This window comes from Streptomyces sp. NPDC059900, from assembly GCF_050270335.1.
In the GTDB taxonomy this organism is placed as follows: Bacteria; Actinomycetota; Actinomycetes; order Streptomycetales; family Streptomycetaceae; genus Streptomyces.
The window spans coordinates 13901-70254 of sequence record NZ_JBNNJZ010000001.1 but is presented as its reverse complement, the minus strand read 5'-3'; the positions used below and the strand labels follow the sequence as shown (position 1 = coordinate 70254).

Sequence of the window (56354 nt, the reverse complement as noted above, 5' to 3'; positions counted from 1 at the left end):
ACGGCCGACGGCAACAAGAACCTTTCGGCTGCGCTGCCGCGGCGTGCGGATGACGTCGAGGCGTGGATGGCCGAGCTCAAGGGCTGAGCGTCCGGCTTCCGGACCGGGCCTCTTCTTTAAGAAGGGGCCCGGTTTCGCGTTTCCGGGTCCTGGCGCTGGCGCTGGCGATCATCGGCGGGGCCTAGCGCTCGTCCTCGCCCGCGACCTTCGCGGTGCTCAGGGCGATGCGGTTCCAGGTGTTGATGGTGAAGATCAGGGCCAGGACGTGGCCGAGCTCCGTCTCGTCGAAGTGCGCGGCGGCGCGGGCGTAGACGTCGTCCGGGACGCCGCCCCGGTGGACCAGCGTGACCGCCTCGGTCAGGTCGAGGGCCGCCTGCTCCTTCTCCGTGAAGAAGTTCCTGGCCTCGCGCCAGACGCCCACCATGTGCAGCCGCGCCTCGTCCTCGCCCGCCTTGCGCGCGTCGGAGGTGTGCATGTGCAGGCAGTAGGCGCAGCCGTTGAGGAGCGATGCGCGGATCTGGATCAGCTCGACCAGGGCCGGGTCCAGGCCGTCGCGGGCGGCGGCGTCGAGCCCGATCACGGCCTTGAAGGCCTTGGGGGCGGCCTTGGCGAAGTTGAGGCGGGGCGTGTGGGTGTGGGTGTGGGTGTGGGCGGCGGTCCCGGCGGTCTGCGGGGCGGTCTGCGCGGTGTTCTCGTTGTTCGTCATGACCATGAATCTACGGGCGGGATAGACCTTGGATAGGGTGCATTTCCATGCCGGAATCATGGGTCAATTTGGCGGAGCGCATCGGGAGTGACCTGCACCTGGAGCTCTCCGGGGCGGGTGGCCGCCGCGCCGCTCTCATCCGCGCGCTGCGCGACGCCGTGCGCGAGGGGCGGCTCGCTCCGGGGACGCGGCTTCCGCCCTACCGTTCCCTGGCCGCCGATCTGGGCGTCGCCCGCAACACCGTCGCCGACGCCTACGCCGAGCTGGTCGCCGAGGGCTGGCTGACCGCGCGGCAGGGGTCCGGCACGCGGGTGGCCGACCGGGCGGCACCTCCCGCGTCCGCCCGCCGCCCCAAGCGGGCACCCTCCCGGCCCGCGACGCCCGCCCCGCCCGCGTACGACCTGCGCCAGGGCCAGCCGGACGCCGCGTCCTTCCCGCGCACCGCCTGGCTCGCCGCGGCCCGGCGTGCCCTCAACTCCGCGCCGAACGAGGCCTTCGGGCCGGGGGACCCGCAGGGGCGCATCGAGCTGCGACGGGCGCTCGCGGGCTATCTGGGGCGCGCCCGCGGGGTACGCACCGACCCGGAGCGGATCGTGGTGTGCTCCGGGTTCGCGCACGCGCTGCGGCTGCTGTTCGGGAGCGGGGGAGGCGGGATGCTGCGGGGCCCGCTGGCCGTCGAGTCGTACGGCCTCGGTTTTCATCGCTCGATCCTGCGGACCGCGGGCGTACGGACGGTCCCGCTCGCCCTCGACGAAATGGGCGCCAGGGTAGAGGAACTGACCGACAGTCAGCGCGTCCGCGGCGTGCTGCTCACACCCGCACACCAGTTCCCGACCGGCGGCCCCCTGCACCCCGCCCGGCGAGCGGCGGTGATCGACTGGGCGCGCACCCGCGGCGGCCTCGTCCTGGAGGACGACTACGACGGCGAGTTCCGCTACGACCGGGAGCCCGTGGGCGCCGTCCAGGGCCTGGATCCCGAACGCGTCGTCTACATGGGCTCGGTGAGCAAGAGCCTCTCCCCGGGGGTGCGGCTGGGGTGGCTTGTTCTGCCCGAACACCTCATCGACGACGTCCTCGCGGCGAAGGGCGAACGGGAGGCGTGGGCCAGTGTCGTCGACCAGCTCACGCTCGCCGACCTCATCGAGACGGGCCACTACGACCGGCACATCCGCCGCATGCGTCAGCGCTACCGGCACCGCCGCGACCTGCTCGTCGCCGCGCTCGCCGCACATGCCCCGCACATCAGCCCCACCGGTGTCGCCGCGGGCCTGCACGCCGTCCTGCGGCTGCCGCCGGGCACCGAACAGTCCACGGCGAAGGCAGCCGCCTGGCAGGGCCTCGCGCTGGAGGGCCTTGCCGGATTCCGCCACCCGGAGGCCACGATGCCCGCGCCCGACGGCCTGGTCGTCGGCTATTCGACGCCGCCGGAGCATGCCTACGGAGCGGCTCTTGAGGCCCTGTGCAGGGCGCTGCCTCCGGCAGAGTGAGCGGTAGGGGCAGAGGTCTTCTCAGGCCGTGACGAGCGGAGTGTCCTCACGCCACTTGAGGATCTTGTCGAAGCTGATCACCGCGCCGCCCCTGCCCCCCGGCTTGGTGCCGAAGTGCACATGATCGGCGAGTTCCTGGATGAGGTAGAGACCCCGGCCGTGCTCGGCGGTGTCGGACGCGTGCATCGTCACGGGCACGAATCCGGGGCCGGAATCAGCCACTTCGATACGGCACTTCTCGCCGTCCAGATACGCCGTCACCCGATAGGCCCCGGCCGCCCCCTCGGCGACCGTCGCCCCGCCGTGCTCCACGGCGTTGGCACAGGCCTCGCTGAGAGCCACCGACAGGTCGTACGAGACGTCCGGATCCACCCCCGCGGTCTCCATCGTGCCCATCAGCAACCGGCGGGCCAGCGGAACGCTCGCAGCTTCGCGCCGCAAATGGAGTGACCACCACATGCTCATGCTCCAGCCTCCTGGCCGCGGCTCGACATACCGATACGTATTGCCGCAAGCGACCGTGTATAAGCGCGCACTTGACGTGATGCCGCCCATACGGCGGACGCGCGGACGGCTCGGAACGGTGTAGACACGTCCCCCACGGGCAACCCGCGAGCAACCCACGGACCCCCATAGCCACACATTGGGCACTTCGCGGTACTTATCGGCTGCCACCGTCACTCATCGGCACCCATCGCCACGCACGGGAGCTTGCGGACCTGCCGTATGCGCCGGGTAAGCCCAGTGCAATGATGTTCCGGCCATGACTGCCCCCCACCAGCGCGAGGCGCGCGCCGGAGTCGACCTCCGGCTCCTGAGAGCCGCGGTGTTCGCCGTGCTCTGCGTCGTGCTGTCCGCCGGGGGCCATGTGCTCGCTTCCTGCGCCGCCGTTCCGCTGTGGACGCTCGGCGCCGGTTTTGCCGCCGTACTCGCCGTCGCCGCGCCGCTGGCCGGGCGCGAGCGGTCGCTGCCGGGCATCGCCGCCCTGCTCGCCGCCGGGCAGGTGGGGCTGCACGCGCTCTTCGGAATCGGCCAGCACGGCGGTACCGCAGCGGCCGGCGCCGACCCCTCCCTGGTGGAGCGGGCCGCGCGCCTGATGTGCGGCGTTGGCGCGGCCAACCTCAGCCCCGCGCAGGCCCACCGGATCCTGACGACGGCGGGCGTGCAGCCGGGCGGCGGGGCCACCGGCCACGCCATGCACCACAGCTCACCGGCCACGGCGGCGGACTCCGCGATGGACTCGATGTCGCTGCTCCCGTCGCTCCCGATGCTCCTGGGGCACGTGCTCGCCGCGGTCGCCGCCGGGTGGCTGCTGCGCCGCGGCGACATCGCGCTCCTGCGGCTCGTGCGGCTCTCGGCCCACGGGGCGTACGGGGTCGCCGAAGGGGCGCTCGTACGTTCCCTGCGCGGTGCGCTCGCCCTCGTAGGAGCATTGCGCGCCGGGCTGCCCGGAGCGCCCGGGGTGGCTGCCCGTACGCCGCGCACGGCGTTCTTCGGACCTCCGGAGCCGCAGACCGACGCGCTCCAGCACACGGTGATCAGGCGGGGCCCGCCGGCCGCCGCCGCACTCGCACTCGCCGCCTGACGCGACGCACTCCTACCGCAGCACTACGGAGAGGTGCCTCACGCCCGCGGCGTCCCACGCGCGCGCGGTGCTCGGTTCGTCGCCGCGCGCACTCTCCCCTGATCACCACCGCCGGCCAGGTCGGCGCTGCTGGTCATCACCGCTGAAACTGGAGTGTTCCGCCATGTCTGCTCTGTCTGCGCTGTCCGCCGTGAAGGCCTCCCGCGTTTCCGTCGTCGGTGGCGTCGCCGCCTCCGCCGTCCTCCTGCTCTCCGTCCCCGCCTTCGCGCACGTCAGCGTCTCCGCCGAGGGCGAGGCCGCCAAGGGCGGCTACGCCACGGTCAACTTCAAGGTGCCGAACGAGATGGACGACGCCTCGACCACCAAGCTCGAGGTGTCCTTCCCCGAGGACCACCCGCTCGCCTCCGTCATGACGGCGCCCGTCCCCGGCTGGAGTGCCAAGGTCACCAAGGCGAAGCTCGACAAGCCCCTGGAGATGCACGGCGAGAAGATCGACGAGGCCGTCTCCAAGGTCACCTGGACCGCCGACGGCAAGGGCGTCCAGCCGGGCTCCTTCCAGAAGTTCCCGCTCTCCATCGGCGCGCTCCCGGAGAACGCCGACGAACTGGTCTTCAAGGCCGTCCAGACGTACGACAACAAGGAAGTCGTCCGCTGGATCGAGCCGCAGCAGAAGGGCCAGGAGGAGCCGGAGCACCCGGCCCCGGCCCTCGCGCTCACCGCCGCGTCCGAGGACGGCCACGGCGCCGCCGCCTCGCACGACGACGCGAAGGAAGACGCGAAGTCGGGTGAGAAGACCGAGTCCGCCGCCTCCTCCGACAGCAGCGACTCCACCGCCCGCGTCCTCGGCGTCGTCGGCATCGTCGTAGGCGCCGCGGGTGTGGCCTTCGGCGTGCTCGCCGGCCGTCGGCGCGCCAACAGCTGAGCCACCCTTCGGGCCGTACCGGGGGCGTTTCGCCTGCCCCCGGTGCGCCCGGGCCCCCTCACATCTGGGACATTTTCGTATGCGCAAGAAGAAGTTGCTCGCCGCCGCCATGCTGGCCGCGGCCACCCTCACCCTGTCCGCCTGCGGCGGCGGTGACGACGGCAAGAAGCCGGTCGCGGACGTATCCGTGGAGTCCAACGGCGACAAGGCCGCGACCATCCTCGACAAGCCCTTCGAGAAGCCGGACCTCGTCCTCACGGACACGCACGGCAAGAAGTACGACCTGCGCGAGCGGACCAAGGGCAAGCCGACGCTCGTCTACTTCGGCTACACCAACTGCCCGGACTTCTGCCCCCTGACGATGAGCAACATCGCCGTCGCCAAGAAGGCACTGCCCAAGGCCGAGCAGGACAAGCTCCAGGTCGTCTTCGTCACCACCGACCCCGAGCGCGACACTCCCAAGACCCTCGGCAAGTGGCTCAAGGCCCAGGACACCGACTTCATCGGCCTGACCGGTGACTTCGACACCATCCAGGGCAGCGCCCGCACCCTCGGCATCAGCATCGAGCCCACCAAGAAGGAGAAGGGCAAGGTCATCTCGATGCACGGCACGCAGGTCATCGCGTTCTCGCCGAAGACCGACGCCGGGTACGTCCTGTACGGCGAGGACACCACCGTGGACGACTACACCAAGGACCTCCCCAAGATCGTCAAGGGAGCGACCCCGTGAACCGTCGCATGATCGTCGGCAGCGCGCTGGCACTGACGGCGGGGCTCGCGCTCGCCGGTTGCTCGGATGCGTCCGCGGACAAGGCATCGGACAAGCCCGAACTGAAGGTCGCCGGTGCCTTCATGCCCGCGCCCGCCATGGACGACATGGCCTCCGGGTTCTTCACCGTCACGAACAAGGGCGGCGCGGACAAGCTCACCTCGGTCACCAGCTCCATCGCCGAGAAGGTCACGCTGCACAGCACCAAGAACAACGCGATGAAGGAACAGAAGTCGTTCGACGTGCCCGCGAACGGCGAGCTCGACTTCGCGCGGGGCGGCAACCACCTCATGTTCGAGGAGCTCAAGCACAAGCCGAAGGAGGGCGACAAGATCGCCGTGACGCTGCACTTCGCGAAGTCGGACCCCATCGAGGTTGAGGTTCCGGTGAAGGCGGCCACGTACAACCCCAAGCCCGGCAAGCACGCGTCGCACTGAGGGACTGATCGCTGATGCAGACCATCGCTCCCCGCTGTGGAGCTCGCTCCGGCGCCGCCGGGGTTCGCTCCGGGGCTACCGGGGTTCGCTCCGGGGTCACCGGGCTTCGCTCCGGGGCCGCCGCGCGCTTCGGGATATCCCCCGGCGTCGGACGGCTCCTGCTCGTCGTCGCCGTCTTCCTCGGCGCGCTGCTCGGCACGGCGGCGCCCGCCTCCGCCCATGCGGCACTGACGGGCAGCGACCCCAAGCAGGGGGCGGTGGTCGACAAGGCGCCCGCCGCCGTCTCTCTGACCTTCTCCGAGAAGGTCGCCATGTCCGACGGCTCCGTACGGGTGCTCGACCCGGCCGGCAAGCGCGTCGACACCGGCAAGACCAGTGACCTCGGGTCCAACACCTACGGCGTGAAGCTGCACAAGGGGCTGCCCGACGGCACCTTCACCGTCGCCTACCAAGTCGTCTCCGCCGACAGCCACCCCATCTCCGGGGCCTTCACGTTCTCCGTGGGCGCGCCGTCGGACACCAAGGTCGCGCTGCCGGACCAGGAGGTGGGCGGCGGATTCGTCGGCGGCCTCTACGGCTTCGCGCGCTACCTCTCGTACGCCGGGTTCATCCTCGTCGTCGGCGGCGCTGCCTTCGTGCTCGGCTGCTGGCCGCGCGGCGCGGGCGTACGGCCCGTGCAGCGGCTCGTGGTGTCCGGCTGGGTCACGCTGACCGCGTCCACCCTCGTGCTGCTCCTGCTGCGCGCGCCCTACACCGGGTCGGGGAAGATCGCCGACGCCTTCGACATGGCCAAGCTCGGTGACGTGCTCCAGACGAAGACCGGCGCCGCGCTGGTCTCGCGGCTGCTGCTGCTCGCCGCCGCCGCGCTGTTCATCGCGGTGCTCTTCGGCGCGTACGAGAAGCGGACCGACCCCAAGGAGCGCAAGGACCTCACGTTCGGGCTCGCGATCGGCGGCGGCGTCGTCGCCGTCGGGCTCGGCGCGACCTGGGCCATGGCCGAGCACGCGTCGACCGGCATCCAGGCCGGGCTCGCGATGCCCGTGGACGTCGTACATCTGCTCGCCGTGGCCGCCTGGCTCGGCGGCCTCTCGGCGCTCTTGGTCGCCCTCTACTTCGCGCCGTCGGTGGATTCCGGGGCGGTGGATGCAGGGGCGGTGGATTCCGGGGCGGTGGATGCGGGGGCAGTGGATGCAGGGGCCGTGGATTCGGGGGCGGTGGATGCGGGGGCAGTGAAGCGCTTCTCCCGGGTGGCGTTCATCAGCGTCGTCGCCCTCGCCGCGACCGGGCTCTACCAGTCGTGGCGGCAGGTCGGCTCGTGGTCGGCGCTCACCGGCACCTGGTACGGACAGCTGCTCCTCATCAAGATCGGCCTGGTCGTCGTCCTCGTCGGCATCGCCGCGATCTCACGGCGCTGGACGGCACGCATCGCGGACCAGTCGGGTGGCATGGCGCCGGAGGCCGCAGCGGCGACCGTCGTCGAGAAGCGCGCACAGAAGGGTGCCGCGGCCAAGCGCACGGAGAAGAAGCCGGTGACGGTGCCCGCCGGGAGCACCGGCGCGGACTCCAAGGGCTCCAGGGACTCGAAGGACTCCAAAGACTCCAAGGGCCCCAAGGACGACTCCAAGCGCTCCGCCCAGCTCGCCCGCCAGCAGGCCGCCATGAGCACCGCCCGCGAGAAGCGCATCCGCGACGCCGATCCCAACCGCTCCGGCCTGCGCCGCTCCGTGCTCACGGAGGCGGGCATCGCCGTGGTCCTGCTCGCCGTCACGACGGTCCTCACCTCCACCGAGCCGGGGCGCACGGAGGAGGAAGCGGCCGCTTCGAAGACGGCCGCCGCCGCTCAGCGGTCAGGTCCGCTCACCCTCAAGTTCCCCTTCGACACGGGCTCCGACGACGGCAAGGGCACCCTGCAACTCGATCTGGACCCCGGCCGCACCGGCAGCAACGAGATGCACATCTTCGTGAAGCGGCCGAACGGCAGCGCCTTCGACATCCCCGAGGTGAAGGTCTCCTTCACCCTCAAGTCGAAGGATGTCGGACCCCTGCCTGTCGCTCCCGACCACATCGCCACCGGACACTGGAGCTCCAGCGGGGTGCAGATTCCGATGGCGGGCAACTGGAAGATCGCGGTGACCGTGCGCACCTCCGACATCGACCAAGTGACCGTGAACAAGAACGCGCAGATCGGCTGAACGGAACCACCATGGCGGACAACGGCATTTCCAGGCGGCGGCTGCTCGGCACCGCCGGCGCCACCGGTCTCGCGCTCGGCGCGGCGGGCGGTGCGGCCGGATATGCCGCGGCGCCTTCGGATGCCTCCGAGCAGGCGCCACCGCTGGCGTCGCTTGGCGCGGACACGGTCATGTTTCACGGGAAACATCAGCCCGGTATCACCACGCCCCTCCAGTCCCGCGGCCACCTGGTGGCCTTCGACCTGGCGGCGGGCGCGGGCCGCAAGGAGGCCGCCGCCTTGCTGCGCCGCTGGTCGGCGACGGCCGAACGGCTGATGGCGGGCAAGGCCCCGGCGGGCGAGGACACGGACGTCGCCAGGGACGCCGGCCCCTCGTCGCTGAGCGTCACCTTCGGCTTCGGGCACGGTTTCTTCGGGCGCACCGGCCTGGAGAAGCAGCGCCCTTCCGCGCTCGACCCGCTGCCGGACTTCTCCTCCGACCATCTCGACAAGGCGCGCAGCGACGGCGACCTGTGGGTGCAGATCGGTGCGAACGACCCGCTCGTCGCCTTCCACGCGCTGCGCGCGATCCAGAAGGAGGCGGGTGACGCGGCACGGGTGCGCTGGCAGATGAACGGCTTCAACCGCTCGCCGGGCGCGACCGCGCAGCCGATGACGACGCGCAACCTCATGGGCCAGATCGACGGCTCGAACAACCCGAAGCCCTCGGACGACGACTTCGACCGGCGGATCTTCGTGCCCGCCCAGGGTGACCCGGAGTGGATGGCCGGCGGCTCGTACGTCGTCGTACGCCGCATCCGGATGCTCCTCGACGACTGGGAGAAGCTCGGCGTCAAGGGCCAGGAGGCCGTCATCGGGCGCCACAAGTCGGACGGCTCACCGCTGACCGGCGGTACGGAGACCACCGAGCCGAAGCTGGAGAAGGCGGGCGCGGACGGCGAGTACGTCATCGCCCTCAACGCCCACGCCCGCATCACCCGGCCCGACCAGAACGGCGGCTCCGCGATGCTGCGCCGCCCGTTCTCGTACCACGACGGCTTCGACAAGGACGGGGAGCCGGACGCGGGCCTGCTCTTCGTGTGCTGGCAGGCCGACCCGCTCCGCGGCTTCGTGCCGGTGCAGCGCAAGCTCGACCGGGGGGACGCCCTGTCGAAGTTCATCCGCCACGAGGCCAGCGGCCTGTTCGCGGTGCCCGGCGGGGCGGCGAAGGGCGAGTACGTGGGGCAGCGGTTGCTGGAGGGGTAGCCGCCGGTGGTAGCCGGAGGGCTGGGGCCGCGCACTCCCGTACGAGGGTTCGAGCGCGGGTACGTGGGGCGTGCGCCGCTCCGTGAGACGCGTGAGCCGTGCCACGTACGGGCCATTAGGGTGACGGTATGTCGGCGATGCGCTACACCTATCTCGGCCCCGAGGGCACCTTCACCGAGGCAGCTCTCCGCACGCTCCCGGAAGCGGCCACCAGGGAGCTCGTCCCGATGGTGTCCGTGCCGGCCGCGCTCGACGCGGTCCGCACCGGCGACGCGGCGGCGGCCCTCGTGCCGATCGAGAACTCCGTCGAGGGCGGCGTCACGACCACCGTCGACGAGCTCGCCAAGGGCGCACCCCTGATGATCTACCGCGAGGTCGTGCTCCCGATCGCCTTCGCCCTGCTCGTACGGCCGGGCACGCAGATCAAGGACATCAAGACGGTGACCGGCCACCCCGTGGCCCAGCCGCAGGTCCGCAATTGGCTCGCCGCGAACCTCCCGGACGCCCTGTGGGAGTCGGCGGCGTCGAACGCGGACGGCGCGCGCCTGGTCCAGGAAGGGCGCTTCGACGCGGCCTTCGCGGGCGAGTTCGCGGCGGCGACGTACGGCCTCGAACCGCTGGTCCGCGAGATCCACGACGCGGCCACCGCCGAGACCCGTTTCGTCCTCGTCGGCCGCCCGGCCCGGCCCGCGGCGCCGACCGGCGCGGACAAGACCTCGGTGGTCATCTGGCTCGGCGACGACCACCCCGGCGCGCTGCTCGAACTGCTCCAGGAGTTCGCCGTGCGCGGCGTCAACCTGATGCGGATCGAATCGCGGCCCACCGGCAAGCGCATCGGCAACTACTGCTTCTCGGTGGACGCGGAGGGGCACATCACGGACCGCAGGGTGGGCGAGGCGCTGATGGGCCTCAAGCGGATCTGCCCGCAGGTGCGCTTCCTCGGGTCCTATCCGAGGGCGGGGGTGGCGCCCTCGGACGTACGGCCGCCGCGGCCCGGTACGACCGACGGCGAGTTCCTCGCGGCGTCGGACTGGCTGACCCAGTGCCAGGACGGCCGGTTCTGAGAGCTCGATGTGAGCGGTCTTACCTGCTGATTTACGTTGTCCACAAAGTTATCCACAGGGCTCGTTCTCGACCTGGGGACAAGTCGACAACGAAGCGTGACATGGTCGACAAATCGGCCTACACCCCACAAGTCCGTCCACAGTCGCGCACGTCACCCCTCGTCCACCCTTTTCCATTGATCAACTCTTTGGAGCGAACCATTTCCACTCGAAAGTGGGTGTGAGGGTGGTTTGGGACGGGAATCCTTCGTCGCGCATGCGGCTTTCGGAACGATCTCTTCCGGCATCCACAGATCTTTCGCACAGCCTGTGGATAACTTTTCGACAGGGGATATTCCTGTGGACAACCGGTGCCCAAGTCCCGCCCCCCGCAAGGGGATCGAGTCAAGGGAGCGCGTCCCCTCTGCCCCGTTTCGGGGAGTGACGCCCCTTCCATTGACCCGGAACGCCGACGCACGGACGGTCCGCGGGGAGGGTTACGGGGAAGGCCGCATTCCGGAATTCCTATTCCGGCAAACCGGCTATAACGCCACAGAGTGGAATATCGAGTCGAGAGCCGGAACCGCGCAACGGTAGCCTGGTGAGGTGATTGACCTTCGCCTGCTCCGTGAGGACCCCGACCGTGTTCGCGCCTCCCAGCGCGCCCGTGGAGAGGACGTCGCGCTCGTCGACGCCCTGCTCTCCGCCGACGAGCGGCGCAGGTCGTCCGGGCTCCGCTTCGACGAGCTCCGTTCCGAGCAGAAGGCGCTCGGCAAGCTCATCCCCAAGGCCTCGGGTGACGAGAAGGCCGACCTCCTGAAGAAGGCCGGCGAGCTCTCGGCAGCCGTCAAGGCGGCCAACGCCGCCCAGGACGAGGCCGACGAGGAGACCAAGCGCCTCCTCGGCCAGCTGGGCAACCTCGTGCACCCGGACGTCCCGGTCGGCGGCGAGGAGGACTTCGTCGTCCTCGATCGCTTCGGCACCCCGCGCGACTTCGCGGCCGAGGGCTTCGAGCCCAAGGACCACCTGGAGCTCGGCGAGCTGCTCGGCGCCATCGACGTCGAGCGCGGCGCGAAGGTCTCAGGATCGCGCTTCTACTACCTCACCGGTATCGGCGCCCTGCTCGAACTGGCCCTGGTGAACGCGGCGATCGCGCAGGCGACGGAGGCCGGGTTCATCCCGATGCTGACGCCCGCCCTGGTCCGCCCGCGCGCCATGGAGGGCACGGGCTTCCTCGGCCAGGCCGCCGAGAACGTCTACCACCTGGAGAAGGACGACTACTACCTGGTCGGCACCTCCGAGGTCGCGCTCGCCGGTTACCACATGGACGAGATCATCGACGCCGACAAGCTGCCCCTGCGGTACGCGGGCTTCTCGCCCTGCTTCCGCCGCGAGGCCGGCACGTACGGCAAGGACACCCGCGGCATCTTCCGCGTGCACCAGTTCGACAAGGTCGAGATGTTCTCGTACGTCGACCCGGCCGACGCGGAGAACGAGCACCAGCGGCTCCTGGAGTGGGAGAAGCAGTGGCTGACCGGGCTCGGTCTGCCGTTCCAGGTGATCGACGTGGCCACGGGCGACCTCGGCTCCTCGGCTTCGCGCAAGTTCGACTGCGAGGCGTGGATCCCCACGCAGGGCAAGTACCGCGAGCTGACGTCCGCGTCGAACTGCGACAGCTTCCAGTCGCGCCGCCTGTCGATCCGGATGCGCGACGAGAGCGACGGCAAGAAGGTGACGCAGCCGCTCGCGACGCTGAACGGCACGCTCTGCGCCGTCCCGCGCACGATCGTCGCCCTCCTGGAGAATCACCAGCAGGCCGACGGCTCCGTGTGGGTGCCCGAGGTACTGCGTCCGTACCTGGGGGGACGAGAGATCTTGGAGCCCATCAACAAGTGAGTCACCCTGCTCCTGCCACGCCGTCCTTCCCGTACAAACTCGTCGCGACCGACCTCGACGGAACGCTCCTGCGCTCCGACGACACGGTCTCGGCGCGTACGCGCGACGCGCTCACCGCGGCCACCGCGGCGGGCGCGGCGCACATCATCGTCACCGGCCGTGCCGTGCCCTGGACCCGGCACATCCTCGACGATCTGGGCTATGACGGCCTGGCGGTGTGCGGGCAGGGCGCGCAGGTCTACCACGCGGGCGAGCACCGGCTGCTCACGTCGGTCACGCTCGACCGGCAGCTGGCGGGCATCGCCCTCGCCAAGATAGAGGCGGAGATCGGCCCGCTGGCGCTCGCCGCGAGCCGTGACGGCCTGGACGGCGAGGTGATCGTCGGCCCCGGCTACGCGGTGCAGGACGGCCCGTTGCCCGCCGTCCCGTTCACGGACGTCGCCGAGCTGTGGGCGGCCCCGCTGAACAAGGTGTACGTCCAGCATCCCGGCCTGAGCGACGACGAGCTGGCCTCGGTGGCGCGTCAGGTGGCGGGTGGCCTTGTCGGCGTCACGATGGCCGGCGAGGGCATCGTCGAACTGCTCCCCCTCGGCCTCTCCAAGGCCACGGGCCTCTCCCTGGCGGCCCGCCGCCTGGGCGCGAAGGCAGCGGACACGATCGCCTTCGGGGACATGCCCAACGACATCCCGATGTTCGGCTGGGCGGCGCACGGCGTGGCGATGGCCAACGCCCACGAGGAACTGAGGGCAGTGGCGGACGAGGTGACGGCGTCGAACGAGGACGACGGCATCGCGACGGTGCTCGAGCGGTACCTGGCCTGAGGCCTCGGTTCCATGGCCTGAGTCCTGCTGTCCGGGCCCGCGTGTGCGGCGCCCCGCGTGCGGGCGCGACATGACCCCGTACGACGTCTTGCGGAGGATGCGCGGATCGAACGCGCGCGAGGCTTGAACCCCGACGACGGCTTAGCAAGCCGCTGCCTTACCACTCGGCCAATCCTCCGGGTGGGCGGCCCGCGCAGCGAACTGCGCGCTCGAAGCGGCCGCCCCGGGCAACTCCCCCGTGGGCGGGGCTCTACGGAGTGAGTAACTACTCCGGAGCCTGCCGCGGGCTGCCCTGCCGGGAACTCGACGGACTACTGACGGACACGTCGGCTCCTCTCCCGGTAAGCGGGCGCCAGGGTCATGGCGCGGTGACACCACTACTGTGCCCGCGCCCCCGAGCCGCCCGCCACCGAATTAACTACTCCTCCCCGGCCAGCTTCAGCGACCGCAGCTTCTGCCCCGCATACCAGGTGGCGAGGACCGTGACGCCGACGAGCAGCACCGTGGCCACCGGGAGGCCGACGTCCGAGGTGACCAGATCGCCGGCCGCGGTCTTCTCGGCGACCGCGAGCGACCACTGCTGGACGCTGAGCGTGCGCGCCCCGGCGACGAGCGACCCGAAGAGGGCCTCCCACACGAGGGCGTAGACAAGACCGAAGACCACCGCGTGCCGCGTGATGGTGCCCAGGAGCAGGAAGAGCGCGGCGTACGCGATGGAGGCGACCAGGGCCGCGATGGTGTACGCCACGGCGATCTGCTGGCCGTTGCCGTTCAGGATCATGCCCGCGATGAAGGTCGGGATCGCGGAAAAGGCCATGGTCACGGCGATGGCGACGGTGAGCTTGGTGACGATGATCGTGGGCCGCTTGACCGGCTTGGAGAGGAGATAGACGACGGAGCCGTCGTCGATCTCCGGGCCGATGGCTCCGGTACCCGCGATGACACCGATGATCGGCACCATCGTGGCCAGGGCGAAGCCGCCCAGGAGGTCGGCGGCGACCTGGTCGTCGGCGCCGCTGAAGCCGCGGACAGCGGCGGAGATGACGATGAGCAGGACGGGCAGGGCGAAGAGGATCAAGGCCCGGCGGCGGCCGAGCAAGGCCCGGTAGGTGAGCCGGGCGACAGTGGGGTCGTACACGATGGCTCCCTTCAGGCCGCGACGAGATAGGAGAAGACCGACTCGAGGGACTCGTCCGATGGCGAGACCGTGAGCAGCCGGATGTCGTGATCGCGGGCGATGCGTGGCAACAGGGCGGTGAAGCGCGCGAAGTCGATGGCTTGGATGCGCAGGGCGCCTTCCTTGAGGTCGACTTCGATTCCTGCCGTCGACGGGTCTGCGATCAGGGCGGCGGCCAGGGCGCGGTCGTCGCTGGAACGCACCAGGTAGCGGTGCGGGCGGTCGGTCATCAGGCGGCGGATCTTGCGGAAGTCGCCGCTCGCCGCGTGCCGTCCGGCCACGATCACCTCGATGTGCGAGGCCAGTTGCTCGACCTCTTCGAGGATGTGCGAGGAGAACAGGACCGTGCGGCCCTCGTCCCCCATGCGCCGGAGCAGGTCCATCAGCTGCATGCGCTGACGGGGATCCATGCCGTTGAACGGTTCGTCGAGCAGGAGCACCGACGGCTCGTGGACGAGGGCGGAGGCCATCTTCACGCGCTGGCGCATGCCCTTGCTGTACGTCGAGATCTTGCGGTCCTGTGCGTACTCCATCTCGACCGTGGCGAGGGCCTTCTGCGCGGCCCGCTTGTCCAAGCCGTGCAGTTCGGCGTTGGCGACGACGAATTCGCGGCCGGTGAGGAAGTCGTACATCGCCTCGCGCTCGGGGACGATGCCGATGTCCTTGTAGATCTGTTCGTTGCGCCAGATCGGCTTGGCGTCGAGCGTGACGCTGCCGGTGGAGGGGGCGAGGAAGCCGCCCATCATGTTGATGAGGGTGGACTTCCCGGCGCCGTTCGGGCCGAGGAGGCCGGTGACGCCGGGGCCTACGTTCATCGTGATGTCGTTGACCGCCACCACGTTGCCGAACCAGCGTGACGTGTGGTCGATGTTGATGGTGGTCACAGCCCGACCTTTCGGTAGCGGCGCATCATCGCGCCGTAGCAGCCCGCGATGAGGGCGAGGACGACGATCACGTAGACCACGCCCGTGCCGGACGAGGGGCCTTCCCCTCCGGGGAAGGCGGAGGTCGCGCCGAGGAAGGCGGTCTGTACGCCGTCGATGAGCGTGATCGGCGAGAAGAGGCCGAGCCAGGCGATGGCGCCGGTGCTGCCCTGTTCGTAGGCAATGGCCTGGACCGTGGACACCGCTCCGTAGCTGATGGTCAGGACGGCGATGACGGCGGCGATCCCGAAGCCGCGGCGGGGTGTGATCGCCGAGATGACCAGCGCGATGCCGGAGAAGAGGAGCGAGAGCAGCGCCACGGAGACGAGGCCCTGGCCGAAGCCCTTCGTCTGGTCCGCGAAGTCGAGCTTGGCGAGCAGCGCCCCTACGTAGAGGACGAGCAGCGGTGCGGCCGTCAGGACGAAGAGGGCCGAGGCCATCGCGGCGAACTTGGCGCGTACGTAGTCGCCGTGCTCGATGGGGCGGGAGAAGTAGAGGGGGACGGTCTTGAAGCGCAGGTCGCGCGAGACGGTCTGGGGGGCCTGGGCGGCGAGATAGAGACTGATGACGGCCTGCAGCACGATCGCGTATCGGGTGTAGTCGAGGGGGAGGTCGTTCGCCTTCGTGGTCACGGCGACCGCCACCATGATCGCGGCGGGCACGCACATCACCGCGAAGAGGATCATGGGAAGGACCTTGGACTTGGCCGAGCGGCCGAGTCCGTACGCTCCGCGCAGGCTCTGGGAGAAGAGGGAGCGGCGGGCGTAGGCACGGCCCAGGCGCGGGCCGTCGTAGTTGCGATAGCCGATGTTGTGGATCTGGGTCTGTTCGCCGGCGTGTGCCGGGGGCTGCTCAACCGCCATGACGGACCTCCTCCTTCCGTGCTTCCGTCCGCTCGGACTGTTCGGTCTGCTCGGTCACGTCGGGCTCTTCGGTCACGTCGGGCTCTTCGGTCTGCTCGGACTGGAAGACCTCGGCGATCTGGTGCCTGCGCTGTTCCATCCGGACCAGGCCGAGGCCGAGGTCCGCGACGAGATCCCGGACCAAGTCGTACGTCTCCTCGCCGTCCGCCTCGATCAGCACGGTGTGCCCGGCACCGGGCAGGCCCGTTCCCTCGTGGGTCGCGACCCCGCGGCCCTGGAGCGCCTCGCGGAACGCCTTGGTGCCGTCGGGGTGGTCGTCGGTGTCCGTCACCTCGACGGCCAGCGTCGTGGTGGTCTGGGTGAAGTCGGTGGTGGAGCTGGACCTCAGGAGCTTGCCGCCGTCGATGACGACGACGTGGTCGCAGGTGCGCTCCAGTTCGCCGAGCAGGTGCGAGGTGACCAGGACGGAGATGCCGAAGTCCGTATGGACGCGGCGGATGAGGCCGAGCATCTCGTCACGGCCCACGGGGTCGAGGCCGTTGGTCGGTTCGTCCAGGAAGACCAGGTCGGGGTCGTGGACGAGGGCCTGCGCCAGCTTCACGCGCTGCTTCATGCCCGTGGAGTAGCCCCCGATGGGGCGGTAGCGCTCCTCGTAGAGACCGACGTGCCGCAGGGTGTCGGCGGTGCGCTCACGGGCCGCCGTGGGCGGCAGCCCCGACATGCGTGCCATGTGGACGACGAATTCCGTGGCCGACACATCGGGCGGCAGGCAGTCGTGCTCGGGCATATAGCCGACGCGCTCACGGATCTGGCCGCCGTGGGTGGCGACGTCGAGGCCGAGCACGGCGGCCGTGCCCTCCGTGGCGGGGGACAGACCCAGCAGGATCTTGATCAGTGTGGACTTGCCGGCTCCGTTGGCTCCGACGAGTCCGGTTACACCGGGCCCGATATCCATGGAGAGCCGGTCAAGCGCGGTCACCCTCGGGAACCGCTTGCTCAGGCTTTCGGTCGCGATCACAGTCACGATTCGAAGTTAGTGGCGCAGACCACATCGGGGCGTCAGACCAGGGGCCTGTCCTCACCTCACTCTCGGGTATTACGGGCCCGTAAGGGTCCTCCTGAGGTCGACCCCTCGGGGACAACCCGCACTCGCCCCCGGACCGGGGCCCGGCTCGGTCCCAGCTATTGACGTAGCCGCCGAGCATTGTCACATTCATCAGTGTCAAGTTACGGACGCGTACTGCGATGGGCCGGACACGCGTACTGCGATGACGGACAGATGACGGACACGGACGGACGGTGGCATGACCTCAGCAGTGGCAGGCGAACTCACCGCGGAACTGCGGGGGTTCAGGGAAGTACAGACCCTCGCGTATGAATGCGCGGAGGCGGTCGCGGCGCAGCTCAGGCCGGGTGTGACCGAGCGCGAGGCGGCGCGCATGCAGCGCGAGTGGCTGCGTGAGCGGGGTGTGCGGGACTGGTTCCACCTGCCGTTTGCCTGGTTCGGGGACCGCACGGCGTTCGTGAACTTCCGGATACCGCTGCAGTTCTTCCCCACCAACCGCCGCCTCGAGCCCGGGATGCCCTTCATTCTCGACATGGCCCCGGTCCACAAGGGATATACGGCGGACATCGGCTACTCCGGCTGTCTCGGCCTCAACCCCGTGCACGACAAGCTGCTCGCCGACCTGGAGGAGCACCGCGAGCTGCTCCTGCGCGAGGTGCGCGAGCGCCGGACGCTGCGCGAGATCTATGCGGACGTGGACCGGCTCATGGTCCGCCAGGGGTATGCGAACCGCCACCGCGCCTATCCCTTCGGCGTCATCGCGCACAAGATCGACCGGGTCAAGGAGCGCCGCAGGTCACCGCATGTGTTCGGCTTCGGCACCCAGTCCCTGAAGGGCTTGGCGAGCGACGCGATCCACGGCCACCGGGACGGCTGGTCTCCGCTGTGGTCGCCTTACAAGTTTTCCGACCACCCGCCCCAGCCGGGGCTCTGGGCGGTCGAACCGCACCTCGGATTCCGGGGTACGGGCGCGAAGTTCGAGGAGATCCTGGTCGTCACCGACTCCAAGGACCCCGAACAGAGCGCGTTCTGGCTGGACGACGATCTGCCGCATGTGCGGCGCTGGGCTGAGGAGAGGGCCGCCGCATGAGCACCGAAGGAACGAACACGGGGATCAAGGGCGCCCGCGAGCGCTGGGTGCGCACCGGCGGAGTGGAGCTGTGCGTCGCCGAGTTGGGCGACCCCACGCAGCCCACAGTCCTGCTCGTGCACGGCTATCCGGACTCCAAGGAGGTGTGGTCGCAGGTCGCCGAGCGCCTCGTCGACCGCTTCCACGTCGTGCTCTACGACGTGCGCGGGCACGGCAGGTCGACCGCTCCGCAGCCCCTACGCGGCGGCTTCACGCTGGAGAAGCTGACCGATGACTTCATGGCCGTCGCCGATGCGGTGAGCCCGGACAAGCCGGTGCATCTGGTCGGCCACGACTGGGGCTCGGTGCAGGCCTGGGAGTTCGTCACGGTCAAGCGCACCGAGGGGCGCATCGCGTCCTTCACCTCGATGTCGGGGCCCTCGCTCGACCACTTCGGGCACTGGATCAAGAAGCGGATGACCCGGCCCACACCGCGCAAGGTCGGCCAGCTCCTCGGCCAGGGCGCCAAGTCCTGGTACGTGTACATGCTGCACACACCGGTGCTTCCCGAGCTCGCCTGGCGCGGCCCCCTCGGCAAGCAGTGGCCCAAGATCCTCCAGCGCGTGGAGAAGGTGCCCGCCGGCGAGTACCCCACGTCGTCGCTGCCCTCGGACGCCGCGCACGGAGCATGGCTCTACCGCGACAACGTCCGCGCGCGGATGCGAAAGCCCCGCACCGACGCCTACGCACACGCGCCCGTGCAGCTCATCACGCCGTCCGGCGACATCTTCCTCTCGGAGCGGCTCTACGACGAACTGGAGCTGTGGGCGCCGCAGCTGGTGCGCCGCAGCATCCCGGCCAAGCACTGGGTGCCCCGCACCCGGCCCGATCAACTGGCCGCGTGGATCACCGACTTCGTCACCACCAACGAGGACGGCCTGCCCGCGAAGGACAGCGTGGCCACGGGCAAGCACGCCGACCGCTTCGGCGGTCAGCTCGTCCTGGTCACGGGGGCGGGCAGCGGCATCGGCCGGGCCACCGCCTTCGCGTTCGCCGAGGCGGGCGCGCGCGTGGTGGCCGTCGACCGGGACGCGGAGAGCGCGGCGCGCACGGCGGAGATGTCCCGTCTTATCGGCGCCCCCGGGGCCTGGGGCGAGACGGTCGACGTCGCCGACGAGCAGGCCATGGAGAAGCTCGCCGAGAAGGTCGCCAGGGAGTACGGCGTCGTGGACGTCCTGGTGAACAACGCGGGCATCGGCCTCTCCGGCTCCTTCCTCGACACTAGCGCCGAGGACTGGAAGAAGGTCCTGGACGTCAATCTGTGGGGCGTGATCCACGGCTGCCGGCTCTTCGGCAAGCAGATGGCCGAGCGCGGCCAGGGCGGCCACATCGTCAACACCGCGTCCGCGGCGGCGTTCCAGCCCTCCAAGGCCCTGCCCGCCTACAGCACGTCCAAGGCGGCGGTCCTGATGCTCAGCGAGTGCCTGCGCGCAGAGCTCGCGGGCCAGGGCATCGGGGTCTCGGCGATATGCCCGGGCTTCGTGAACACGAACATCACGGCGACCACGCACTTCGCGGGCGTCGACGCCGAGGAGGAGAAGCGCCGCCAGAAGAAGACCTCCCGCCTGTACGGCCTGCGGAACTACCCGCCGGAGAAGGTCGCCGACGCGATCCTGCGCGCGGTCGTCAAGAACCAGGCGGTCGTGCCGGTCACCCCGGAGGCCCGTGGCGCCCACCTCATGTCCCGCTTCACGCCCAAGGCCCTGCGCGCGATCGCCCGATTGGAGCCGCCGCTGTGAGCACGGAGAAAAGCACCGACACGAACACCGAGGAGCACTACACGATCGTTCCGCGCCGGGTCTCCTTCGACTGGGAGCGGACCCCGCTGCACTGGATACCGGACGAGCCCACCGCCACCCACGTCATCAACGTGCTGCATCTGCTTCTCCCGGCGGGGGAGCGGTGGTTCGTGAAGGTCTTCAAGGAAGGCCTGCCCCTGGTCACCGACCCGGTGCTGCTCAAGGACGTCAAGGGCTTCATGGGCCAGGAGGCCACGCACAGCGTGCAGCACGCGCACGTGCTCGACCACCTGGCGGCACAGCGGCTCGACACCGCCGCCTTCACCAAGTACGTCGACTTCCTCTTCGAGAAACTCCTCGGTGAGAATCCGCCGATGGGAGCGCCGATACCGACGCAGGAGTGGCTGCGCTTCCGTCTCGCGGTCGTCGCGGCGATCGAGCAGTTCACGGCGGTTCTGGGCAACTGGGTGCTGCACGCCGAGGGCCTGGACCACGCGGACGCCGACGCGGTCATGCTCGACCTGCTGCGCTGGCACGGCGCGGAGGAGGTCGAGCACCGCGCGGTCGCCTTCGACATGTACCAGCACTGCGGCGGCGAGGGCCCGCCCCGCTATGCCCGGCGCATCGCGGGCATGGCGGTCACCGCGCCCGTGATGCTGTACCTGTGGGTCTGGGGCACCGCCTATCTGATGCGCCGGGACCCCGTGCTCGCGGGCCGCCTCCGCTACTCCCTGTCCGAGCACAACAAGGCCGTCGCGAAGGGCCTGCTGCCCACGTGGCGAGAGCTCGGTGCGGCCATACCCCGCTATCTGCGGCGGTCGTACCATCCCTCGCAGGAAGGCTCGCTGCGCAAGGCCGTCGAATACCTGGCCCAGTCACCCGCGGCGCGGGCCGCGGCCGCTGCGGTCGGCCGAGCGGCCATCGCCTAGTACGAGGTTCAACGGAGGCGGGGAGCGTGGACGATCAGTCGGGCGCCGGACAGGGGCCGGCGGAGTACCGCATCGAGGACCTGGCGCACCACAGCGGCGCCACGGTCCGTACGATCCGCGCCTACCAGGACCGCGGCCTGCTCCCCCGGCCCGAGCGGCGCGGCCGGGCCAATGTGTACGGCGACGCCCATCTGGCCCGGTTGCGGCAGATAGCCGATCTGCTCGACAGGGGCTACACCCTGGCGTCCATCAAGGAGCTGCTCGCGGCCTGGGACGCGGGCCGGGGGCTCGGCGGTGTCCTGGGTCTCGCCGCCGAGGTCGACGGCCCGTGGACGGACGAGAAGGCCGACCGGATGACGCGGGCGGAGCTGGACGCGGCATTCGGCGGCGAGCCGGACGAGGCGGCGGTGGCCGACGCGATCGCGCTCGGCGTCCTGGAGCCCGTTCCGGGACGGGACGGCGAATTCCTGGTTCCAAGCCCTCAAGAGCTTTCTGTCGCCGTTGAGTTGCATGCTGCCGGTGTTCCGCTGTCCGCAATCTCCGGTCATCTGCGGGAGTTGAGAGGCCAGGTCGAGCACATAGCGTCCCGTTTCCTGGAGTTCACGACCGAGCATGTCTTCGCGCGTTATCTCGGCCCCAACCCTCCGAGCGAGGTGGACGCGACGGAGGCTGCGGCTCTCGTACGCCGCCTGAGGCCGCTCGCACAGCAGTCGGTCGACGCCGAACTGGCGCGCGCCATGCGTCTGTTCGCCACCCGTCACCTCAAGCATCACTTGGCGTCCGGACAACCGGCCCGGCGCACGGATGAGGCATTCCCGGTGGCCCTTCCCGCGTCGACAACGCAGGCCGTTGAGGCCCTGGTTGGCCGGGAGAACGTCGCCGCGTTCGTCGCCGCCGCCACTGAACGCGAGGTTCAGGCGCGGACATTGGACGCACTTGCGGCAAGTAGGGGCAATAGTCCATCTGTTGACCAAAGCGCCTAAATAGCTCGCGCGTTGTCCACAGAATCGTCAATTGGCCTGTGGATAACTGGACTTGGCTGTGGATCAAACCTGTGGACGAAAAGTGTTGGATGAAAAGTCGGTGGACGAAAATCGAGTGCGGGGAGAACGGTTCGGAGCGAGGCTGAACGGATGAATGGAGAACCCCCCTCTCACGGGGCGGCCGGTGAACGACGCACCGTGAAGGTGTCGAAATACCTGTCCAAGCACCTGCGCCACCAGCCCGAGCGAATCGGACTCACGCTCGACGAGAACGGCTGGGTGGAGATCGACGCACTGGTCGCCGCGGCGCAGGCGCACGGATTCCGCTTCACGCGTGCCGAGCTCGACCATGTGGTGGCCGTCAACGACAAACAGCGCTTCGCCGTGGAAGACGGCCGTATCCGCGCCAGCCAGGGCCACTCCGTCGACGTCGACCTCGATCTGCCCCCGGCGACCCCGCCCCCGTATCTCTTCCACGGCACGGTGGCCCGCAATACCGCGGCGATCCGCGCCGAGGGGCTGCGGCCCATGAACCGCCATGCCGTGCATCTCTCGCCCGACCGCGAGACCGCCACCCGCGTCGGCGCCCGCCGCGGGCGACCCGTCGTGCTCTCCGTGGACGCGGGCGCGATGCACCGCGACGGGCATGCGTTCCAGGTCAGCGCCAACGGCGTCTGGCTCACCGCCGCCGTGCCCCCCGGCTACATCCGCTTCCCGTCCTCCCGCTGACCCGGCCGCGGCGAGCGCAAAGGGCGCCGCCTCCCGGGGCATACGCTCTGTTGCATGAGTTTGCGTCTGAGCACCGTGATCCTGCCCGTCAGCCGCTGGCACGAGGGCGGCAAAGAGCGTTGGCAGCGGGCAGAGGAGCTCGGCTTCCACACCGCGTACACCTACGACCACCTCTCCTGGCGGACCTTCCGCGACGGGCCCTGGTTCGGCGCGGTGCCGACCCTGACCGCGGCCGCGGCCGCCACCGACCGGCTGCGCCTGGGCACGCTGGTCACATCGCCGAACTTCCGGCACCCGGTCACCCTCGCCAAGGAACTGATCACGCTGGACGACGTGTCCGACGGCCGGATCACCCTCGGCATCGGCGCGGGCGGCAACGGCTTCGACGCCACCGCACTGCGCAAGGCCACGGAGGAGCCCTGGACGCCGCGCGAGCGGGCCGACCACTTCGGCGAGTTTCTGCCCCTGCTCGACCGACTTCTTACGGAAGACGTCGTTTCGCACGAGGGCGAGCACTACTCGGCATCCGAGGTGCGCAACATCCCCGGATGCGTCCAGCGCCCCCGGCTTCCCTTCGCCGTGGCCGCCACCGGGCCCCGCGGCCTGAAGCTCGCCGCGCGCCACGGGCAGGCCTGGGTGACCACGGGCGACCCGAAGCTCTTCGAGAACGGCACTCCGGAGCAGTCACTTCAAGCCATCCGCGGCCAGGCCGAGAAGCTGGCCACGGCGTGCGACGCGATCGGCCGCGATGCCGCCGAGCTCGACAAGATCCTGCTCACCGGGTTCACCCCTGACCGCCCCCTGGACTCCTTCGACGCCTTCGTGGACTTCGCCGGCAACCACGCTGAGCTGGGCTTCAACGAGATCGTTCTGCACTGGCCGCTTCCGGGGACCTATTTCGCGGCCGACGAGAAGCTCTTCGAGCGGATCGCCACGGAGGCCCTCGTCCAGCTGGGAGGCGGCACAGCAGGGGCGTAACGGCACTCAGATGTGCGACCCAGCGCACGCCCGTGCAGCCAGATGCGGGACAATCGATGGCGTGACCTCAGCTACCGAACGGCCCGAGACCCCGGCCGCCTCCGTCCCTCACCGGCCCAAGGCCCGGCTGATCGCCACGGACCTGGACGGCACCCTGCTGCGTGACGACAAGTCGGTGTCCGACCGCACCGTCGCCGCACTCGACGCCGCCGAGCGGGCCGGGATCGAGGTCTTCTTCGTGACCGGCCGCCCGGCCCGCTGGATGGACGTCGTCAGCGCCCACGTCCACGGCCACGGCCTCGCCATCTGCGGAAACGGCGCAGCCGTGGTGGACCTGCACGACGGCTCCGGCGGCCACCGTTTCGTGAAGGTGCGGGAGTTGCGCCGCGAGGACGCGCTGGACGTCGTCCGTCTGCTGCGCGAGGCGGCCCCCGGCACGTCCTTCGCGGTCGAGCGGACCGGCGGCCTGCACCACGAGCCGACGTACCCGCCGCTGCACCTGGAGCCCGGCGAGAGCGTCGCCCCCGCGGAGAAGCTCCTCGCCGAGGACTCGGACAACGCCACCCAGCCCATCCTGAAGGTGCTCGCCTTCCACCCCGAGATCGCGCCCGACGACTTCCTGGTCGTGGCCCGCGAGGCCGTCCGCGGACAGGTGGAGATCACCCGGTCAAGCCCGAGCGCCCTCCTCGAGATCAGCGGCCCCGGCGTCTCCAAAGCCAGCACCCTGGAGCTGTGCTGCGCAGAGCGCGGGATCACGCCCGAGGAGGTCGTCGCCTTCGGCGACATGCCGAACGACATCGAGATGCTCAGCTGGGCAGGCAGGTCGTACGCCATGGGCAACGCGCACCCGGACGTGCTCGCGGCCGCCTCGGGACGCACGGTCGCCAACAACGAGGACGGCGTCGCGGTCGTCATCGAACGCATCCTGAGCGAACAGCAGGACCAGCCGGACCGCCAGAGCCGACCGGACCACTAGAGCCGGCCGGACCGCTAGAGCCGTACCCCCCGCCCCTTCAGCCACTTGCCGGGATCGACCGCCGAGCCCTGCTGCGGGGTGAGCCGCACCTCGAAGTGCAGGTGCGGCCCCGTCGAGTTGCCGGTCGTGCCCGCCTGCCCGAGCCACTGACCGGGCCGCACGCGTTCGCCCTGGTCGACGGTGACGGCGGCCAGATGCGCGTACTGCGTGTAGTAGCCGCCCTTGTGCGCCACCACGACCTCGATGCCGAAGCCGCCCCCGCACGACACCGACTTCACCCGGCCCGCGCCCACCGCCCGCACCGGCGCCCCGATGCCGACCGCGAAGTCCTGCCCGGTGTGCCGGTGCGCCCAGTGCGCCCCGGCGCTGTCGAAGCCCGCCGACAGCTCGTACTTCTTCACGGGCGTCATCCACGCGCGCGTGGAGGTCCCCTTCTTCCTTTTCGGCTGGTCCAGGCGTACGGCGCCCCTGCACCGCCCGGCCGCGACCGACCGGTCGGCCTCGCCCTGGAGGGTCCACCGCGCCGACTCCAGCTTGCTCTCGATCCCGCGCTTCAGCCTCGCGAGGCGTGCGTGGCGCCGGTCGAGGCTGCGTCGGGCACGGTCCGCCCGGTGCTTGGCGTCCGCGAGACTGGCGGCGGCCCGCTGGGTCCTGCCGACGGCGTGGGTGACGGCGAGCCCCGCCTGCCCCAGCAGCCGCTGACCGCGCATCAGCTCCTCCGGGCTCTCGGCAAGGAGCAGTCGGGCGGCGTGCGGAAGACCGCCGCCGCTGCGGTACTGGGCGCCGGCCATCCGCCCGAGGTCCGCGTGCAGCCCGTCGACCGCGCGGCGCTCCTTCGCGAGGAGCCGGTCCAGCTTCCGGACCTTCTTGCGTTGCGCCTTGGCCGCGCGCCGCCCCGCTTCGTAGCGCGCGGTCGCCGCGGAAGCCTCCTCGTAGAGGCGTGCCACTTCGGCGCTCGTACCCGGTCCTTCGGCGGCATCGGCGGGCGCGGGGCACAGGAGCGCGCACAGGAGTACCGACACGACGAGGAGCGGGCGACAGCCGCCGCGGTGACGTAAGCGCATGTCACGGATCGTTGCCCCGCAGCCGTCGCCGGGTCCTGCGCGACTCCTGCACCCGGGGCAACCGGTGCCCCGAAAGGCCCACTGCCGTACGGCCGAACAGGGGCCCCTGCGACGACGCCGTCAGTACGGCGCCTGCCACACCACCGTCGTCCCGGCCCCGTCCTCGCCGATGCCCGCCCCGTACCAACTGTCCCCGCCGAGCGATTCCGCACGTCTCTTGAGGTTCTTCAGGCCGCTGCGCCGGCCGCCCGCCGCGATACCGACGCCATCGTCCGAGACCGTCAGACGCACGCCCTGCTGCCCGTCGGGAAGGATCACCGTCGAGTCGACGACGACGTCGATGCGGTCGGCGCGCGCGTGCCGGAACGCGTTGGACAGCGCCTCGCGCAGCGCCGCGATGAGGTTCTTGCCGGTGAGCTCGCCGACCACCGTGTCGACGGGTCCCGTGAAGTGGTGCGAGGGCTTGAAGCCGAGCGGCACCGCGGCCATGTTGATCTCACGCAGGACCCGCGTGCGCAGCCCGGAAGGAGCCTCGGCCGGGCCCTGCTGCAAGGCGAAGATCGCCGTACGGATCTCCTGGATGGTCACGTCGAGCTCGTCGACGGCCTTGCCGACACCCCTTTGCACCTCGGGCACGACGGACCTGCGCTGGGCGCTCTCCAGGATCATCCCGGTGGCGAACAGGCGCTGGATGACCAGGTCGTGCAGGTCCCGCGCGATGCGGTCGCGGTCCTCGTACACCGCGAGCCGTTCCCGGTCGCGCTGCGCCTCGGCCATCATCAGCGCGAGCGCGGCCTGCGAGGCGAACTGGGTGGCCAGCGTCCGCTCGGTCTCGCTGAACGGCCGCGCTCCACGCGCGCGTGGCGTGACGAGAGTCCCCATGACGCGGCCGTCGCTCTGCAAAGGCAGCATCATGACGGGGCCGTAGCCGCGGGCGAGATCGGTCAGGACGCGCGGGTCCGTGGCCGCGTCGTCCAGGAACACGGAGTCCCCGGCGAGCAGTTCGCCGATGATGTGGCTCTCCGGAGGGATGATCACGCCGAGCATCCCGGAGGGCTCGTCCGAGGAGACGGCCACGATCTCCATGCCGCCCTCGTCGTCGGGCAGGAGCACGATCCCGGCTGCCGAGTCGGCGAGATGGCGGGCCTGTTCCGCGACGACGGCGAGCGCCTCCTCCGCGTCGCTGCCCGAGAGCAGCGCCGTGGTGACCGCCACGGAGCCGTCGATCCAGCGTTCGCGCTGCATGGCGGCTTCGTAGAGCCGGGCGTTGCCGATGGCGATGCCCGCCTCCGTGGCGAGTACGTGGACCATGTGCACGTCGTACTCGTTGAAGTCGGCGCCGCCCCGCTTCTCGGTCAGATAGAGGTTGCCGAAGATCTCGCCCTGGACGCGGATGGGGACGCCGAGGAAGGTCCGCATCGGCGGGTGGTGGGCCGGGAAGCCGCACGAGCGCGGGTCGGCCGACAGATCCGCGAGGCGCAGGGTCTCCGGCTCGTGGATGAGGGCGCCGAGCAGCCCCTTGTGTCCGTCCGGCAGGCGTCCGATGCGGTCGGCGGTCTCCTCGTCGATGCCGGTGTAGACGAAGTCGGAGAGCCCTTTGCCGTCCTCGGAGACGACGCCGATCGCCGCGTAGTGGGCGTCCGCGAGCTCGGCCGCCGTCTCGCAGATGCGGTCCAGCGTCGTGTGCAGTTCGAGCCCCGCACCGACGGAGCGCATCGCCTCGAGGAGCTGCGGCACCCGCGCGGTCAGCTCGGGGGAGAGCCCCTGGAGGCCGCGGGTCGTCTGCTTCGCCGCCTCGTCCGCGTCCGGCGTGCCCGTCGTATCCGTCGTACCGGTCGTGCCGGTCGTGCCGGTCGTGCCGGTCGTACCGGTCGTGCCCGGTGCGCCCGGTGTGCCGTCGGGTGGCGGGGAAGCGGCGGAGGCCGAGGGGGCTGACATGCCTTTGAGAGTAGTTAGTCCTATTTGGCGAGGAAAGTCGGCGCTTGGGTCCTGGCGCCCGCTCACCTATCCCGCCGCCGTCACCAGCAGGTCCGCCGCCCGCTCCCGCTCCCGCATGCGCCGCAGCGGCCCGTCCACCACCACGAGGTCCGCGTACGCACCGCGCTGCACCACCCGCCCCGCGTCCAGGACGATCACCTCGTCCACCGCGTCGAGCCCGGCGAGGCGATGCGTGATGAGCAGCGTCGTACGCCCCTCGGTGGCGGCGAGGAGATCTTCGGTGAGGGCGTCGGCGGTCGGCAGGTCGAGGTGTTCGGCCGGCTCGTCGAGGACAAGGACGGGGAAGTCGGCGAGCAGCGCGCGGGCCAGGGCGATGCGCTGGCGCTGGCCGCCCGAGAGCCGTGCCCCGTGCTCGCCGACCAGGGTGTCGAGCCCGTCGGGGAGCGAGTCGGTCCACTCCCGGAGGCGGGCCCGCTCCAGGGCGCCGCGCAGTTCGTCGTCACCGGCGCCCTTGCGCGCGATGAGCAGGTTCTCCCGTACGGAGCTGTCGAAGATGTGCGCGTCCTGCGCGCAGAGCCCGACGAGTTCGCGCACGGTGTCGCCGTCCAGCGTGGCCGCGTCCGTGCCGCCCAGGCTGTACGTGCCTTCGCTCGTCCCCAGGAAGCGCAGCAGCACCTGGGCGAGCGTCGTCTTGCCGGAGCCCGACGCGCCGACCACCGCGATGCGCCGCCCGCGCTCCAGCGTCAGGCCGACGCCCGCGAGCGCGTCACGCTTCTGCCCCTCGTAGCGGGCGTGCAGCCCCTCGACACGGAGCGGGAAGGGCGTCTGCGGACGCTGCGCGGGTACAGCGGGCTCGGGAACCGGGTCGGGGGCGTCGAGGACCTCGTAGACGCGTTCGGCGCTCTTCATGACGCGCTGGCGGTACTGGACGGCGAGCGGGAGCCCCAGGACCGCCTCGAAGGCGGCGAGCGGGGTCAGGACGACCACGGCGAGCGCGACGCCGCTGAGCCGGCCGTCGTGCAGTGCCTGTACGCCGACGACCGCGGCGGCGGCCACGGTGAGCCCCGTGGCGAGCGCGCCCAGGCCGTCGCCGAGCGCGGTGGCAGTGGCGGTCCTGGACGCGATCCGGGTCAGGTCGGCATCGGCTTCCTTCGCCTTGGCCGTACGACGGGTCAGCGCGCCGGCGACCGTCAACTCGGCGGTGCCGGTGAGCAGATCGGCCACGCGGGTGGCGAGCACCCCGCGCGCGGGGGCCAGCTTCCGCTCCGCGCGGCGGGCGACGGCTCCGGAGAGCAGCGGTACGCCCACTCCCGCGACGAGCAGGCCGACGGCGAGGACGGCGCCCGCCTCGGGCAGCAGCCAGGCGGTGAAGCCGACGGATCCGATGCCCACCGCCGCGGCGGCGGACGCGGGCAACAGCCACCGCAGCCAGTAGTCCTGGAGGGCGTCCACGTCCGCGACCAGGCGGGAGAGCAGGTCGCCGCGACGAGTCTTCCCGAGCCCGGCGGGGGCGAGGCGCTCCAGGCGCCGGTAGACGGCGACGCGGGTGTCGGCCAGCATGCGCAGGACGGCGTCGTGCGAGACCAGGCGCTCCGCGTAGCGGAAGACGGCGCGGCCGAGACCGAAGGCACGGGTCGCCGTCACCGCGATCATCAGGTACATCACCGGCGGCTGCTCCGAAGCCCGGCTGATCAGCCACCCCGAGGTCGCCATCAGCCCCACGGAACTGCCGATCGCGAGCGCACCCAGCAGCAGCGCGAGCGCGAGCTTGCCCTTCCGCGCCTGCGCCGCACCCCGCACCCGGGCCAGGACCCCGGCATCCGGGCGAGGACTCCCCGAAGCCTCGGCCCCGGACACCTCCGCCTGCCCCGAAGCCCCGGCCCCCGGCACCTCCCCATGCCCCGAAGCCACGCCGTCCGCCGCCCCGCCACCCGGCACCGCCAGGGAGACGGCAGCCCCGTCCACCCGCGGCCGCGCAGCACCCCCGGCCGGGGTCTCAAGCCGTACGACCCGGTCCGCGATGCCCAGCAGCGCGGGCCGGTGCACGACCATCAGCACCGTCCGCCCCACGGCAAGGCGCCGCACCGCCTCGACGACCCCCGCCTCGGTCTCCCCGTCCAGAGCCGCGGTGGGCTCGTCCAGGAGGACCACGGGCCGGTCCGCGAGAAACGCCCGCGCCAGAGCGAGCCGCTGCCGCTGCCCGGCGGAAAGACCGGCCCCGTCCTCCCCCAGCACGGTCTGCTCCCCGGAGGGCAGCGCGGCGACGAACTCCAGCGCCCCCGCGGCCTCCAGCGCGTCCCGCACGGCGGCATCGTCCGCATCCGGCCGCGCCAGACGTACGTTCTCCGCGACGGACCCCGCGTACAAGTGCGGCCGCTGCGGCACCCAGGCGATCCGCTCCCGCCACAGCTCCGGCGCGACCCCGGCCAGGTCCACGCCCCCGACGCGCACCCGCCCCTCGGCAGGCTCGACGAACCCGAGGACCACGTCGAGGAGGGTCGACTTGCCCACCCCGCTCGGCCCGACCAGAGCCACGGTCTCACCGGGCTCCACCGCGAACGACACCCCGGAGACCGCATCCGAGTCCCGCCCCGGATACCGCACCGTCACGCCCTCGACGCTCAGCGCACCGTCCGGCACCGCCCCCGTCCCGGCGGCCCGCACCGGGGCCTCCAGGACCTCGAAGATCTCCTCGGCTGCGGAGAGCCCTTCCGCCGCCGCGTGGTACTGCGCACCGACCTGGCGCAGCGGGAGATAGGCCTCGGGCGCGAGGATCAGGATCACCAGACCCACGTACAGATCCATGTCGCCGTGGACGAGCCGCATCCCGGTCGTCACCGCGACCAGCGCCACCGACAGCGTCGCGAGCAGTTCCAGGGCGAAGGAGGACAGGAAGGCGATGCGCAGCGTGCGCATCGTCGCCTGCCGGTACTCGCCCGTGATCTGCCGGATCGACTCGGCCTGTGCCTTCGCCCGCCCGAACACCTTCAGGGTCGGCAGACCCGCCACCACGTCCAGGAAGTGCCCCGACAGGCGGGAGAGGAGCCGCCACTGACGGTCCATCCGGTTCTGGGTCGCCATGCCGATCAGGATCATGAAGACCGGGATCAGCGGCAGCGTCACGACGATGATCGCCGCCGACACCCAGTCCTCGGTGACGATCCGCGCGAGCACCGCCACCGGCACCACCACCGCGAGCCCCAGCTGCGGCAGGTAACGCGAGAAGTAGTCGTCCAGGGCGTCCACGCCCCGCGTCGCCAGCGAGACCAGCGATCCGGTCCGCTGCCCGCCCAGCCAGCCCGGCCCCAGCGCACCCGCCCGTTCGAGCAGCCGCCCCCGCAGCTCCGACTTCACCGCCGCGCTCGCCCGGTGTGCGGCGAGCTCCGTCAGCCAGGCGACGAGCGCCCGCCCTGCCGCGACCACCGCGAGCAGGACGAGCGGCGTCCCCAAGTCGCCGAGGGCGAGCCCCTTCTGGAAGGCCCCGACCACGATCTCGGCGATGAGCATCGCCTGGGCGATGACAAGCCCCGCCCCGGCGACACCGAGGACCACCACCGCGACCAGGAAGAACCGGGTGGCACGGGCGTACCTGAGCAGACGCGGGTCGATCGGTTTCACGTGAAACACACCCTCCGAAGAAACCGAGGAACGGGGAAATCAGTGGCCGCGGATGAGCGGCCGGGATCAGTGAGCGGGATCAGCAACCGGGATCAGCGAGCGGGATCAGCGAGCGGACATCTCAGTGAGCCGTATCAGCAATGTGCTGCGTCCCGATCCGCTTGCGGAACACCCAGTAGGTCCACGACTGGTAGAGCAGCACGACCGGCGTTGCGATTCCGGCACACCACGTCATGATCTTCAGGGTGTAGGGACTCGACGAGGCGTTGGTGACCGTGAGGCTCCACTCCTCGTTCAGCGACGACGGCATGACGTTCGGGAAGAGCGTCAGGAAGAGCATCGCCACGGCAGCCGCGATCGTGATGCCCGAAAGGGCGAACGACCAGCCTTCCCGTCCCTTCTTGATCGCCACGATCGCAGCGACAAGGGCGACCACGGCCACGGCCATCGCGACCAGGCTCTTGCCGTCGCCGTTGTCCGCCTGCGTCCAGATCAGGAACCCGAGCGCCAGGACCGCGGTCACCAGACCGAGCCGCAGCGCCAGCTTCCGCGCCCGCATCCGGATGTCCCCGACCGTCTTGAGCGAGGCGAACACCGCGCCGTGGAAGGTGAACAGCGTCAGCGTGACCAGGCCACCGAGGATCGAGTAGGGGTTCAGCAGGTCCCAGAAGTTGCCCACGTACTCCTTGTGGGCGTCGATCTTCACGCCGCGCGTGATGTTGGCGAAGGCCACGCCCCACAGCACGGCCGGGATCAGCGAGGTCCAGAAGATGGCCTGCTCCCAGTTGCGCTGCCACTTCTCCTCGGGCCGCTTCGCCCGGTACTCGAAGGCGACCCCGCGCACGATCAGGCAGAGCAGGATGATCAGGAGCGGCAGATAGAAGCCGGAGAAGAGCGTCGCGTACCACTCGGGGAAGGCGGCGAAGGTCGCACCGCCCGCCGTGAGCAGCCACACCTCGTTGCCGTCCCACACGGGGCCGATGGTGTTGATGAGGACCCGCTTCTCGGTCCGGTCCCTGGCGAGCAGCTTGGTGAGGACGCCGATCCCGAAGTCGAAGCCCTCCAGGAAGAAGTAGCCGATCCACAGGACGGCGATCAGCACGAACCAGATGTCGTGAAGTTCCATGACGGTCAACTCCCTCAGTACGAGAAGGCCATGGGCCGGTCGGCGTCTTCGTCGCTGTCCGAGCCCGATCCGGCTCCCGGCCCGCCGATCTTGGTGGGCGGGTTGAGGTCGGCCTCGGTGAGCTCGGGCGGGCCCTGCTTGATGTACTTGAGCAGCAGCTTCACCTCGATCACGGCGAGGATCGCGTAGATCGCGGTGAACACGATCAGCGAGGTGATCACCTCACCCTGCGAAACCCCCGGCGAGACCCCGTCCTTGGTCTTCAGGACGCCGTAGACCACCCAGGGCTGACGCCCGGTCTCGGTGAAGATCCAGCCCCAGGCGGTGCCGATGAGCGGGAAGATCAGCGTCCACTGCGAGAGCCGCCACCACCACTTGCCGAGCTTCGGCGTCAGCTCCTTGTTCTTGGTGAGCATGAGCTTGGGCACGTCGTCCTCGCCCGTGCGGTGCTCCGGCGCCAGCCAGATCTTCCGCCGTGTGAGGTAGAGCCCGGCGGTGCACAGGGCCATGGAGACCCCGCCGAAGCCGATCATCCAGCGGTACGACCAGTAGGCGGTGGGGATGTTGGGCCGGTAGTCACCGGGGCCGTACTTCTCCTGCGCTTCCCTGTTGAGGTCGTTGATGCCGGGGATCTCGGCGCTGAAGTTGTTCTTGGCCAGGAAGGACAGTATTCCGGGGATCTCGATGGCCACGTCGTTGTGCCCCTTGGACACGTCGCCGTACGCGAAGAGCGAGAACGGCGCCGGCTTCTCCGACTCCCACAGGGCTTCGGCCGCCGACATCTTCATCGGCTGCTGCTCGTACATGACCTTGCCGAGGGTGTCGGCGCTGATCACGGTGAGCAGGGTGCCGGCGAACGCGGTGACCAGGCCGAGCCGCATCGACATCCGCATGGTGCGGATGTGCTGCTTCTTGCGCAGGTGGAAGATCGCGATGCCGGTCATGAAGGCGCCGCCGACCAGGACCGCCGCCGAGATGACGTGGAAGAAGTTGACCAGCGTCGTCTCCTGGAACAGCACCTTCGAGAAGTCGGTGAGCTCCGCGCGCTTGGTGCCGTCCCGGTCCACGATCTTGTAGCCGACCGGGTGCTGCATAAAGGCGTTGGCGGCGATGATGAAGTACGCCGACGCAATCGTTCCTGCGGAGACGATCCAGATCGTGGCGCAGTGCAGCTTCTTCGGGAGCTTGTCCCAGCCGAAGATCCACAGGCCGATGAAGGTCGACTCGAAGAAGAACGCGATGAGAGCTTCGAAGGCGAGCGGGGCCCCGAAGATGTCACCGACGAAGCGCGAGTAGTCGGACCAGTTCATGCCGAACTGGAACTCCTGGACGATGCCGGTGACGACGCCCATCGCAATGTTGATCAGGAACAGCTTTCCCCAGAACTTGGTCGCCCTGAGGTAGTGCTCCTTGCCCGTGCGAACCCAGGCCGTCTCCAGGACCGCCGTGAGAGCGGCCAGGGAGATCGTCAGAGGGACGAACAGGAAGTGGTAGACGGTGGTGATGCCGAACTGCCATCGCGCCAATGTCTCGGGCGCCAGAGCCAGATCCACGTCGACTTCTCCTTACGGCCGTGATCACATCGGCAGTTTGCCCCTTTAATCCCACTGATCTTCGGAGGAACAGGGACACGCTTGTGAACGCGTTCACATTCACAAGCATTATGTCGTACCGGTTCCGAGCAATGACAGGGGGTCCCCCTTACTGACGGGAACCTCACACGGCCCCGGCCAGGGGCACGGGAACAGACACGGCGAACGCGCATGACAAGGGGGTGCGACGAAGGGGCCGGGAACAGCGTCCCGGCCCCTCGTCACACCACCGCGCGTGCGGTTACAGCTGCTCCTTGCGGAACGCCTCCGCCGCCTGCACGAAGATGTCGTTGGCCTCGGTCTCCCCGATCGTGACCCGAACCCCTTCGCCCGCGAACGGCCGCACGACCACGCCGGCCTTCTCGCACGCCGCCGCGAAGTCGAGCGTCCGCTCCCCGAGCCGCAGCCACACGAAGTTGGCCTGCGTCCCGGGCACGGTCCAGCCCTGCCCGCGCAGCGCCTCGACCACCCGCGTGCGCTCGCCGACCAGGGCGCCGACACGGCCCATCAGTTCGTCCTCGGCCCGCAGCGAGGCCACCGCAGCGTCCTGCGCGAGCTGGCTCACGCCGAAGGGCACCGCCGTCTTGCGCAGGGCGGCCGCGACCGGCTCGTGGGCGATCGCGAAGCCGACCCGCAGTCCCGCGAGGCCGTACGCCTTGGAGAACGTACGCAGCACGGCGACGTTCGGACGGTCGCGGTAGAGCTCGACGCCGTCGGGCACCTCGGTGTCACGGATGAACTCGCGGTAGGCCTCGTCGAGCACCACCAGGACATCGCTCGGCACCCGGTCCAGGAACCGCTCCAGCTCGGCCCTGCGCACCACCGTGCCGGTCGGGTTGTTCGGGTTGCAGACGAAGATCAGCCGCGTCCGGTCGGTGATGGCGTCGGCCATCGCGTCCAGGTCGTGGACGTCCCCCGGCGTCAGCGGCACCTTCACCGACGTGGCGCCGCTCACCTGCGTGATGATCGGGTACGCCTCGAAGGACCGCCAGGCGTAGATGACCTCGTCACCGGGACCGGACGTGGCCTGGAGCAGCTGCTGCGCGACGCCGACGGAGCCGGTGCCCGTCGCCACGTGCGAGACCGGCACCCCGAAGCGGTCGGCGAGCTCGCTCATCAGGCCGGTGCACGCCATGTCCGGGTAGCGGTTGAACGTGCCCGCGGCGGCGAGCGCGCTCTCCATGACGCCCGGCAGGGGCGGGTAGGGGTTCTCGTTCGAGGACAGCTTGTAGGCCGCCGGGCCATCGGCGGCGGCAGGCTTCCCCGGCTTGTAGCTGGGGATACCCTCCAGCTCGGCACGCAGCCTCGGGCTCGTCTCGCTCACCGCAGTCCTCCTCTTGAACATCCGAAAAACCTGAAACGTCTGGAACATCTGGAACGCCAGAAAAACCAGAAACGTCCGGAACGCCTGAACACCTGACGTCAATACTCCTCACCTTATGAGGATTCAGCGCTGCTGCGAATGGGTCAGGGGAAACGGCTCCCACAGGCGTGCACAGAGGGGGGAGCGCTCCGCGTCTCAGTACGCGCCGGTGGCTCGCGCCGTGGCGCGCATCACCCGTGAAGGTGAGTTGAGACCTCTTCGAAACATCGCTCCATCGGCAGGCCCGTGCGCGGCGACACAGGAGCGTCCACCCCGGGAACCGCCAACTCCCTTGCAATCCAAGGTCGTTGACCCGATTTCTCCATGCAGAAACGTGCCTGTCAACGAGTGAATATGCGTCCGCACTACCCACCCCCATGAGCCCTACTATCGGCTCGCCATGACAGCAGCAGGGAACCACCAGGTGAGCCGAGCGGAGACCGCCCGCCGGGGCAACCGGCAGAGCCGAGCGGGCATCAGAGACGTCGCCGCCGCCGCCGGTGTCTCCATCACGACTGTCTCCGACGCACTCAACGGCAAGGGGCGGCTCCCGGACGCCACCCGACGCCACGTCCGCGAGGTCGCCGAACGGCTGGGCTATCGGCCCTCCGCGGCGGCCCGAACGCTCCGTACCGGCAAGTCGGGCCTCATCGGCCTGACCGTGACGACCTACGGGGATGAACCTTTCACCTTCACCGAATTCGCGTACTTCGCGGAGATGGCCAGAGCCGCGACCTCGGCCGCGCTGGCCCGCGGCTACGCCCTTGTCATCCTTCCCGCCACCTCCCGGCGCAGCCCCGTGGACGTGTGGTCGAACGTCGCGCTCGACGGCACCGTCGTCGTCGATCCGTCCGACCACGATCCCGTCGTCAGCGAGCTCGTGCGCCAGGGCCTCCCCGTGGTGTCCGACGGCCGTCCGGCCGGGTCTCTGCCGGTCACCGCCTGGGTCGACAACGACCACGAGGCGGCGGTCCTGGAGATCCTCGACCACCTCGCGGCGGCCGGAGCCCGCCGCATCGGACTGCTCACCGGAACCACCACGGACACGTACACCCATCTGTCCACGACCGCCTATCTGCGCTGGTGCGAGCGCGTCGGCCAGGACCCGGTCTACGAGTCCTACCCCGCCCACGACCCGTGCGCCGGCGCCGTCGCGGCCGACCGGCTGCTCGCCAGACCAGACCGCCCCGACGCCGTATACGGCCTCTTCGATCCCAACGGCACCGATCTCCTGGCCGCCGCCCGCCGCTACGGACTGCGCGTCCCGGACGACCTGCTGCTCGTGTGCTGCAGCGAGTCCACCGTCTACGCCACCACCGAACCGCCCATCACCACGCTCTCGCTCAAACCGCGCCGCATCGGCACGGCCGTCGTCCAGCTGCTCATCGACGCCATCGAAGGGCTGGATTCGGGCCGGCCCGTCGAGCAGGTGATACCGACGGAGCTGATCGTGCGCACCTCGTCCGAGCGACGTCCGCCGCGCACGACGGTCAGCCCACCCCGCTCGCCCGGACCGGGTTGAGCGGACCGTTCGGCATCGGGTTGAGCGGCTCGCTCGACACCGGGTTGAGCGGACCGTTCGGCGGGGAGAACCCCCGTCAACCGGGCAGTGCCCGGCACTGCCCGGTCGTGGCCCGGGGGGAAACCCCTACCCAATTCGGGAGAAAACCTCGGTGAACAGGGGTTCAGCACTGATTCACCACCCCTGGTGCACCACACAGCGCGAGCCGCATTCCTATGATGGGCGGACGACACCGCGGGCCGCTGCGACCAGGCAGTCCGATCTCGGTGCAGATGCGGCGCAATGGTGGTGGAGGGGTCGATGACTCAGGGGGCCGGTCAGGGACCCGATGTGCGGACGGCGACGTTGCGCGACTTCCGCGTTCCGGCGTACGTCCATGAGACCGGACCGGTCCAGGGGGGTCCGGCGGGTGTGGCGGGTCCGAGCGCGCCGGTGGAGGTCACCGGAGTGCCGGACGACGGCTACACCCCGACCCAGCGCGACCTGCCGGTCATCAATCGCGGGGACACCGTGCAAGTGGAGGTGCAGCCCATGCCGGAGCCTCCGCAGGCGCCGACCGACGAGCACGGTCCGCTGTTCGTCGTGGGCGACGTGCACGGCTATCTGGACGAGCTGCTCGCGGCGCTCCACGAGCAGAACCTCATCGACGGCGACGGCGACTGGTCCGCGGGCAACGCACGCCTGTGGTTCCTCGGCGACTTCACCGACCGCGGCCCGGACGGCATCGGCGTCATCGACCTCGTGATGCGCCTGTCCGCGCAGGCGGCCGCCGCGGGCGGCTACTGCAAGGCCCTGATGGGCAACCACGAGCTGCTCCTGCTCGGCGCGAAGCGGTTCGGCGACACCCCGGTCAACTCGGGCGCGGGCACGGCCACCTTCCAGGCCGCCTGGCTCCTGAACGGCGGCCAGAAGACCGACATGGAACGCCTGGAGGACCACCACCTGCAGTGGATGGCCCGCCTCGACGCGATCGAGTCGGAGGACGGGCATCTCCTGATGCACTCCGACACGACCGCCTATCTGGATTACGGCGACTCGATCGAAGCCGTGAACGACACGGTCCGCGAAACCCTCACCCGCAACGACGCCGACGAGTGCTGGGACCTCTTCAGGAAGTTCACCAAGCGCTTCGCCTTCCGCGACGAGTCGGGCCCCGGTGCCGTACGCGAACTCCTCGACATGTACGGCGGCCACCGCATCGTGCATGGCCACAGCCCCATCCCGTATCTGCTCGGCGATGTCGGCTCGGAGGATGACTCCGACGGCGGCGGTCCCGTAATCGAGGGACCACACATCTACGCAGGCGGACTGGCCATCGCCATGGACGGCGGCGTGACCATGGCCGGAAAACTGCTGGTCTGCCAACTGCCCCTGGATAACTGAGCGTTCGCTGGGCAGGCGCTCCTCTACACGATCACGCGGGCCAGGGGGCCCAATTCTGGAAACCCCCTGTCACCGCGTGCCGTCACGGCTCTACCATCGGCTTATCCGTAGCAGGCTCCCCTCCGTTTCTGCCCGACGGCTCGCAGCCATGCGAGCTCCCAAGCCCTACGGAGCATCGGGGGATGCACATGAACAGCGCTCCACAACTGCTCAATGAGGACCGCCCCGAGTACGAGCGGATCCTCGATGAGGCGCTGCGCACCGCACCGAACCGTCCTGATCTAGCCGCACTGGGCGAGCGGCTCAATCCGGAGCAGCTGCGCACCATGGCTCTGAACGCCACCGCGCTGATCACTGCCGCCGCAACGACCGAGTACACGCACTACGTGAAGGTCCGCGAAGAACTGCGCGAAAGCGGATCTGCCGCATCATCGATCCGCGAGCGGAGCACCGAGGGCACGGAAGCCGGTTCCGGCGGGCTCGGTCTCGCCACCACGATGGGGGAGGTCACCGTTCAGGCTTCGGGGGCGGGAGCCGTCGCCGTCGTCGCGGTGCTCGCGCCCGTTCTCGCCGGGGCGGCCGCCGCGATCTTCCTGCTCGTCGGCTACATCCTGAAGATGCTCACCCCGGAGCCCGCCTTCGCGGACACCATGCTCACCGCGGGATGGCTGTTCGGCGCGCTCACCGCGGGGGGCATCCTCGTCGCCGCGGTCGGTCTGCTCCTGACCGCCCTGCGCAACGGCTCGACCTCGCTACAGGCCGGTTCGTACGGCGATCAGAACGAGGAGGTGGTCCGCGCCAGGGAAGCCTGGGGCGAGGCACTCCTGGAGCGCGGCGTCCTGCCGTTCCTGCGGCAGGCGCTCGCGGATCCGGGGGCGGCTCACGCGGCCCGCACACCGGCCGGGGATCCGGGCGGCCGGATGCCGCACCTCGGCTATCACCGGCCGGGGTTCAGCAGCCCGGGCGGCGAACAGGCGGCGGGATCGCGCCCGAGCTTCTCGAGCCCGGACTTCTCCAGCCCGGACTTCGGCGGTCCCGAGCACAAGCCGGAGTAGTACGCGACGCGCCTTCGGGCGGACAGCGAGACCGTCCGCCCGAAGTGCCACGCCGTGACGCGGTGCCGTACGCCGATCAGTCGGCGATCGGGAGATACACGCGGTTTCCGGCTGCCGCGAACTCCTTGGACTTCTGGTCCATGCCCGCCGCGATCTCTTCCTGCGTGCCGCCGTGCTCGCGCCGGATGTCGTGCGAGATCTTCATCGAGCAGAACTTCGGCCCGCACATCGAGCAGAAGTGCGCCGTCTTCGCGGGCTCCGCCGGCAGCGTCTCGTCGTGGAACTCCCGTGCGGTGACCGGGTCGAGGGCCAGGTTGAACTGGTCCTCCCAGCGGAACTCGAAGCGTGCGTCCGAGAGCGCGTCGTCCCAGTCCTGCGCGCCCGGGTGGCCCTTGGCGAGGTCCGCGGCGTGGGCAGCGATCTTGTACGTGATGACGCCGGTCTTCACGTCGTCACGGTTGGGCAGGCCCAGGTGCTCCTTGGGCGTGACGTAGCAGAGCATCGCCGTGCCCCACCAGCCGATCATCGCGGCGCCGATGCCGGAGGTGATGTGGTCGTAGGCGGGCGCGATGTCGGTGGTCAGCGGGCCGAGCGTGTAGAACGGCGCCTCCTCGCAGATCTCCTGCTGAAGGTCGACGTTCTCCTTGATCTTGTGCATCGGGACGTGGCCCGGGCCCTCGATCATCGTCTGTACGTTGTGACGCTTGGCGATCGTGTTGAGTTCCCCGAGGGTGCGCAACTCGGCGAACTGCGCCTCGTCGTTGGCGTCCGCGATCGAACCGGGGCGCAGGCCGTCGCCCAGCGAGTACGTCACGTCGTACGACGCGAGGATCTCGCAGAGCTCCTCGAAGTTCTCGTAGAGGAAGCTCTCCTTGTGGTGCGCGAGGCACCAGGCGGCCATGATCGAGCCGCCGCGCGAGACGATGCCGGTCTTGCGGTTGGCGGTCAGCGGGACGTACGGAAGGCGCACGCCCGCGTGCACCGTCATGTAGTCCACGCCCTGTTCGGCCTGCTCGATGACCGTGTCCTTGTAGATCTCCCAGGTCAGCGCCTCGGCCTGGCCGTCGACCTTCTCCAGGGCCTGGTAAAGCGGCACGGTGCCGATGGGGACGGGGGAGTTGCGCAGGACCCACTCGCGGGTGGTGTGGATGTTGCGCCCGGTGGAGAGGTCCATGACCGTGTCGGCGCCCCACTTGGTCGCCCAGGTCATCTTGTCCACCTCCTCCTCGATGGAGGAGGTCACCGCGGAGTTCCCGATGTTGGCGTTCACCTTCACCAGGAACTTCTTGCCGATGATCATCGGCTCGATCTCCGGGTGGTTCACGTTGGCGGGGATGACCGCGCGGCCCGCGGCGACCTCCGCGCGCACGACCTCGGGGTCGAGGTTCTCGCGGATCCCGATGAACTCCATCTCGGGCGTGATCTCGCCGCGCCGGGCGTACGCGAGTTGCGTCACCGCCTGGCCTCCACGGCCCCGGCGCGGCTGGCGCGGACGGCCGGGGAAGACCGCGTCGAGGTTCTTCAGGCCCCCGCGCGGCGAGGTGTGCTTGATGCCGTCGTCCTCGGGGCGGGGCGGACGGCCCGTGTACTCCTCGGTGTCGCCGCGGGCGATGATCCAGTTTTCGCGCAGGGGTGCCAGGCCCCTGCGGACGTCGGTGTCGATGGACTCGTCGGTGTACGGACCCGAAGTGTCGTACAGGGTCACGGCCTTGCCGTTGGTGAGGTGCACCTGCCGGACCGGCACCCGCAGATCCGGGCGCGAGCCCTCGACATACGCCTTGTGCCATCCGATGGACTTCCCGACCTCGCCGCTCTGGTTCTGCGTCGAGGCAGGCGTGCGTGCGTCCGATGTGGTCATGAGACCTACTCCCTACGCCGGCATTACCCGGTAACAGGTTCGGCGGTCGACGCAGCGGATTCCGTACGGATCGTGCACGTGATGTGCCGCTTCGTACGGAGTTCAGCGCCCTCTCAGCCCGGTGCTCCGAGCTCCCGCGTTTGCAAAGGTGGCTCCACGCTAGCGTCATATCGGGCGCGCTGAACAGAGGGCCCCCTCCGTTCTTGCGATGATCGGGCAGTGACCACCACACAGCCGCCGTCCCAGCCGCCCGTCCCGAACACGCCTCCGGACCCGCACGGGCACTCCCACAGCCACGGTCCGGCCGCGCCCGTCTCCAAGCATCTGCGCAAGGTCATCGCCGCCGTGCTGATTCCTTTCGCCACCGCGGTGGTCGTGGGGCTCGCGGTGTTCTGGCCGGGGGGCGCACCGGCCCATGAGCGCACCGGAGTCGGCTTCGACCGCCAGACCCAGTCGGCCGACGTGACGAAGGTGCAGGAGCTCCCCTGCAAGGACGTCAACGCCTCGCAGACCCCGCCCAACGGCGATACCTCCACCGCGGAGGGGCAGAGCGCGCAAGAGCGCTCGAAGGGCGTCTGCAAGAAGGCGACGATCGAGGTGACGAGCGGCAAGGACAAGGGCCGCACGTTCACCGAGATCGTCCAGCCGGACTCGCCGCGGCAGTTGCGCCAGGGCCAGCAGGTGGTGGTCGCCTACGAGCCCACGGCTCCCGAGGAACTGCAGTACTCGGTCACCGACGTGAACCGGAAGTTCCCCATGGCGCTGCTCGCCGGGATCTTCGCCCTCGCCGTGGTCGTGGTGGGACGGCTGCGCGGCGTCATGGCCCTGGTCGCCCTGGCGTTGAGCTTCCTGGTGCTTACGTTCTTCATCCTGCCCGCGATCCTCCAGGGCTCGAACCCGCTGGTCGTGGCGGTGATCGGGGCCAGCGCCATCATGCTGATCGCGCTCTATCTGTGCCACGGCCTCACGGCCCGTACGTCGGTCGCGGTGCTCGGCACCCTGATCTCCCTTCTCCTCATCGGGCTGCTCGGCTCGCTCTTCATCGGCTGGGCTTCCCTGACCGGCAACACGGACGACAACACCGGCCTGATCCACGGCCTGTACCCGTCCATCGACATGAGCGGCCTGCTGCTTGCGGGCGTCATCATCGGCTCGCTGGGCGTGCTCGACGACGTGACGGTGACGCAGACGTCCGCCGTCTGGGAACTGCACCAGGCCAACCCCACGATGGGCTGGCGCGGCCTGTACGGCGCGGCCATCCGCATCGGCCGCGATCACATCGCCTCGGTCGTCAACACCCTCGTCCTGGCCTACGCGGGCGCGGCGCTGCCCCTCCTGTTGCTCTTCTCGATCGCGCAGAGCAGCGTGGGCACGGTGGCCAACAGCGAGCTGGTCGCCGAGGAGATCGTGCGCACCCTGGTCGGCTCGATCGGCCTGGTCGCATCGGTACCGGTCACGACCGCGCTCGCGGCCCTGGTGGTCTCGGCGGACCGGCCGGGAAGCGGTGCGGGCCGTACGGGAAGCGGTGCGGACCGTACGGGAAGCGGCGCGATCCGGGCGGTCAGCGGTGCGGGCCGTACCGGAAGCAGTGCGGGCCGGACGGGAAACGGCGCCGCCCCTGCTCCCAAGCAGACCCGCGGCGGAAAGGGCCGGCGTCGCAAGGCCTGAGCCCTCGATGCCGCAAAATGCACCAATCTGCCGTACGGCTTTGCCCGGCTCCCGGCATCAACCCGCGCTCTGCTCCTCGGCGAGGATCCGGTCCAGCGCTTCGTCCAGGTGCGTCTCGAAATCGGCGAGCGCCCGCTCCTGCCCGAGCGGCACCAACTTGTCCGTGCGGTCCAGGAAGGCGAGCAGCGGCGGGATCCCCACCCGGAACAGCGCCTGGTCCGCACCGACCTGAAGCCTGATGAGCACCTCGTCGAGCAGTTCGGGATCGGTGGGCGCGATGTGCACGTCCCCCTCACCGCAGGCCTCGCCCATCCCGTCGACGAGTAGTTCACGCCCGAAGGCCCAGGTCACGGGCGCGTCGCCGGGCAGGTGGAAGGTGAACCGGACGGCGTACGGATCGCCGGCCTCGTAACGCAGCTCCACCGGGATGCGAAACGACAACTCCTCGGAGACGAGGAAGCTCATCATGACCTCTGCTTGGACCGACTCTCGCATCGCCCGCCTACCCCGTCGCTGAAGCTCGACTGGCCAGGAACCAACTCCCTGACACTCTTGGCATCTTGCTTAACGTACACATCAGATCACAAGGAGTGAGTTTTCAGATGCTGATAGAGAAAGCCAGTGTCCCCAACAATTTCCCGATCTCGCCTTGCAGGCGCTCGGCTGCGGGCAGTAGTCGATCTTCCTGGTAGGAGGGAACGGAGATCGCCATGGTCGCCGCAGTGTTACCCGCAGTGATCGGAATCGCCGCGCAGACCGTCCCCAGCGCGTACTCCTGCCGCTCCACCACGGGCCTCATCCGGCCCATTCCGCCCAAACGGCGAAGGAAGCTCCTGTCGTCACGGACCGAGTACGGAGTGATCGACTGCACCGGGTAACGAGAGAGGTGGTCCTGCCGCTGCTCGTCGTCGAGTTGGGCGAGCAGACACTGCCCGATCGCATGGGCGTGTCCGGTCTCGCGGAAGTCGGCCCATTCCTCCACGGCCGGATTCCCGGGCGTGTCCGCGACGCCCACCACCTCGATCTCGCCCTCGCGGTAGAGAGCGAAGTACACCGGCACCCCGATGACGTCACGCCAGTGCTCCAGGGCCTCCCCGATCATGCCGCGACGATTCTGCTGCGCCCCGCTCGCACTCAGCCGCTCGGCGGCCTCCCCGAGCACGAACACGCCCTTGTCCCGGCACAGATAGCCCTCGTGGGTCAGCGTGCGCAGCAGGTGATACGCCGTGGGCAGTGCCAGCCCGGCCTCCCGCGCCAACTGTTTGGCGGGCGCCCCCTCCTGATGCTCGGCTGCAGCCTCCAGCAACCGCATCGCCCGCTGTACGGAGCCAATGAGAGTGGGCGGGGCGGAGGTTGAGGCCGAGACCGTCGACGGCGCCCCGTACGAGGTGACGTTGGGCGGGGTGCCGCCTGTATCGGCATTGTCCGCGGATGTGTCGGCGGTGTCTGTGGAGTCGGCGGTGCCGGCGGGTGTGGCGTCAACCGTGGCCAAGGTTCACTCCCGAAACACGTGGGGGTTCCGCCCGTGCCCGGGTATACACGGGTGGGAGCGCAGAGCGCCCGTGCAGGGCTCGCCCCGCGCCGGTTTCCGGACTCTAACCGTTGGTCCCCGGCCTAAGGCGCCGCACCTGGAAACTTCCCCCACCCGAGCGAACTGTTGCGGACAATCACCAATCGCTGCGGGAAGAGGTGGAGCCGGATATGAACTTCCGTACGACGTAGATGAGTCCACCCACCAGGGCGACGAAAAGCAGTGCCTTGAACAACAGGCCGACGACGAATCCCACGACGGTCGCTATCAGACCGCCGAACACGACCAGGGCGATGACCGGCACCGCGATCCACTTCACCCACCACGGCAATCCCGAGAAGATTTCCTGCGCTGCCATCGTCCTTACCTCTCTCCGGCACCTGTCTTACTTCTTGCATTCGATGCTAGGGCGGCAGAGAGCCCGACGGGGGCCTCGCATCCCTTGTCCTCCCCTGATCCTCCCCCTAGGGAACCCCGAGGTCGGAGCCCCGACAGGTCAGCCCTCAGGAGGGGAGCAGCCCTTCGAAACGGGGTCAGCCCTCAGGCGGCGAGAAGACGACGAGCACCCGCAGGTCCTCGCTGATGTGGTGGAACTTGTGGGCCACCCCGGCCGGCACGTAGACGACACTGCCCCGCGCGACCTGGGTGGTCTCCATGCCGACCGTGATCGACGCCCGGCCGCTGACGATCATGTACACCTCGTCCTGCTGGTGGGGCTGCTGCGGATCGGTGGCCCCGGCATCGAGCGCGTACAGCCCGACCGACATGTTCCGCTCGCGCAGAAACTGCAGGTACGCGCCGTCGTTCGCGGCACGCTCCGTCTCCAGTTCATCCAGCCGGAATGCCTTCATCGTCCTCGTACGCCCCTTGCCCCACCTAGCGGGCCGACCGCTCTGGCCGTCCGTCTGCAACGATCAGACACATGAAGAATTTCGTAGTCAAGACGATCGCCAACGCGGCGGCCCTGGCCGTGGCCGTGTGGCTCCTCGACAAGATCACTCTGACCGGCGACAGCACCGGCGGGAAGACGCTCACGCTGATCGTCGTCGCGCTGCTCTTCGGTCTGGTGAATTTCCTGGTCAAGCCGATCGTGAAGGTCCTCACCTTCCCGCTGTTCATTCTGACCCTCGGCCTGATCACGCTCGTGGTCAACGCCCTGATGCTGCTGCTCACCTCGTGGCTTGCCGACAAGTTCGACCTGAGCTTCCACGTGGACGGGTTCTGGACGGCCATCCTCGGCGGCCTGATCATCTCGATCGTGTCCTGGGCGCTGAACGTCGTCCTGCCCGACGACAAGGACTGAGCCCGTCCCATGGCCTTCTCCGTGAGCTTCGTCTGCACCGGCAACATCTGCCGGTCCCCCATGGCCGAGTCCGTCTTCCGCGCGCGGGTCGACGAGGCCGGACTCGGCGGACTCGTCCGGGTGGAGAGTGCGGGCACCGACGGCTGGCACGAGGGGGACGGCGCCGACCCGCGCACCGTCTCCGTCCTGGCGGCGGCCGACTACGACAGCGATCACGTGGCCCGCCAATTCCAGGCCTCGTGGTTCGAACGGCTCGATCTGGTGATCGCCCTGGACTCCGGCCACCTGCGGGCCCTGCGACGCCTCGCACCCACCGAGGCCGACGCGGACAAGGTGCGGCTGCTCCGCTCGTACGACCCCGTGGCCGTGGGCCTGGGGGACCTGGACGTTCCCGATCCGTATTACGGGGACGACGACGGCTTCGAGGCGTGCCTGAGAATGGTGGAGGCGGCGAGCGACGGTCTGCTCGACGCCGTACGCGAAGCAAGTGAAAGGCGGGCGGCATGACGGACTCCGCAGCGATAGCCGCAGGTACCGGAGCAGGGACGGGCGCGGACACGGGCTCGGGAACGGACGCCGGGCTTGGCGACGGCACGAAAGCGGTGCGGGCCGGCCTTCCCGAGCCGGTGAAGCACGAGCCGACCCTGCCGGGCCCCGTGTTCGCCGCGCACTTCCACCTGCCGGGCGATCCCACGGGCCCGTACACCTACGGACGGGACGACAACCCGACCTGGACGCTTCTCGAACAGGCGATCGGCGAGCTTGAAGCTCCGGGCGGGACGCCGGGCAATACGCCGGGCGCGGCCTCGGCCGGAGCGTCGGGCGAGGGGAGTGACGGGGCCGCCGCGGCGGACGTCGAGACCCTGGTCTTCGCCTCCGGGATGGCCGCCATCTCGGCGGTGCTCTTCTCGCAGCTGCGCGCCGGCGACGCCGTGGTCCTGCCCGACGACGGCTATCAGGCGCTGCCCCTGGTCAGGGAGCAGCTCACCGCGTACGGCATCGAGGTGCGCACCGCCCCGACCGGCGACGACGCCCAGCTCGACGTCCTGGACGGCGCCAAGCTGCTGTGGATCGAGACGCCGTCGAACCCGGGCCTCGACGTGTGCGACGTGCGGCGCCTCGCCGACGCGGCACACGCACGCGGCGCCCTGGTGGCGGTCGACAACACCCTGGCCACGCCGCTCGGCCAGCGCCCCCTCGAACTCGGCGCGGACTTCTCCGTGGCCAGCGGCACCAAGATGCTCACCGGTCACGGCGACATCCTCCTGGGGTACGTGGCCTGCCGCGATGCGGAGTTGACCGCTTCCGTGCGGCGCTGGCGCAAGATCGTCGGTGCCATTCCGGGGCCGATGGAGGCCTGGCTGGCGCACCGCTCGCTCGCCACGCTCCAGCTCCGCGCCGAGCGGCAGAACGCCAACGCCCTGGCCGTGGCCGAGGCGCTGCGCGGCCGCGGTGAGGTGACCGGGCTCCGCTATCCCGGTCTTCCGGACGACCCCTCGTACAAGATCGCCTCGCAGCAGATGCGGCGCTTCGGGTGCGTGGTCTCCTTCACGCTGCCCTCGCGCGAGCGTGCCGACCGGTTCCTCGACGCGCTGCGTCTGGTGGACGACGCGACGAGCTTCGGCGGCGTGCGTTCCACCGCCGAACGGCGTGGCCGCTGGGGCGGGGACGCCGTCGCGGAGGGCTTCATCCGCCTCTCCGCCGGATCCGAGGACGGCGCTGACCTGGTCGCGGACGTGCTGCGCGCGCTGGACGAGTCGGCGGGCTGACGCACCTGTCCGCTCCCGGCCGGTACGAGGCCGCGTACAGCACGGCTGGTACCGGGCTACGCACAACGAACGGTCCGAGCCTCCCCCCTCGTGGCTCGGACCGTTCCGGTTCTGCGCGCGAAGAACCGCGCGAACAAGGCTAGTTGACTCTGTGTCAGTGTCCAATCACAGTAGCGACAGAGACCTATCGACATATTTATAGTTGGGCGCGGCCCCCTGCGGGCCGGGAGGGGAGAAACCGTCGTGGATCTGGCCCTGCTGCGCACGTTTGTGACCGTGCACCGGGCCGGTTCCTTCACCCGCGCGGCCGCCCTGCTCGGCCTGTCCCAGCCCGCCGTCACCTCGCAGATACGCACCCTTGAGCGGCAGTTGGGCCGCCCCCTGTTCCTGCGCCAGGCGCGCGGCGTGACGCCAACGACCATCGGGGACGAGCTCGCCCACAAGGCTGCGCCACATCTCGACGCGCTGGTGGAGATCGCCGAAACGGGGCTCGAAGAGGACTCCTCGGTGCGCACCCTCCACCTCGCGGGGCCTCCGGAGTTCACCGCGGCCCGCGCGGCACCCGCTCTCACCGCCCTGACCGGTCAGGACGGACAGGGTCTCGCGCTGCGTGCTTCGTTCGGCAATGCGGAGGAGGTCCTCGAAGGCCTCTCCGCCGGCCACAACGATCTGGCCATCACCACGGCCCGGCCGCGCGGCGCGCTGCTCACCGCGACGCCTCTGTGCGACGAGGAGCACGTCCTGGTCGCGGGCCCGCACTGGGCCGCCCGCATCGGCCCCGGCAAGCTGCGCCGCAAGGGCGCCTCCGCGCTGGAGAACCTGCCGGTGGTGGAGGTGCACGAGTCGCTGCCGCTGGTCGCCCGTTACTGGGCCGCCGTCTTCGACACCCGTCCGGCCGCATCGGGCGCCGTCATTGTGCCGGACCTGCGGGCGGTGCTCGCCTGCGTCGCCAACGGGGCGGGGCTCGCCGTGCTGCCGCGCTATCTCTGTGCGGACGCTCTCAAGAATGGCGAGGTCATCGCCCTGCTGGATCCGGCGGTGCCTCCACTGCGCACGTACTTCCTTGCCGTGCGCACCGGCACACTCGCGATGCCGCATATCGCGCGGGCGCACGAGTGGCTGCTGCGCGCTGCCGTCGACTGGGCTTGAGCGAGACTCCGACTGGTTCACGATGTTTCACGTGGAACAGTCCGGGCCACATTTCTCCCATGACCGTTCGACCCGTGGTCAAGCGCACCGCACGCGCCATCCTGCTCGATGGAAACGACCTGATCCTGATCAAGCGGACCAAGCCCGGCGTCGATCCCTATTGGCTCACCCCTGGTGGCGGCGTGGAGCCGGAGGACGCGACCGTTGTCGACGCGCTCCATCGTGAACTGCACGAGGAACTCGGCGCCAAGATCTCCGACGTAGTCCCTTGCTTCGTGGACACCGTCGAGCACATCGGCGAGGACAGCAGCACGACCGGCGTCAAGGTGCAGCACTTCTTCGTCTGCCGCCTGGAGTCCATGGACGTCTCGCAGCGGCACGGCCCCGAGATCGAGGAGCCCTGCGGCGAGTACGAGATCGTCTACGTGCCCTTCACCAGAGTGGGGATCGCCTCGGTCCATCTGGTGCCGCTGTCTCTGCGGCACTATCTGGACGGCAACATCGAGGGCGTACGCGCGATGCACGCCCCTGACCTGGGCTGATCTGTTCCCTGGCCGGCTAGGGCCGTTCGGATCCCCGGCTGCGTCTCACTCTGCCGTCGCCATCAGTTCCTCCACGGAGTCGTGGCGGATCCGGCCGACCGGGATACCCACGTCCCGCAGGGCGTCCACGCCACTGCGGATCATGCCGGGCGGGCCCGAGAGATAGGCGTCGTACTCGTTCCAGGGGCCGTACTCGCGCACGGCCTCCGGGAACTGGGCGTGATCGTCGACGACCGGGCGGACCGACAGCCACGGGTGGGTCTGCTGGAGCCGCAGCATCGTGTCGATGTCGTACAGGTCATGGTCGGAGCGGGCGCCGTAGAACACCTCGACCGGCCGCCGTTCGCCGTGCTCGGCCACATCCTCCACGAGTGCCTTGATGGGGGCGATGCCCGTCCCGCCGCCCAGGCAGAGCAGGCCGCTGTCGGTCGTGTGGTCGACGGTCATCGAGCCGGCGGGCGCCCCGAGCCGCAGGACGTCGCCCGGCCGTGCGTGGTGCACCAGGGCATTGGAGACCCAGCCCGCCGGGACCGCCTTCACGTGGAAGGAGAGCAGCCCGTCGGAGCGCGGCGCCGACGCGAACGAGTAGTGCCGCCAGATCCGCGGCCACCAAGGCGTCTCCAGGCTCGTGTACTGGCCCGCCAGAAAGGGGTACGGCTGGTCGGGCCGGACCGTGACGACAGCGATGTCAGGCGTTCTGAGGTCGTGCGAGACAACTTCGGCGAGCCACCAGGCAGGGGCGCGCAGTTCATCCGCGGCCGCCGCGTCGATCATGATCTGGGAGATCTTCGTGTACGTCCGCACCCAGGCGGCCTCGGTCTCCTCGTCCCAGACGGCGCTCGCGTAGCGGCTGAGCGAGCCGATCAGACACTCGCCGACGGCCGGGTAGTGCTCGGACTGGGTGCCGTACTTGCGGTGGCCGCGGCCGAGGTTCTGCAGGTACTCGGTGAGGACGTCGGAGTTGTCGATGAGTTCGGCGGCGGTCAGCAGCGCCTTGAGCAGCCGATCGCGCTGGGTGTCCATCGCGGCGGGGAACAGGGGGCGGAGGTCGGGGTGCCGGGTGAAGAGCAGCGCGTAGAAGTACGAGGTCACCTTGTCGGCGACGGGGCCTATTTCGGCCATCGTGCGCTGGACGCGGATCGCGTCGGGGGAACCCTTGGGGGAGGGCTGCGGTGCGGGCCGCGACTGCTGCGCATGGGGGCCGGCTTGCAGTGCGTCCAGTGCGGAGGCCGGTTCTGGTGCCCGCCGGGCCGCCGGTATTCGCTCCTCGGCCATGCGCTCGGCTTCCGGCGCGCGCCGGTACTCGTGAGCGGAACCGTCGTCGGGGCCAGGCGTGGATCCGTACTCGTGGGCGGGAGCCGGTCCGCTCTCTTGAGTCTCGTGAGCGGGAGCCGGTCCACTCTCGTGAGTCTCGTGAGCGGGTGCGGGGCCGTTCTCGTCGGTGGCAGGGCCGGTCCTGCCCAGGGGGCGTATGGCGGACACCCGGCGTCCCTCGGACGTCTCGGGCTCACCGCCCTCGGGTCGTGTCGGCTCGCCGCCCTCTGACGGCTTCGGCGCCTTGCGTGGGGTGAACCAGCCGCCTCCACCGCCGCTGTCACCGGAAGTGCCGTTGCCCGCCGACGTGGTGGTCGGAGCGTCCATGCTGTGCCTCGCCTCGAACATCTCTCAGTCGGTCCATGCACTTCCCTGTAGGAAGCCGCTTACTTTCCCCGCTCCGCCTCGGTAGCCAATGTGGCCACATTGAACCTCGAATTACCGGACCCTACGGACAAGTAGGTGGCAAATGTGACATTGCCCGCAGTACCCCTCATCGCAGCGTCTCATCCCTCGCCGTCACGCCGGTCGCATAACGGAAAGTTCAGGTCTTCGATCTCTTCGCCCCGTTAGGCTGCGTTGTCCTCCGCCCGTGCCCCCCAGGGGTGCTGTGAGAGCACCCGGCTCGAACCGGACTCGACCATACCGGCAGCCGTCCGACGCACAAGTCCTGCCGCGCTTCAGCGGGAATTCAGCGACCGAGACCCGCCAATTACCCCAACTCTCCGGCGGCTCGCACCAATTCATACGCCTTACGCAGATCGCGACCGACGTAAGAGTGGGTGGCGAGCCCGGCCAACCGCTGATCCGCATTGACGGCGACCGAAACCGGCACGGCTCCGAACAGATCCAGGTCCGAGAGCGAGTCGCCATAAGCGACGCAATCGGACCGCCCGACCCCGAACTCTTCACAGAGACGTTTCGCGATCTTCACCTTGGCAGCAGCGTTGAGAATGCCCGTCGGGTTCACCGGCTCCGTGAACGGAACGGCGGGGAACCGTGACCCGTGCGCGGCATGCGCACCCCAGCCGAGCAGCCGCTCCACGAAGAACGACGGCGACAGCGAGATCACCGCGCAGTAGTCCCCGCACTGCCGGATCTCGGCCCAGGTCTCCCGGATCCCCGTCAGCCACGGCGCCCCCTCGAAGGCGGCGGTGACGTGGGTGTCCGTGAGGTCCGCCCACAGCGCGTGCACGCGGACCGCATACTGCGGCGAGTCGATCCGCCCCGCCACGAAGTCGCGTTCCAGCTCCGCGATCTCCGCTTCCAGGCCGAGCTGTCGCGAGATCTCCACGGGGGCCGCTGTGCCGTGCAGCAGCGTTCCGTCCAGGTCGAACAGGTGAAGGCGTGCCATGTACGCCGAGGCTAGTACCCGCGGTTACTCCCGCTGTCAGACGCCCTCGGCCGCCGCTCCCGGCACCGTGTTTCACGTGAAACTAAGCCGCCCCGCTCGCCGGGCCACCCTCGTCGTCCATGTCACCGCCGCCGCAGGCTGGCTCGGGCTCACGCTCGGGCTGCTCGCACTCGCCGTGGCGGCCATCACCACCGGGTCCGCCGCGACCACAGAGGCCGCCGCCCGCTCCATGAAACTGTTCGCGGACTGGCTGGTGCTCCCGCTCGCCCTGCTCACGCTGCTGAGCGGCCTGCTGCTGTCCCTCGGAACTCCCTGGGGCCTCGCCAGGCATCGCTGGGTGTACGTGAAGTTCTGGCTGACCCTGGCCACCACCGCCGCGTCGGCCTTCGCGCTGCGACCGGGCCTCAACGACACGGTGGCCGCTGTGTCCGCGGGCTCCCCCGTGGCGGACCCGACCGGCCTGATCGCCGGTCCCGTCGTCTCCCTGAGCGCCTATCTCTTCATGACGGTCATCTCGTTGCTCAAGCCCTGGGGCCTCACCCGCCGCGGCCGGAAGCAACGTGACCAAAAGATGCGTGCCTCTACTCACAAACCGGTGGACGCCAAGGTCATGCGTCAGACAGCCTGAGCAGAGTGTCGACACCTACCCTCTCCACACTGCCCATCCGCCGGCTGACCCTCCGTGATCTCACCGCCTGCGCCGACCTGTCGCAGGACCGTGGCTGGCCACGCGAGGACCATAAATGGGGGCTGCTGCTCTCGGCCGGCGCGGGTTACGGCATCGACGACCCCGACGGCAACGGCCTCATCGCCGCCTGCGTGGTGACCGATTACGGACCACAGGAGCGGCCCGGCCTCGGAGCCATCGGCATGGTCCTTGTCGCAGAGCGGCACGCCCGCAAGGGCCTGGGACGTCGCCTGATGCAGTACGTCATCGAAGGCGCGGGCTCCACCCCGCTCACCCTCCATGCCACGCCGAACGGCCGCCCCCTGTACGAGCAGCTCGGATTCAAGACCACCGGCCGCGCCGAAATGGTCCGCGGCAGGTTCACCCCCGGTGGCCCGCTGCCGGATGTCGCCACCCGTCCGGCGACCGCGGAGGACCTGTCGGCGATCGTGCGGCTCGACACCGAGGTCTTCGGCCTCGACCGCACGCATGTACTCACCCGGCTTCGCGCCTTCGTCGACCAGCTGAGGGTCGCGGAGACGGACGGCACGATCACCGGCTACGCAGGGGCTTGGCCGAACATGGAGACCCATGTCATCGGCCCCCTGATCGCCCGGGACACCGAGACGGCGAAGGCCCTGATCGCCTCGCTCGCCGCGGGTTCGGACCGACCGCTGCGCACCGATATCGACGTACGCCATGAAGAGTTGCTCGCCTGGGTGAAGGAACGCGGCCTGGAGCCGATCGCCTTCAACGCCGTGATGACGTACGGCATCCCGGAGCTGCCCGGCGACTGGACCCGTCGTTTCGCCCCGCTGACAGTCGCCGCGGGCTGACCGCACACAAAGGCCCGCCCTCCAGCACCGGATGGTTCCGGGTGCTTGAGGGCGGGCCTTCGTCATGTCCTCGCGCGGTGGCGTCTTACGCGAGTGCCTCCACTGCCGCGGTGGCGAAGCCGTGGTCCTGCTCGGGCGCACCGCCGCCGACGCCGATGGCGCCGATCAGACGGCCGTCGCGGTGGACCGGGACGCCGCCCGCGATGAAGAGCAGCGGACGGTCGAGGGCGGTGGGCAGGGTGTGGAACGGCCCGTCGGGCTTGACCAGGTCGACGAGGTCAGCGGTCGGGGCGTTGAGCTGAAGCGCCGTGTACGCCTTGCGGGTGCTGGTCTCGCCGGAGATCAGCACGGCCCGGTCGTCGCGCCGGAAGGCCAGCAGGTGGCCGCCCGCGTCGAGAACGGTGACGCTGACCGTGACGTCGGCCGCCTCGGCCGCACGGCGGGCCGCGGCGACGAGCGCCTCGGCGTCCTGGATGGTCAGCGGGGCAACAGCGGGGGTGGTGGTGCTCATGGGGGTGCTCCTTGTGCGGTGGTGCGTGCGGTGGTGCCTTGGCCGGCCGTGCTGGTGGCCGGTGGTTCGGGAGGGGGTCAGTGGTGGACGGGCTGCGCCTGCTCGACCGGGGCTGCGCCCGTGACGACCAGGCTGGGAGCGGCCGTGCGGCGCTCCAGGGCGGCCGAGACGACGGCCAGGACCAGCGCGGAGCCGGCGAGGACCGCGCCGACCCAGTTCGGGGCGGTGTAGCCGAGACCGGCGGAGATCACGAGGCCGCCGAGCCAGGCCGAGAGCGCGTTGCCGAGGTTGAAGGCACCGATGTTCATGGCCGAGGCGAGCGTGGGCGCGCCGGACGCCTGGTCGAGCACCCGCTTCTGGAGGGGCGGCACGGTGGCGAAGCCCAGGGCGCCGATCAGAGCGATGGTCACCGCTGCCGCGATCTTGTTGTGCGCGGTCAGGGTGAAGAGAGCGAGCACGACGGCCAGCGCGCTCAGCGAGATGTAGAGCAGCGGCATCAGCGCGCGGTCCGCGAACTTTCCGCCGACCAGGTTGCCCGCGACCATGCCGATGCCGAAGAGCACGAGCAGCCAGGTCACGGAGGAGTCCGCGTAGCCTGCGACGTCCGTCATCATCGGCGCGAGGTAGGTGACGGCCGCGAAGACACCGCCGAAGCCGAGGATCGTCATCGCCATGGCGAGCAGCACCTGCACGTTGCGGAACGCGGCCAGCTCATGGCGCAGCCGTACGCCTTCCGGCTTGGGCAGGTCCGGCACGAGCTTCGCGATACCGGCCAGGCCGATGACGCCGAGCCCCGCGACGATCGCGAAGGTCGTGCGCCAGCCGAGGCTCTGCCCGACGAGCGTGCCGAGCGGCACACCGACCACGTTGGCCACGGTCAGGCCCGTGAACATCATGGCGATGGCTCCGGCCTTCTTCTCCGGGGCGACCAGTTCGGCCGCGACGACCGAGCCGATGCCGAAGAAGGCGCCGTGGGCGAGCGAGGCGACGACACGGCCCGCCAGCATCACGCCGAAGGCCGGGGCCACGGCGGAGAGCAGGTTGCCCGCGATGAACAGACCCATGAGCAGCATCAGCATCCGCTTGCGGGAGATGCGCGTGCCGAGAACCGTCATCAGGGGAGCGCCGAGTACGACGCCCAGTGCGTAGCCGGTCACCAGGAGACCGGCCGTGGGGATGGAGACGCCGAAGTCACCCGCGACCTCAGGGAGGAGTCCCATGATCACGAACTCTGTGGTCCCGATTCCGAAGGCCCCGATCGCGAGGGCCAGTAGCGCGAGAGGCATGGTTCTACCTTCCAAGACGATTGCAGGTGCGCTTAGCTTGCGTCCACAATAGTTGCACGCGCTGGTTACTTGCAACCGCCGGATATTGCATCGGTGGACTATCCTGGTCCTCAGCAGCTCCGGGACGGAGGAACAAGAGCCATGACAGCGACGGACCCCGCACTGACCGCCCTTGCGCAGGGCTGGTGCGCGCTCTCCCTGCTCCACGGGAAGATCGAGACCCACATCGAGCGCGCCCTCCAGGCCAAGCACGGCCTGAGCGTGCGCGAGTACTCCCTGCTCGATGTGCTCAGCCGCCAGCACGACGGGGAAGGCGGTCATCTGCAGATGAAACAGGTCGCCGACGCCGTCGTTCTCAGCCAGAGCGCCACCACGCGCCTGGTCACCCGGCTCGAGGACCGCGGGCTGCTCTCCCGGTACCTGTGCCCCACCGATCGCCGCGGCATCTACACGGACGTCAGCGAGTCGGGCGCCGCGCTCCTCGCCGAGGCGCGCCCCACGAACGACGCCGCGCTGCGCGAGGCGCTGGACGAAGCAGCGCTGAATCCGGAGCTCACGCCGCTGGTCAGGGCAGTGGAAGCGGTGCGCGTACCGGCGTAGGACCCCTGTGGGTGCGGTTTCCGCCTGTGGGCGCGGCTCCCGTTCCGTGGCGAGGCTCCCGTTCCGTGGGCGCGGCTCTCGTCCGCGGATGCAGTTTCCTGCCCGGAATGAGGACGGCTGCATAGGCTGCTCCTCATGGGAGATCTTGAAATACGCCCGGCGATCGCCGACGACATCCCCGCCATCGTGGGAATGCTGGCCGACGACCCCCTGGGCAGCACCCGCGAGTCGCCGGACGACCTCACCCCGTACCTCACCGCGTACGAGCGTCTTGCCGGAGACCCGAACCAGCACCTGGTCGTCGCCGTGCGCGAGGGACGCGTCGTCGGCACGCTCCAGCTCACGATCGTTCCCGGCCTGTCCCGGAAAGGGGCGACGCGGTCGATCATCGAAGGCGTACGCGTCCACGCCGACGAACGCGGCAGCGGTCTTGGCACCCGCTTCATCGAGTGGGCCGTCGACGAGTCCCGGCGCCAGAACTGCCAGTTGGTGCAGCTGACCTCCGACGCGTCCCGCACCGATGCCCACCGCTTCTACGAGCGGCTCGGGTTCACGGCATCCCATGTGGGCTTCAAGTTGCAGCTCTGAGGCTGCCGTTTACGTGTCGTACGCACTGGTGGGGGGGGGGGTGTTTATGTAAAAAACCCCGCCCCCCACCGGGGGGGCCGCGCTCAGCGGCCGGAAGAGGGTGTGAACGAGGGAGCCCCCCCC

52 protein-coding genes and 1 tRNA gene (1 of these 53 cut by a window edge) are annotated in these 56354 nt (G+C 69.8%); 31 read left to right on the top strand and 22 right to left on the bottom strand.

Going from position 1 to position 56354, the window contains the following annotated elements; all coding sequences use genetic code 11:
* Positions 1-87, top strand: the end of a protein-coding gene (locus ACQKIP_RS00330; protein WP_365861297.1) for an aminopeptidase P family protein. The gene continues 1410 nt to the left of window position 1, outside the view; the window shows 87 of its 1497 coding nt (coding positions 1411-1497); the start codon falls outside the window, past its left edge; it ends in the stop codon at positions 85-87.
* 94 nt (positions 88-181) lie between these two features.
* Here the strand turns inward: ACQKIP_RS00330 and ACQKIP_RS00325 are convergent, their stop codons facing one another.
* On the bottom strand, positions 182-712 hold the full coding sequence (locus ACQKIP_RS00325) for a carboxymuconolactone decarboxylase family protein (RefSeq protein ID WP_427741785.1): 531 nt from the start codon (positions 710-712) through the stop codon (positions 182-184).
* A 41-nt stretch (positions 713-753) separates the two neighbouring features.
* Here ACQKIP_RS00325 and ACQKIP_RS00320 point away from each other — a divergent pair, with 41 nt between their 5' ends.
* Entirely contained in the window at positions 754-2193 is a 1440-nt protein-coding gene (locus ACQKIP_RS00320; protein ID WP_365861293.1) for a PLP-dependent aminotransferase family protein, read from the top strand.
* Between the two features lie 21 nt (positions 2194-2214).
* Here the strand turns inward: ACQKIP_RS00320 and ACQKIP_RS00315 are convergent, their stop codons facing one another.
* Positions 2215-2658 (bottom strand): ATP-binding protein, encoded by a 444-nt coding sequence (locus ACQKIP_RS00315; protein WP_365861291.1) that lies wholly within the window; start codon positions 2656-2658, stop codon positions 2215-2217.
* Between the two features lie 298 nt (positions 2659-2956).
* Between ACQKIP_RS00315 and ACQKIP_RS00310 the strand changes: the two genes are divergently transcribed.
* The 9 genes from ACQKIP_RS00310 (at position 2957) to ACQKIP_RS00270 (ending at position 13102) form a co-directional block, all read left to right on the top strand.
* Positions 2957-3778 carry a hypothetical protein gene (locus ACQKIP_RS00310; RefSeq protein WP_365861289.1) on the top strand — a complete coding sequence of 274 codons (822 nt, stop codon included), beginning with the start codon at positions 2957-2959 and terminating at the stop codon, positions 3776-3778.
* Between the two features lie 163 nt (positions 3779-3941).
* Complete coding sequence (locus ACQKIP_RS00305) at positions 3942-4700, top strand: YcnI family protein (RefSeq protein WP_427741784.1); 759 nt, start codon at positions 3942-3944, stop codon at positions 4698-4700.
* 79 nt (positions 4701-4779) lie between these two features.
* A complete protein-coding gene (locus tag ACQKIP_RS00300; RefSeq protein ID WP_365861287.1) occupies positions 4780-5430 on the top strand; it encodes an SCO family protein in 651 nt (216 codons plus the stop codon).
* A gap of 8 nt (positions 5431-5438) precedes the next feature.
* A complete protein-coding gene (locus tag ACQKIP_RS00295) occupies positions 5439-5906 on the top strand; it encodes a copper chaperone PCu(A)C (protein WP_427741797.1) in 468 nt (155 codons plus the stop codon).
* Positions 5907-5920: 14 nt separating this feature from the next.
* Positions 5921-8098 carry a copper resistance CopC/CopD family protein gene (locus tag ACQKIP_RS00290; protein WP_365861283.1) on the top strand — a complete coding sequence of 726 codons (2178 nt, stop codon included), beginning with the start codon at positions 5921-5923 and terminating at the stop codon, positions 8096-8098.
* 11 nt (positions 8099-8109) lie between these two features.
* Complete coding sequence (gene efeB, locus ACQKIP_RS00285) at positions 8110-9342, top strand: iron uptake transporter deferrochelatase/peroxidase subunit (protein ID WP_365861282.1); 1233 nt, start codon at positions 8110-8112, stop codon at positions 9340-9342.
* 128 nt (positions 9343-9470) lie between these two features.
* Positions 9471-10406: a prephenate dehydratase gene (gene pheA, locus ACQKIP_RS00280; RefSeq protein ID WP_365861281.1), complete on the top strand. Its 936-nt coding sequence runs from the start codon at positions 9471-9473 to the stop codon at positions 10404-10406.
* A gap of 585 nt (positions 10407-10991) precedes the next feature.
* The gene (serS, locus tag ACQKIP_RS00275) at positions 10992-12281 is read left to right on the top strand and encodes a serine--tRNA ligase (protein WP_365861279.1); all 1290 of its coding nucleotides are present in this window, start codon (positions 10992-10994) and stop codon (positions 12279-12281) included.
* Positions 12278-13102, top strand: coding sequence for an HAD family hydrolase (locus ACQKIP_RS00270; protein WP_365861278.1), 825 nt, complete (start codon positions 12278-12280; stop codon positions 13100-13102). Before serS ends, ACQKIP_RS00270 begins: the two co-directional genes overlap by 4 nt.
* A 91-nt stretch (positions 13103-13193) precedes the next feature.
* Here ACQKIP_RS00270 and ACQKIP_RS00265 read toward each other — a convergent pair.
* From ACQKIP_RS00265 to ACQKIP_RS00245, 5 genes are all read right to left on the bottom strand, one after another.
* Positions 13194-13280: transfer RNA gene (locus tag ACQKIP_RS00265), tRNA-Ser, on the bottom strand.
* A 240-nt stretch (positions 13281-13520) separates the two neighbouring features.
* Positions 13521-14240, bottom strand: a complete 720-nt coding sequence (locus tag ACQKIP_RS00260; protein WP_361193657.1) for an ABC transporter permease — start codon at positions 14238-14240, stop codon at positions 13521-13523.
* Positions 14241-14251: 11 nt separating this feature from the next.
* On the bottom strand, positions 14252-15163 hold the full coding sequence (locus ACQKIP_RS00255) for an ABC transporter ATP-binding protein (RefSeq protein ID WP_365861276.1): 912 nt from the start codon (positions 15161-15163) through the stop codon (positions 14252-14254).
* Positions 15160-16065, bottom strand: a complete 906-nt coding sequence (locus tag ACQKIP_RS00250; RefSeq protein ID WP_365861274.1) for an ABC transporter permease — start codon at positions 16063-16065, stop codon at positions 15160-15162. Before ACQKIP_RS00250 ends, ACQKIP_RS00255 begins: the two co-directional genes overlap by 4 nt.
* Positions 16055-17083, bottom strand: coding sequence for an ABC transporter ATP-binding protein (locus ACQKIP_RS00245; protein WP_365861560.1), 1029 nt, complete (start codon positions 17081-17083; stop codon positions 16055-16057). The genes ACQKIP_RS00250 and ACQKIP_RS00245 overlap by 11 nt, the downstream gene beginning before the upstream one ends.
* A 286-nt stretch (positions 17084-17369) precedes the next feature.
* Between ACQKIP_RS00245 and ACQKIP_RS00240 the strand changes: the two genes are divergently transcribed.
* From ACQKIP_RS00240 to ACQKIP_RS00210, 7 genes are all read left to right on the top strand, one after another.
* Complete coding sequence (locus tag ACQKIP_RS00240; RefSeq protein WP_365861272.1) at positions 17370-18221, top strand: M24 family metallopeptidase; 852 nt, start codon at positions 17370-17372, stop codon at positions 18219-18221.
* Positions 18218-19999 (top strand): SDR family oxidoreductase, encoded by a 1782-nt coding sequence (locus tag ACQKIP_RS00235; RefSeq protein ID WP_365861271.1) that lies wholly within the window; start codon positions 18218-18220, stop codon positions 19997-19999. The genes ACQKIP_RS00240 and ACQKIP_RS00235 overlap by 4 nt, the downstream gene beginning before the upstream one ends.
* Positions 19996-20928, top strand: a complete 933-nt coding sequence (locus tag ACQKIP_RS00230; protein WP_365861269.1) for a metal-dependent hydrolase — start codon at positions 19996-19998, stop codon at positions 20926-20928. The genes ACQKIP_RS00235 and ACQKIP_RS00230 overlap by 4 nt, the downstream gene beginning before the upstream one ends.
* Positions 20929-20954: 26 nt before the next feature.
* Positions 20955-21911 carry a MerR family transcriptional regulator gene (locus ACQKIP_RS00225; RefSeq protein ID WP_365861268.1) on the top strand — a complete coding sequence of 319 codons (957 nt, stop codon included), beginning with the start codon at positions 20955-20957 and terminating at the stop codon, positions 21909-21911.
* 150 nt (positions 21912-22061) lie between these two features.
* Positions 22062-22640, top strand: a complete 579-nt coding sequence (locus tag ACQKIP_RS00220; RefSeq protein ID WP_365861267.1) for an RNA 2'-phosphotransferase — start codon at positions 22062-22064, stop codon at positions 22638-22640.
* Positions 22641-22694: 54 nt separating this feature from the next.
* Positions 22695-23618 carry an LLM class flavin-dependent oxidoreductase gene (locus ACQKIP_RS00215; RefSeq protein ID WP_365861266.1) on the top strand — a complete coding sequence of 308 codons (924 nt, stop codon included), beginning with the start codon at positions 22695-22697 and terminating at the stop codon, positions 23616-23618.
* A 61-nt stretch (positions 23619-23679) separates the two neighbouring features.
* The gene (locus ACQKIP_RS00210; RefSeq protein ID WP_365861264.1) at positions 23680-24594 is read left to right on the top strand and encodes a Cof-type HAD-IIB family hydrolase; all 915 of its coding nucleotides are present in this window, start codon (positions 23680-23682) and stop codon (positions 24592-24594) included.
* Positions 24595-24608: 14 nt separating this feature from the next.
* Here the strand turns inward: ACQKIP_RS00210 and ACQKIP_RS00205 are convergent, their stop codons facing one another.
* From ACQKIP_RS00205 to hisC, 6 genes are all read right to left on the bottom strand, one after another.
* On the bottom strand, positions 24609-25658 hold the full coding sequence (locus tag ACQKIP_RS00205) for a murein hydrolase activator EnvC family protein (RefSeq protein WP_365861262.1): 1050 nt from the start codon (positions 25656-25658) through the stop codon (positions 24609-24611).
* Between the two features lie 120 nt (positions 25659-25778).
* Complete coding sequence (locus ACQKIP_RS00200; RefSeq protein WP_365861260.1) at positions 25779-27596, bottom strand: GAF domain-containing sensor histidine kinase; 1818 nt, start codon at positions 27594-27596, stop codon at positions 25779-25781.
* A 66-nt stretch (positions 27597-27662) separates the two neighbouring features.
* Positions 27663-31214 carry a thiol reductant ABC exporter subunit CydD gene (gene cydD, locus ACQKIP_RS00195; protein ID WP_365861258.1) on the bottom strand — a complete coding sequence of 1184 codons (3552 nt, stop codon included), beginning with the start codon at positions 31212-31214 and terminating at the stop codon, positions 27663-27665.
* 121 nt (positions 31215-31335) lie between these two features.
* Positions 31336-32340: a cytochrome d ubiquinol oxidase subunit II gene (gene cydB / locus ACQKIP_RS00190; protein WP_365861257.1), complete on the bottom strand. Its 1005-nt coding sequence runs from the start codon at positions 32338-32340 to the stop codon at positions 31336-31338.
* Positions 32341-32354: 14 nt separating this feature from the next.
* Positions 32355-33893: a cytochrome ubiquinol oxidase subunit I gene (locus ACQKIP_RS00185; RefSeq protein ID WP_365861255.1), complete on the bottom strand. Its 1539-nt coding sequence runs from the start codon at positions 33891-33893 to the stop codon at positions 32355-32357.
* Positions 33894-34173: 280 nt separating this feature from the next.
* Positions 34174-35256 (bottom strand): histidinol-phosphate transaminase, encoded by a 1083-nt coding sequence (gene hisC / locus ACQKIP_RS00180; RefSeq protein WP_365861254.1) that lies wholly within the window; start codon positions 35254-35256, stop codon positions 34174-34176.
* Positions 35257-35695: 439 nt separating this feature from the next.
* Between hisC and ACQKIP_RS00175 the strand changes: the two genes are divergently transcribed.
* The 3 genes from ACQKIP_RS00175 to ACQKIP_RS00165 all read left to right on the top strand — a co-directional run bounded on the left by ACQKIP_RS00175 (position 35696) and on the right by ACQKIP_RS00165 (position 39255).
* The gene (locus tag ACQKIP_RS00175) at positions 35696-36817 is read left to right on the top strand and encodes a LacI family DNA-binding transcriptional regulator (protein WP_190082941.1); all 1122 of its coding nucleotides are present in this window, start codon (positions 35696-35698) and stop codon (positions 36815-36817) included.
* A 300-nt stretch (positions 36818-37117) separates the two neighbouring features.
* On the top strand, positions 37118-38200 hold the full coding sequence (locus ACQKIP_RS00170; RefSeq protein ID WP_365861252.1) for a metallophosphoesterase: 1083 nt from the start codon (positions 37118-37120) through the stop codon (positions 38198-38200).
* Between the two features lie 182 nt (positions 38201-38382).
* Complete coding sequence (locus tag ACQKIP_RS00165) at positions 38383-39255, top strand: hypothetical protein (RefSeq protein WP_365861250.1); 873 nt, start codon at positions 38383-38385, stop codon at positions 39253-39255.
* A gap of 76 nt (positions 39256-39331) precedes the next feature.
* On the opposite strand, the gene thiC is transcribed toward ACQKIP_RS00165, so the two are convergent.
* Positions 39332-41113 carry a phosphomethylpyrimidine synthase ThiC gene (gene thiC, locus ACQKIP_RS00160; protein WP_365861248.1) on the bottom strand — a complete coding sequence of 594 codons (1782 nt, stop codon included), beginning with the start codon at positions 41111-41113 and terminating at the stop codon, positions 39332-39334.
* Between the two features lie 219 nt (positions 41114-41332).
* Between thiC and ACQKIP_RS00155 the strand changes: the two genes are divergently transcribed.
* A complete protein-coding gene (locus ACQKIP_RS00155; RefSeq protein ID WP_365861246.1) occupies positions 41333-42781 on the top strand; it encodes a YibE/F family protein in 1449 nt (482 codons plus the stop codon).
* 57 nt (positions 42782-42838) lie between these two features.
* Here the strand turns inward: ACQKIP_RS00155 and ACQKIP_RS00150 are convergent, their stop codons facing one another.
* The 4 genes from ACQKIP_RS00150 to ACQKIP_RS00135 form a co-directional block, all read right to left on the bottom strand.
* Positions 42839-43276: an SsgA family sporulation/cell division regulator gene (locus tag ACQKIP_RS00150; protein ID WP_365861244.1), complete on the bottom strand. Its 438-nt coding sequence runs from the start codon at positions 43274-43276 to the stop codon at positions 42839-42841.
* Positions 43277-43379: 103 nt separating this feature from the next.
* Complete coding sequence (locus tag ACQKIP_RS00145; RefSeq protein ID WP_427741795.1) at positions 43380-44093, bottom strand: IclR family transcriptional regulator; 714 nt, start codon at positions 44091-44093, stop codon at positions 43380-43382.
* Positions 44094-44448: 355 nt separating this feature from the next.
* Positions 44449-44670 carry a DUF5326 family protein gene (locus ACQKIP_RS00140; protein WP_190082947.1) on the bottom strand — a complete coding sequence of 74 codons (222 nt, stop codon included), beginning with the start codon at positions 44668-44670 and terminating at the stop codon, positions 44449-44451.
* A 175-nt stretch (positions 44671-44845) separates the two neighbouring features.
* A complete protein-coding gene (locus ACQKIP_RS00135; protein WP_365861242.1) occupies positions 44846-45163 on the bottom strand; it encodes a cupin domain-containing protein in 318 nt (105 codons plus the stop codon).
* A 71-nt stretch (positions 45164-45234) separates the two neighbouring features.
* On the opposite strand from ACQKIP_RS00135, the gene ACQKIP_RS00130 reads away from it, so the two are divergent.
* The 5 genes from ACQKIP_RS00130 to ACQKIP_RS00110 all read left to right on the top strand — a co-directional run bounded on the left by ACQKIP_RS00130 (position 45235) and on the right by ACQKIP_RS00110 (position 49075).
* A complete protein-coding gene (locus ACQKIP_RS00130; protein WP_365861241.1) occupies positions 45235-45615 on the top strand; it encodes a phage holin family protein in 381 nt (126 codons plus the stop codon).
* Between the two features lie 9 nt (positions 45616-45624).
* Positions 45625-46122 (top strand): low molecular weight protein-tyrosine-phosphatase, encoded by a 498-nt coding sequence (locus ACQKIP_RS00125; RefSeq protein WP_365861239.1) that lies wholly within the window; start codon positions 45625-45627, stop codon positions 46120-46122.
* Positions 46119-47384 (top strand): cystathionine gamma-lyase, encoded by a 1266-nt coding sequence (locus ACQKIP_RS00120; RefSeq protein WP_365861237.1) that lies wholly within the window; start codon positions 46119-46121, stop codon positions 47382-47384. The genes ACQKIP_RS00125 and ACQKIP_RS00120 overlap by 4 nt, the downstream gene beginning before the upstream one ends.
* Positions 47385-47627: 243 nt before the next feature.
* Positions 47628-48533, top strand: a complete 906-nt coding sequence (locus ACQKIP_RS00115; RefSeq protein WP_365861235.1) for a LysR family transcriptional regulator — start codon at positions 47628-47630, stop codon at positions 48531-48533.
* Positions 48534-48592: 59 nt separating this feature from the next.
* Positions 48593-49075 (top strand): NUDIX hydrolase, encoded by a 483-nt coding sequence (locus ACQKIP_RS00110; RefSeq protein WP_365861233.1) that lies wholly within the window; start codon positions 48593-48595, stop codon positions 49073-49075.
* Positions 49076-49120: 45 nt separating this feature from the next.
* On the opposite strand, the gene ACQKIP_RS00105 is transcribed toward ACQKIP_RS00110, so the two are convergent.
* Together ACQKIP_RS00105 and ACQKIP_RS00100 are read right to left on the bottom strand one after the other, a co-directional pair.
* Positions 49121-50716, bottom strand: coding sequence for a globin domain-containing protein (locus tag ACQKIP_RS00105; RefSeq protein ID WP_365861231.1), 1596 nt, complete (start codon positions 50714-50716; stop codon positions 49121-49123).
* A 385-nt stretch (positions 50717-51101) separates the two neighbouring features.
* Positions 51102-51743, bottom strand: a complete 642-nt coding sequence (locus ACQKIP_RS00100) for an HAD family hydrolase (RefSeq protein WP_365861229.1) — start codon at positions 51741-51743, stop codon at positions 51102-51104.
* Positions 51744-51819: 76 nt separating this feature from the next.
* On the opposite strand from ACQKIP_RS00100, the gene ACQKIP_RS00095 reads away from it, so the two are divergent.
* The gene (locus ACQKIP_RS00095) at positions 51820-52371 is read left to right on the top strand and encodes a DUF2269 domain-containing protein (RefSeq protein WP_365861227.1); all 552 of its coding nucleotides are present in this window, start codon (positions 51820-51822) and stop codon (positions 52369-52371) included.
* Between the two features lie 5 nt (positions 52372-52376).
* The gene (locus ACQKIP_RS00090) at positions 52377-53246 is read left to right on the top strand and encodes a GNAT family N-acetyltransferase (protein ID WP_365861225.1); all 870 of its coding nucleotides are present in this window, start codon (positions 52377-52379) and stop codon (positions 53244-53246) included.
* 85 nt (positions 53247-53331) lie between these two features.
* Here the strand turns inward: ACQKIP_RS00090 and ACQKIP_RS00085 are convergent, their stop codons facing one another.
* Both ACQKIP_RS00085 and ACQKIP_RS00080 read right to left on the bottom strand, forming a co-directional pair.
* Positions 53332-53757 (bottom strand): GlcG/HbpS family heme-binding protein, encoded by a 426-nt coding sequence (locus ACQKIP_RS00085; RefSeq protein ID WP_365861223.1) that lies wholly within the window; start codon positions 53755-53757, stop codon positions 53332-53334.
* 77 nt (positions 53758-53834) lie between these two features.
* Positions 53835-55043 carry an MFS transporter gene (locus tag ACQKIP_RS00080; RefSeq protein WP_365861221.1) on the bottom strand — a complete coding sequence of 403 codons (1209 nt, stop codon included), beginning with the start codon at positions 55041-55043 and terminating at the stop codon, positions 53835-53837.
* Between the two features lie 141 nt (positions 55044-55184).
* On the opposite strand from ACQKIP_RS00080, the gene ACQKIP_RS00075 reads away from it, so the two are divergent.
* Together ACQKIP_RS00075 and ACQKIP_RS00070 are read left to right on the top strand one after the other, a co-directional pair.
* Positions 55185-55643, top strand: a complete 459-nt coding sequence (locus ACQKIP_RS00075) for a MarR family winged helix-turn-helix transcriptional regulator (protein ID WP_365861220.1) — start codon at positions 55185-55187, stop codon at positions 55641-55643.
* 135 nt (positions 55644-55778) lie between these two features.
* Complete coding sequence (locus ACQKIP_RS00070) at positions 55779-56231, top strand: GNAT family N-acetyltransferase (protein WP_365861218.1); 453 nt, start codon at positions 55779-55781, stop codon at positions 56229-56231.
* Positions 56232-56354 lie beyond the last annotated feature (123 nt).

What these genes read in the sequence shown, in the direction of transcription:
- ACQKIP_RS00325 (WP_427741785.1), bottom strand. Translation starts at nt 712, where the DNA reads ATGGTCATGACGAACAACGAGAACACCGCGCAGACCGCCCCGCAGACC.
- ACQKIP_RS00320 (WP_365861293.1), top strand. Translation starts at nt 754, where the DNA reads ATGCCGGAATCATGGGTCAATTTGGCGGAGCGCATCGGGAGTGACCTG.
- ACQKIP_RS00315 (WP_365861291.1), bottom strand. Translation starts at nt 2,658, where the DNA reads ATGAGCATGTGGTGGTCACTCCATTTGCGGCGCGAAGCTGCGAGCGTT.
- ACQKIP_RS00310 (WP_365861289.1), top strand. Translation starts at nt 2,957, where the DNA reads ATGACTGCCCCCCACCAGCGCGAGGCGCGCGCCGGAGTCGACCTCCGG.
- ACQKIP_RS00305 (WP_427741784.1), top strand. Translation starts at nt 3,942, where the DNA reads ATGTCTGCTCTGTCTGCGCTGTCCGCCGTGAAGGCCTCCCGCGTTTCC.
- ACQKIP_RS00300 (WP_365861287.1), top strand. Translation starts at nt 4,780, where the DNA reads ATGCGCAAGAAGAAGTTGCTCGCCGCCGCCATGCTGGCCGCGGCCACC.
- ACQKIP_RS00295 (WP_427741797.1), top strand. Translation starts at nt 5,439, where the DNA reads ATGATCGTCGGCAGCGCGCTGGCACTGACGGCGGGGCTCGCGCTCGCC.
- ACQKIP_RS00290 (WP_365861283.1), top strand. Translation starts at nt 5,921, where the DNA reads ATGCAGACCATCGCTCCCCGCTGTGGAGCTCGCTCCGGCGCCGCCGGG.
- efeB (WP_365861282.1), top strand. Translation starts at nt 8,110, where the DNA reads ATGGCGGACAACGGCATTTCCAGGCGGCGGCTGCTCGGCACCGCCGGC.
- pheA (WP_365861281.1), top strand. Translation starts at nt 9,471, where the DNA reads ATGTCGGCGATGCGCTACACCTATCTCGGCCCCGAGGGCACCTTCACC.
- ACQKIP_RS00250 (WP_365861274.1), bottom strand. Translation starts at nt 16,065, where the DNA reads ATGGCGGTTGAGCAGCCCCCGGCACACGCCGGCGAACAGACCCAGATC.
- ACQKIP_RS00240 (WP_365861272.1), top strand. Translation starts at nt 17,370, where the DNA reads ATGACCTCAGCAGTGGCAGGCGAACTCACCGCGGAACTGCGGGGGTTC.
- ACQKIP_RS00235 (WP_365861271.1), top strand. Translation starts at nt 18,218, where the DNA reads ATGAGCACCGAAGGAACGAACACGGGGATCAAGGGCGCCCGCGAGCGC.
- ACQKIP_RS00220 (WP_365861267.1), top strand. Translation starts at nt 22,062, where the DNA reads ATGAATGGAGAACCCCCCTCTCACGGGGCGGCCGGTGAACGACGCACC.
- ACQKIP_RS00215 (WP_365861266.1), top strand. Translation starts at nt 22,695, where the DNA reads ATGAGTTTGCGTCTGAGCACCGTGATCCTGCCCGTCAGCCGCTGGCAC.
- ACQKIP_RS00205 (WP_365861262.1), bottom strand. Translation starts at nt 25,658, where the DNA reads ATGCGCTTACGTCACCGCGGCGGCTGTCGCCCGCTCCTCGTCGTGTCG.
- ACQKIP_RS00200 (WP_365861260.1), bottom strand. Translation starts at nt 27,596, where the DNA reads ATGTCAGCCCCCTCGGCCTCCGCCGCTTCCCCGCCACCCGACGGCACA.
- cydB (WP_365861257.1), bottom strand. Translation starts at nt 32,340, where the DNA reads ATGGAACTTCACGACATCTGGTTCGTGCTGATCGCCGTCCTGTGGATC.
- ACQKIP_RS00175 (WP_190082941.1), top strand. Translation starts at nt 35,696, where the DNA reads ATGACAGCAGCAGGGAACCACCAGGTGAGCCGAGCGGAGACCGCCCGC.
- ACQKIP_RS00170 (WP_365861252.1), top strand. Translation starts at nt 37,118, where the DNA reads ATGACTCAGGGGGCCGGTCAGGGACCCGATGTGCGGACGGCGACGTTG.
- ACQKIP_RS00165 (WP_365861250.1), top strand. Translation starts at nt 38,383, where the DNA reads ATGCACATGAACAGCGCTCCACAACTGCTCAATGAGGACCGCCCCGAG.
- thiC (WP_365861248.1), bottom strand. Translation starts at nt 41,113, where the DNA reads ATGACCACATCGGACGCACGCACGCCTGCCTCGACGCAGAACCAGAGC.
- ACQKIP_RS00150 (WP_365861244.1), bottom strand. Translation starts at nt 43,276, where the DNA reads ATGCGAGAGTCGGTCCAAGCAGAGGTCATGATGAGCTTCCTCGTCTCC.
- ACQKIP_RS00145 (WP_427741795.1), bottom strand. Translation starts at nt 44,093, where the DNA reads ATGCGGTTGCTGGAGGCTGCAGCCGAGCATCAGGAGGGGGCGCCCGCC.
- ACQKIP_RS00140 (WP_190082947.1), bottom strand. Translation starts at nt 44,670, where the DNA reads ATGGCAGCGCAGGAAATCTTCTCGGGATTGCCGTGGTGGGTGAAGTGG.
- ACQKIP_RS00135 (WP_365861242.1), bottom strand. Translation starts at nt 45,163, where the DNA reads ATGAAGGCATTCCGGCTGGATGAACTGGAGACGGAGCGTGCCGCGAAC.
- ACQKIP_RS00130 (WP_365861241.1), top strand. Translation starts at nt 45,235, where the DNA reads ATGAAGAATTTCGTAGTCAAGACGATCGCCAACGCGGCGGCCCTGGCC.
- ACQKIP_RS00125 (WP_365861239.1), top strand. Translation starts at nt 45,625, where the DNA reads ATGGCCTTCTCCGTGAGCTTCGTCTGCACCGGCAACATCTGCCGGTCC.
- ACQKIP_RS00120 (WP_365861237.1), top strand. Translation starts at nt 46,119, where the DNA reads ATGACGGACTCCGCAGCGATAGCCGCAGGTACCGGAGCAGGGACGGGC.
- ACQKIP_RS00110 (WP_365861233.1), top strand. Translation starts at nt 48,593, where the DNA reads ATGACCGTTCGACCCGTGGTCAAGCGCACCGCACGCGCCATCCTGCTC.
- ACQKIP_RS00105 (WP_365861231.1), bottom strand. Translation starts at nt 50,716, where the DNA reads ATGGACGCTCCGACCACCACGTCGGCGGGCAACGGCACTTCCGGTGAC.
- ACQKIP_RS00100 (WP_365861229.1), bottom strand. Translation starts at nt 51,743, where the DNA reads ATGGCACGCCTTCACCTGTTCGACCTGGACGGAACGCTGCTGCACGGC.
- ACQKIP_RS00085 (WP_365861223.1), bottom strand. Translation starts at nt 53,757, where the DNA reads ATGAGCACCACCACCCCCGCTGTTGCCCCGCTGACCATCCAGGACGCC.
- ACQKIP_RS00080 (WP_365861221.1), bottom strand. Translation starts at nt 55,043, where the DNA reads ATGCCTCTCGCGCTACTGGCCCTCGCGATCGGGGCCTTCGGAATCGGG.
- ACQKIP_RS00075 (WP_365861220.1), top strand. Translation starts at nt 55,185, where the DNA reads ATGACAGCGACGGACCCCGCACTGACCGCCCTTGCGCAGGGCTGGTGC.
- ACQKIP_RS00070 (WP_365861218.1), top strand. Translation starts at nt 55,779, where the DNA reads ATGGGAGATCTTGAAATACGCCCGGCGATCGCCGACGACATCCCCGCC.